41 protein-coding genes, 1 tRNA gene and 1 other RNA gene (2 of these 43 running past the window's edge) are annotated in these 57,671 nt (G+C 43.3%); 13 read left to right on the top strand and 30 right to left on the bottom strand.

What is annotated here, in order from left to right:
* The 3 genes from mnmA to JFU01_RS00720 all read right to left on the bottom strand — a co-directional run.
* Nucleotides 1–954, bottom strand: the 5' portion of a protein-coding gene (gene mnmA / locus JFU01_RS00730) for a tRNA 2-thiouridine(34) synthase MnmA (protein WP_195852855.1). It extends 171 nt beyond the left edge of the window; 954 of the gene's 1,125 nt are visible here — the first part of the coding sequence; it begins with the start codon at nucleotides 952–954; its stop codon lies off the left edge, out of view.
* Nucleotides 955–1,150: 196 nt separating this feature from the next.
* Nucleotides 1,151–1,498, bottom strand: coding sequence for a DUF1831 domain-containing protein (locus tag JFU01_RS00725; RefSeq protein ID WP_111821729.1), 348 nt, complete (start codon nucleotides 1,496–1,498; stop codon nucleotides 1,151–1,153).
* Nucleotides 1,499–1,529: 31 nt separating this feature from the next.
* Complete coding sequence (locus tag JFU01_RS00720) at nucleotides 1,530–2,654, bottom strand: cysteine desulfurase family protein (protein ID WP_195855452.1); 1,125 nt, start codon at nucleotides 2,652–2,654, stop codon at nucleotides 1,530–1,532.
* 170 nt (nucleotides 2,655–2,824) lie between these two features.
* Between JFU01_RS00720 and JFU01_RS00715 the strand changes: the two genes are divergently transcribed.
* From JFU01_RS00715 to JFU01_RS00705, 3 genes are all read left to right on the top strand, one after another.
* Complete coding sequence (locus JFU01_RS00715) at nucleotides 2,825–4,069, top strand: replication-associated recombination protein A (RefSeq protein ID WP_195855694.1); 1,245 nt, start codon at nucleotides 2,825–2,827, stop codon at nucleotides 4,067–4,069.
* Nucleotides 4,070–4,163: 94 nt separating this feature from the next.
* Nucleotides 4,164–4,346, top strand: a non-coding RNA gene (gene ssrS / locus JFU01_RS00710) — 6S RNA.
* Nucleotides 4,347–4,485: 139 nt separating this feature from the next.
* Entirely contained in the window at nucleotides 4,486–4,962 is a 477-nt protein-coding gene (locus JFU01_RS00705; protein WP_195855451.1) for a universal stress protein, read from the top strand.
* 97 nt (nucleotides 4,963–5,059) lie between these two features.
* Here JFU01_RS00705 and JFU01_RS00700 read toward each other — a convergent pair whose 3' ends face one another.
* The 4 genes from JFU01_RS00700 to JFU01_RS00685 form a co-directional block, all read right to left on the bottom strand.
* Entirely contained in the window at nucleotides 5,060–5,767 is a 708-nt protein-coding gene (locus JFU01_RS00700) for an MIP/aquaporin family protein (RefSeq protein WP_198434169.1), read from the bottom strand.
* 32 nt (nucleotides 5,768–5,799) lie between these two features.
* Nucleotides 5,800–7,638 carry a type 1 glycerol-3-phosphate oxidase gene (gene glpO, locus JFU01_RS00695; protein WP_195855449.1) on the bottom strand — a complete coding sequence of 613 codons (1,839 nt, stop codon included), beginning with the start codon at nucleotides 7,636–7,638 and terminating at the stop codon, nucleotides 5,800–5,802.
* A 24-nt stretch (nucleotides 7,639–7,662) separates the two neighbouring features.
* On the bottom strand, nucleotides 7,663–9,174 hold the full coding sequence (gene glpK, locus JFU01_RS00690) for a glycerol kinase GlpK (protein WP_195855448.1): 1,512 nt from the start codon (nucleotides 9,172–9,174) through the stop codon (nucleotides 7,663–7,665).
* A 199-nt stretch (nucleotides 9,175–9,373) separates the two neighbouring features.
* A complete protein-coding gene (locus JFU01_RS00685) occupies nucleotides 9,374–10,564 on the bottom strand; it encodes an acetate/propionate family kinase (RefSeq protein ID WP_195855447.1) in 1,191 nt (396 codons plus the stop codon).
* A gap of 449 nt (nucleotides 10,565–11,013) precedes the next feature.
* On the opposite strand from JFU01_RS00685, the gene JFU01_RS00680 reads away from it, so the two are divergent.
* Nucleotides 11,014–11,982, top strand: coding sequence for an L-lactate dehydrogenase (locus JFU01_RS00680; protein ID WP_195854564.1), 969 nt, complete (start codon nucleotides 11,014–11,016; stop codon nucleotides 11,980–11,982).
* 49 nt (nucleotides 11,983–12,031) lie between these two features.
* Here the strand turns inward: JFU01_RS00680 and JFU01_RS00675 are convergent, their stop codons facing one another.
* Together JFU01_RS00675 and JFU01_RS00670 are read right to left on the bottom strand one after the other, a co-directional pair.
* Nucleotides 12,032–12,475, bottom strand: a complete 444-nt coding sequence (locus JFU01_RS00675; protein WP_195855446.1) for a SprT family protein — start codon at nucleotides 12,473–12,475, stop codon at nucleotides 12,032–12,034.
* A gap of 91 nt (nucleotides 12,476–12,566) precedes the next feature.
* Nucleotides 12,567–14,717, bottom strand: a complete 2,151-nt coding sequence (locus JFU01_RS00670; RefSeq protein WP_195855445.1) for a Tex family protein — start codon at nucleotides 14,715–14,717, stop codon at nucleotides 12,567–12,569.
* A gap of 340 nt (nucleotides 14,718–15,057) precedes the next feature.
* Between JFU01_RS00670 and JFU01_RS00665 the strand changes: the two genes are divergently transcribed.
* Nucleotides 15,058–17,781: a cation-translocating P-type ATPase gene (locus JFU01_RS00665; protein WP_195855444.1), complete on the top strand. Its 2,724-nt coding sequence runs from the start codon at nucleotides 15,058–15,060 to the stop codon at nucleotides 17,779–17,781.
* Nucleotides 17,782–18,095: 314 nt separating this feature from the next.
* A complete protein-coding gene (locus JFU01_RS00660) occupies nucleotides 18,096–19,466 on the top strand; it encodes an FAD-dependent oxidoreductase (protein ID WP_195855443.1) in 1,371 nt (456 codons plus the stop codon).
* Nucleotides 19,467–19,639: 173 nt separating this feature from the next.
* Here the strand turns inward: JFU01_RS00660 and ypfJ are convergent, their stop codons facing one another.
* Together ypfJ and JFU01_RS00650 are read right to left on the bottom strand one after the other, a co-directional pair.
* Nucleotides 19,640–20,563, bottom strand: coding sequence for a KPN_02809 family neutral zinc metallopeptidase (ypfJ, locus tag JFU01_RS00655; protein ID WP_195855442.1), 924 nt, complete (start codon nucleotides 20,561–20,563; stop codon nucleotides 19,640–19,642).
* Between the two features lie 435 nt (nucleotides 20,564–20,998).
* A tRNA-Thr gene (locus JFU01_RS00650) sits at nucleotides 20,999–21,071 on the bottom strand.
* A gap of 160 nt (nucleotides 21,072–21,231) precedes the next feature.
* Between JFU01_RS00650 and JFU01_RS00645 the strand changes: the two genes are divergently transcribed.
* On the top strand, nucleotides 21,232–21,417 hold the full coding sequence (locus tag JFU01_RS00645; RefSeq protein ID WP_195855441.1) for a hypothetical protein: 186 nt from the start codon (nucleotides 21,232–21,234) through the stop codon (nucleotides 21,415–21,417).
* A gap of 224 nt (nucleotides 21,418–21,641) precedes the next feature.
* Here JFU01_RS00645 and purB read toward each other — a convergent pair whose 3' ends face one another.
* From purB to purE, 12 genes are read right to left on the bottom strand one after another with little or no spacing between them, the layout of a single operon-like run.
* On the bottom strand, nucleotides 21,642–22,946 hold the full coding sequence (gene purB / locus JFU01_RS00640; RefSeq protein ID WP_195855440.1) for an adenylosuccinate lyase: 1,305 nt from the start codon (nucleotides 22,944–22,946) through the stop codon (nucleotides 21,642–21,644).
* Between the two features lie 3 nt (nucleotides 22,947–22,949).
* Nucleotides 22,950–24,230 carry a phosphoribosylamine--glycine ligase gene (gene purD / locus JFU01_RS00635; protein WP_195855439.1) on the bottom strand — a complete coding sequence of 427 codons (1,281 nt, stop codon included), beginning with the start codon at nucleotides 24,228–24,230 and terminating at the stop codon, nucleotides 22,950–22,952.
* A gap of 16 nt (nucleotides 24,231–24,246) precedes the next feature.
* Nucleotides 24,247–25,800 (bottom strand): bifunctional phosphoribosylaminoimidazolecarboxamide formyltransferase/IMP cyclohydrolase, encoded by a 1,554-nt coding sequence (gene purH, locus JFU01_RS00630; RefSeq protein WP_195855438.1) that lies wholly within the window; start codon nucleotides 25,798–25,800, stop codon nucleotides 24,247–24,249.
* Nucleotides 25,781–26,371, bottom strand: a complete 591-nt coding sequence (gene purN / locus JFU01_RS00625) for a phosphoribosylglycinamide formyltransferase (RefSeq protein ID WP_195855437.1) — start codon at nucleotides 26,369–26,371, stop codon at nucleotides 25,781–25,783. Before purN ends, purH begins: the two co-directional genes overlap by 20 nt.
* Nucleotides 26,371–27,423, bottom strand: coding sequence for a phosphoribosylformylglycinamidine cyclo-ligase (gene purM, locus JFU01_RS00620; protein ID WP_195855436.1), 1,053 nt, complete (start codon nucleotides 27,421–27,423; stop codon nucleotides 26,371–26,373). Before purM ends, purN begins: the two co-directional genes overlap by 1 nt.
* The gene (purF, locus tag JFU01_RS00615; protein ID WP_195855693.1) at nucleotides 27,416–28,879 is read right to left on the bottom strand and encodes an amidophosphoribosyltransferase; all 1,464 of its coding nucleotides are present in this window, start codon (nucleotides 28,877–28,879) and stop codon (nucleotides 27,416–27,418) included. The genes purM and purF overlap by 8 nt, the downstream gene beginning before the upstream one ends.
* Before the next feature lie 14 nt (nucleotides 28,880–28,893).
* Nucleotides 28,894–31,119 carry a phosphoribosylformylglycinamidine synthase subunit PurL gene (gene purL / locus JFU01_RS00610; RefSeq protein ID WP_195855435.1) on the bottom strand — a complete coding sequence of 742 codons (2,226 nt, stop codon included), beginning with the start codon at nucleotides 31,117–31,119 and terminating at the stop codon, nucleotides 28,894–28,896.
* Nucleotides 31,120–31,123: 4 nt separating this feature from the next.
* Entirely contained in the window at nucleotides 31,124–31,807 is a 684-nt protein-coding gene (gene purQ, locus JFU01_RS00605) for a phosphoribosylformylglycinamidine synthase subunit PurQ (RefSeq protein WP_195855434.1), read from the bottom strand.
* Between the two features lie 5 nt (nucleotides 31,808–31,812).
* Nucleotides 31,813–32,058, bottom strand: a complete 246-nt coding sequence (purS, locus tag JFU01_RS00600; protein WP_013668813.1) for a phosphoribosylformylglycinamidine synthase subunit PurS — start codon at nucleotides 32,056–32,058, stop codon at nucleotides 31,813–31,815.
* 33 nt (nucleotides 32,059–32,091) lie between these two features.
* Entirely contained in the window at nucleotides 32,092–32,811 is a 720-nt protein-coding gene (gene purC, locus JFU01_RS00595; RefSeq protein ID WP_195855433.1) for a phosphoribosylaminoimidazolesuccinocarboxamide synthase, read from the bottom strand.
* Nucleotides 32,811–33,950, bottom strand: a complete 1,140-nt coding sequence (gene purK / locus JFU01_RS00590; RefSeq protein WP_195855432.1) for a 5-(carboxyamino)imidazole ribonucleotide synthase — start codon at nucleotides 33,948–33,950, stop codon at nucleotides 32,811–32,813. The genes purC and purK overlap by 1 nt, the downstream gene beginning before the upstream one ends.
* Nucleotides 33,934–34,398 carry a 5-(carboxyamino)imidazole ribonucleotide mutase gene (gene purE, locus JFU01_RS00585; RefSeq protein ID WP_195855692.1) on the bottom strand — a complete coding sequence of 155 codons (465 nt, stop codon included), beginning with the start codon at nucleotides 34,396–34,398 and terminating at the stop codon, nucleotides 33,934–33,936. Before purE ends, purK begins: the two co-directional genes overlap by 17 nt.
* 538 nt (nucleotides 34,399–34,936) lie before the next feature.
* Here purE and JFU01_RS00580 point away from each other — a divergent pair.
* The 4 genes from JFU01_RS00580 to JFU01_RS00565 are packed head-to-tail and all read left to right on the top strand — an operon-like array spanning nucleotide 34,937 to nucleotide 38,219.
* The gene (locus JFU01_RS00580) at nucleotides 34,937–35,389 is read left to right on the top strand and encodes a MarR family winged helix-turn-helix transcriptional regulator (protein ID WP_195855431.1); all 453 of its coding nucleotides are present in this window, start codon (nucleotides 34,937–34,939) and stop codon (nucleotides 35,387–35,389) included.
* Nucleotides 35,390–35,428: 39 nt separating this feature from the next.
* Nucleotides 35,429–36,496, top strand: coding sequence for an LLM class flavin-dependent oxidoreductase (locus JFU01_RS00575; protein WP_195855430.1), 1,068 nt, complete (start codon nucleotides 35,429–35,431; stop codon nucleotides 36,494–36,496).
* A gap of 32 nt (nucleotides 36,497–36,528) precedes the next feature.
* Complete coding sequence (locus tag JFU01_RS00570; RefSeq protein ID WP_195855429.1) at nucleotides 36,529–37,605, top strand: LLM class flavin-dependent oxidoreductase; 1,077 nt, start codon at nucleotides 36,529–36,531, stop codon at nucleotides 37,603–37,605.
* Nucleotides 37,606–37,649: 44 nt separating this feature from the next.
* The gene (locus JFU01_RS00565) at nucleotides 37,650–38,219 is read left to right on the top strand and encodes an NADPH-dependent FMN reductase (RefSeq protein ID WP_195855428.1); all 570 of its coding nucleotides are present in this window, start codon (nucleotides 37,650–37,652) and stop codon (nucleotides 38,217–38,219) included.
* 101 nt (nucleotides 38,220–38,320) lie between these two features.
* Here JFU01_RS00565 and JFU01_RS00560 read toward each other — a convergent pair whose 3' ends face one another.
* Entirely contained in the window at nucleotides 38,321–39,181 is an 861-nt protein-coding gene (locus tag JFU01_RS00560; RefSeq protein ID WP_195855427.1) for an NAD(P)-dependent oxidoreductase, read from the bottom strand.
* A gap of 186 nt (nucleotides 39,182–39,367) precedes the next feature.
* Between JFU01_RS00560 and JFU01_RS00555 the strand changes: the two genes are divergently transcribed.
* Entirely contained in the window at nucleotides 39,368–39,889 is a 522-nt protein-coding gene (locus tag JFU01_RS00555) for an HdeD family acid-resistance protein (RefSeq protein WP_195855426.1), read from the top strand.
* Nucleotides 39,890–39,956: 67 nt separating this feature from the next.
* On the opposite strand, the gene JFU01_RS00550 is transcribed toward JFU01_RS00555, so the two are convergent.
* The 3 genes from JFU01_RS00550 to JFU01_RS00540 form a co-directional block, all read right to left on the bottom strand.
* A complete protein-coding gene (locus JFU01_RS00550; protein ID WP_195852850.1) occupies nucleotides 39,957–40,529 on the bottom strand; it encodes a TetR/AcrR family transcriptional regulator in 573 nt (190 codons plus the stop codon).
* 322 nt (nucleotides 40,530–40,851) lie between these two features.
* Nucleotides 40,852–42,204, bottom strand: coding sequence for a glutathione-disulfide reductase (gorA, locus tag JFU01_RS00545; RefSeq protein ID WP_195855425.1), 1,353 nt, complete (start codon nucleotides 42,202–42,204; stop codon nucleotides 40,852–40,854).
* Nucleotides 42,183–42,875 (bottom strand): hypothetical protein, encoded by a 693-nt coding sequence (locus JFU01_RS00540; RefSeq protein ID WP_195855424.1) that lies wholly within the window; start codon nucleotides 42,873–42,875, stop codon nucleotides 42,183–42,185. Before JFU01_RS00540 ends, gorA begins: the two co-directional genes overlap by 22 nt.
* Nucleotides 42,876–43,059: 184 nt before the next feature.
* Here JFU01_RS00540 and JFU01_RS00535 point away from each other — a divergent pair, with 184 nt between their 5' ends.
* The gene (locus JFU01_RS00535) at nucleotides 43,060–44,256 is read left to right on the top strand and encodes an O-antigen ligase family protein (RefSeq protein ID WP_195855423.1); all 1,197 of its coding nucleotides are present in this window, start codon (nucleotides 43,060–43,062) and stop codon (nucleotides 44,254–44,256) included.
* 129 nt (nucleotides 44,257–44,385) lie between these two features.
* Here JFU01_RS00535 and JFU01_RS08855 read toward each other — a convergent pair whose 3' ends face one another.
* From JFU01_RS08855 to JFU01_RS00510, 3 genes are all read right to left on the bottom strand, one after another.
* Complete coding sequence (locus tag JFU01_RS08855) at nucleotides 44,386–45,978, bottom strand: YPDG domain-containing protein (protein WP_230086916.1); 1,593 nt, start codon at nucleotides 45,976–45,978, stop codon at nucleotides 44,386–44,388.
* Nucleotides 45,975–52,820, bottom strand: coding sequence for an Ig-like domain-containing protein (locus JFU01_RS08850; RefSeq protein WP_230086915.1), 6,846 nt, complete (start codon nucleotides 52,818–52,820; stop codon nucleotides 45,975–45,977). The genes JFU01_RS08855 and JFU01_RS08850 overlap by 4 nt, the downstream gene beginning before the upstream one ends.
* A gap of 552 nt (nucleotides 52,821–53,372) precedes the next feature.
* Nucleotides 53,373–57,671 carry the 3' portion of a Rib/alpha-like domain-containing protein gene (locus tag JFU01_RS00510; RefSeq protein ID WP_195855422.1) on the bottom strand. Its footprint extends 1,947 nt past the window's final position, so the window shows 4,299 of its 6,246 coding nt (coding positions 1,948–6,246); its start codon lies beyond the right edge, outside the window; its stop codon occupies nucleotides 53,373–53,375.

Raw genomic sequence — 57,671 nt, 5'->3', positions numbered from 1 at the left:
GATATCTTTTTGCCGGTAACGGAACTTAGCGGTGCAGGTAAAGTCTTCACGTGGGAAATGGTCACTGGTAAAGGAAACTTCACTGGCTAATAAGTAATCAGCATAAAGCAAGGGATGATGGTATCCTTGGCCGACATAGAGTTCATTTTTAGCCTGGTTTTTCCCGATAACAAACCAAGGTTCATTATTACCAACCTTGGTTCCTCCGATTCCCAAGCCCTTACGTTGACCGATGGTATAATACATCAGCCCATGGTGCTCAGCCATCACTTGGCCGTCTAAGGTTTTCATTAAACCAGGTTTAGCTGGTAAGTAATTGGAAAGGAAGGCATTAAAGTCGCGCTCACCAATAAAACAGACCCCGGTGGAATCCTTTTTATGGGCCGTCTTTAGATTATGATCTTCGGCAATTTTTCGCACTTCCGACTTTTCTAATTCGCCAATTGGAAATAGCGCGTGCTGTAATTGCTCTTGTGACAGTTGGTTTAAGAAGTAGGTTTGATCCTTATTACTATCAACCCCACGAAGCAACTCCACTTCGCCTTGGTCATTTGTTCTCACCCGAGCGTAGTGGCCCATAGCCACGTAATCTGCTCCTAGGTCCAAAGCATAATCGAGGAAGGCCTTGAATTTAATCTCTTTATTACACATGACGTCTGGATTAGGGGTACGGTCATGACGATATTCATCGAGGAAGTATTCGAAGACGCGGTCCCAGTATTCTTTTTCAAAGTTGACTGAATAATAAGGAATACCTATCTGACTAGCTACGGCTTGTACATCCCGGTAATCTTCGGTTGCTGTACAAACGCCATTTTCATCAGTGTCATCCCAATTCTTCATGAAAATACCAATGACGTCATATCCCTGTTCTTTCAGCAAAAGCGCGGAAACACTGGAATCGACTCCCCCACTCATACCTAGAACAACTTTTTTATTTTTCTTATCACTCACAACATCACCATCTTTCTTAACAAAATTTACGATTGAAGGTCGCACGTTTTGTTGTGTTGATAATCTTAGATAAGCCTCAATCGCCTTATCCAGGTAGTAATCATAACAATTTACGTAAAAAACTCAAGTCATTTGATTGAATTTTTATTAAATCTTCAAATGCCCTTGAGTTTTGAGAATGATTATATGTCCAATTTTAGTCTTCACTGATTGCTAAGACTTGCTTGTCAACTAAGTCAGCTAAAATTTCCTCTAAGCGTTTGGCTAAATCTGCCATATCGGAATTTTGGTAAACATTAACCGCCTTCAGCCCCGTCTTATTAGTGACGTTCATTTGTAACTTATCCACTGATTTATCAATTTGAACTTTTAATAAGAGATAGTGACTGGCTTGAAATTCTGGACGAATAGGAATTTCAATTTGATAATTACCTGCCTTAGTGGAAGTAAATCCATAGTCCCGCAAAGTATATGCCTTGCAGTTAGGATGGACTTGATAGGTTTTTTGACTTCCTTTTAATTGTTCTTTTTCTTTAAAAGCCATTTCATTCCTCCTTAATTTGTTTACACTATAACTAAGCAATGCTTAATAAAATGTCTAAGAATTTATCGATTTCTTCTATTGTGGTCAACTGACCGAATGAGATACGAATGCTTTGACTGATCCGGGGGCTTTCTTCACCAAACATCGACACTAAAATCCGACTCGGTTCTAGCGACCCAGCTGAGCAGGCTGACCCAGCCGATACATAAACGTCTTTTAAGTCTAATTTAATCAGGACTTGATCGCTGGGATGATTTGGCCAGTAAACATTTAATATATGGGCTAGTTCAGCTTCCTTAGGACCATTAATTTCAAATTCTAAGCCGCGCGCTTTGGCCTCTTTGAGGAGATAATTCCTTAAATCAAGCAGCTTTTGATGATGGTCATTCCTAGCCTGGTAGGCGATTTCAATGGCCTTACCCATGGCCACAATTCCAGGCACATTTTCAGTACCGGCCCGATGGCCATGTTCTTGGCCTCCCCCTCTTAAGTAAGGAGTAAAATCACTCACTGCATTACGGTAATAGAGGAATCCTACCCCTTTGGGCCCATGGAATTTATGGGCAGAGACGCATAAGCCATCGATATGCATGGCTTCAACATCAATAGGGACGTTGAGATAGGCTTGGACCACATCTGTATAGAAAAATAGGTGGTGATCTTGGCAAATATCTCCAATGGCTTGGATATCTTGGACGGAGCCAACTTCGTTATTCCCTGCGATAATCGAAACCATAATGGTATCATCTTTAATGGCGTCCTTTAAGGCTTCAATTGAGATATGACCATACTCATCAAATGGCAGGAAAGTGACCTCAAAGCCTTGTTTTTCCAGATATTTTGCCGTCTTATAACTTGAAGGATGTTCAGCTTCGGTGGTAATAATATGACGGCCATGCTTCGCTAACCGTTTTGCGGTTTGTATCAAGGCACTATTAGTGGATTCAGTTGCCCCACTGGTAAAAATAATATCGTCGGCCTGAGCATTAATCGTCTCCGCTATATTCTCTCTTACTCGAGTCAATTGTTCATGTGATTGGCGACCAATCCGGTAGGTACTTGATGCATTGCCATAATTTTCACGCATGGCCTGGTTCATGGCCTCAATAACTGGTTGGGTCATCGGTGTGGTTGCTGCATAATCAAGATAGATCATTCGTTCGCTTACCCCCTTGTTTTTCACTATTGTATCACTATCTGGTCCTAGACAACAGAGGAAAAGCTAAAAGCAGTCTTTTTAAAAACGGATGTGTTATACTGGTTGACGTTATCAAGCACTTAGAAAGGAGTTTCAGTGTGAATAAACAAGCCCCCCTAGCCTACAGAATGCGACCGAAGACCCTAGAAGAAGTTGTTGGTCAAGAACACCTAGTTGGCCCCGGTAAAATCATCTGGCGGATGGTTAAAGCGAAGCAGTTAAGGTCAATGATTTTATACGGTCCTCCTGGTATTGGTAAAACATCAATAGCTAGCGCTATTGCCGGTTCCACTAAGTTAAGTTTTCGGCAATTGAATGCGGCAACAGATAATAAAAAGGCCTTACAAGAAGTCGTGGCTGAAGCAAAGTTTTCCGGCAGTCTTATTTTAATGTTAGATGAAATTCACCGCCTGGATAAAACAAAACAAGACTTTCTCCTCCCGCATTTAGAAAGCGGGCTATTAATTCTGATCGGGGCAACCACCGAAAACCCTTATATCAATATCAATCCTGCTATCCGGTCACGGACACAGATTTTTGAGCTCCACCCTATAGAGGCTGATCAAATCAAAGTAGCTATTGACCATGCCCTCGAAAATAAAGAACGGGGCCTCGGCAAGTACCCTATTCAATTAAGTAATGAGGCCAGGGACTACTTAGCCAATTACTCCAATGGCGATTTACGGTCAGCACTCAATGCATTAGAACTAGCGGCTTTATCAACTGAGGAGAATGCTGAAGGCCAAATTCTGATCGACTTAAGCGTAGCAGAGGAATGTTTACAAAAGAAGGCCTTTGACCATGATGAAGATGGTGACATGCACTATGATGTGGTCTCTGCCTTTCAAAAAAGTATTCGTGGCAGTGATGTCAACGCTGCCCTTCATTATGCCGCCCGTTTAATTGAAGCTGGTGATTTGAACAGCCTCTGCCGGCGTTTAATGGTATGTGCCTATGAAGATATTGGCTTGGCTAACCCCGAAGCCTGTCAGCGGGCGGTCACTGCCTGCCAAGCTGCCCAGAAAATTGGACTGCCAGAAGCCAGGATTCCTTTGGCTCACGCTATTATAGACCTGTCACTATCCCCTAAATCCAATTCAGCCATTCAAGCCATTGATCAAGCCTTAGCAGATATTCGTTCAGGAAAAGCTGGCGTCATCCCTAAACACCTCCGCGATGCCCACTACAGTGGTGCTAAGAAATTGGGAAGAGGAACTGCTTACAAGTTCCCCCACGATTACCCCAACCATTGGGTCGCTCAAGATTACTTACCAGAAACCTTGGCGGACAGGCAATATTACCAGGCCTGCCAAACAGGAAAATATGAACAAGCCTTAGAGCAAATGCGGCAAATGCGAGAAAAGCAAAAATAATTTTTATAAGCGATAAATCCAGTATAAGATGTTGTCACTTCAAGCATTCCTGCTTGCCAAAAAGCCCTAGACATGCTAAATTAATAGTAATGTAAGTTCTCTAAGATATGCGTGCATCTTTTAAATGTGCTGACCGAACAACTACTATCTAGGGATCTGCGAGCTCCAATGGATGTTACGCCTCTATTACGTGGACAACTGAAGTTGGATACCGGAACCCACCTGCTATATCGCGGGTTCAGACAGATAGAATTTCCACGGTATCATTGGAGGCTTACATAAAAATAATCGAATTATTTTTTAGCCTAGGTGTGAAAGCCTAGGTTTTTTCAATAGGAATATTATTTAAAGTTAATTTTTTTATCCGCTTTCATGCTATAATAGCTATAGAGAGAAAAAGAAAGTGAGGGATCCTTATGTATAAGAATTACGAACATATATTGACACCTGTGGATGGTTCCGATGAAGCTGAATTAGCCTTCAAAAAAGCGGTAGAAGTTGCCTTACGTAATGACGCTGAATTAATCATTACTCATATCGTTGATACACGCTCGATTCAAACAACTACTGGTTACGAAGGCACCCTATCCGATGAATTAGTCAAACAAGCTAAAGCATTACTTAATGACTACAAGAAATATGCATCGGAAAAAGGCGTAAAAGAAATCCAAACCGTCATTGATTATGGTTCACCAAAGGTTCAAATTGCTAAAGAACTTTCCAAAGAATACCATGCTGATTTAATCATGATTGGTGCAACGGGACTAAACGCTGTGGAACGCCTCTTCATTGGTTCTGTTTCAGAATACGTCATCCGTAATGCTAATTGTGATGTCTTAGTGGTAAGAACTGACTTAGACAATGTTAAACATGAAAAAGGCAAAAAAGCATAAAAACTAAAGCCAGCAGTAATTAAAAGGCCTCACATCTTAAAGTGAGGCCTTTTTTACTGCTTATAAAATCTTTCTTTATAAATATTATTACCAATCATTAGGGGATCCACTGAAAGACAATGGCAGCTAGCACACCTCCAATGATTGGTCCAATAACAGGTATCCAGACATATGACCAGTCTGAATCACCTTTATGACGGATTGGTAAAATCGCATGGGCAATTCGAGGCCCTAAGTCGCGGGCTGGATTAATCGCATAACCCGTCGGCCCTCCTAAGGAAGCCCCGATGCTGACAATCAATCCCCCTACCAAGGCAGTAGACAAACCAGGAGCCAGGTCATTTTGAGCAAAGGACATGATTCCAAAAGTTAAAATAAAGGTCCCAATCGCCTCACTGATTAAATTGTTAGCTGGTGCATAAATCTCAGGAGCGGTAGCAAAGCTTCCTAATATCATGTCAGGATCTTCTGTTACATTAAAATGATCCCGATAATGAAGCCATAAAATCACTGCCCCTAAGAAAGCACCTAGCATTTGCCCAATAATATAGGCGGGCACTGAGGGCCATGGTGTCGAACCTTCAATCGCAAAGGCAATAGTCACTGCTGGATTAAGATGGGCAGGGCTTAAATAACCTGAAGCATAGGCAGCCACCATAACCGCCAAGCCCCAGCCAATTGTTATGGTTAACCAGCCAGCATTATGTCCCTTGGTCCGTGCTAAATTGACATTAGCGCAAACCCCATCCCCTAAAAGGACCAAAATGAGTGTCCCTAAAAACTCACCGATTACTTCTGTCGCCATCCTACTTCCTCCTCTATCAAATCGTTATCTTATTAGCCATTAGCCTTCTTCTTTAAGTAAACTAGGTCATTTTTGGCCAGTGCTTCTTCTAATTCCTTTTGGTAAGCTTGACGACTTTGATCATCCCAGTCAAAATAATCACTCATGGTTTGAACGACTGGTTCAAGTAAATGGTCTAAGCGGTCACGCATGAAGAGCATGTAGTTGGTCCGACGTAAAAAGTAATCAACAGGGGTAAGAACCATTTCCTCTTCTAGGGCATAGTAGAGCATGATGGTTTCAGCTAAAGACAAGCCTTCAATCTCTGGCACTTGGTCAATTAAGGCATATACCTTAGGCACATTAGATCCGTAAAAGGCTGCTAGATAATAAGCTTCTTCCTTAGATAAACCTCTTTTTACCCCCATTTGAGCATAAGAGGAGAACTCTCCTTCGATATTAGCCGGATTAATTTCCCCACCAGAAACAGGATAGGTTTTTGAATTAATTAGGCGGAAGGATTTATCGTATTCCTCTTTGAGGAGCTTAATAATTTTTTCCATAGCCCCGGCAGCCATCTTCCGGTAGTCGGTAATCTTTCCACCGGCTAGGGTAATTAGTCCGTTATCATCACGTTCTAGACTAGACCCCCGTGATACTTGAGAAGGGTCTAGAGTTTCTTCTGATAGGGAACCTTCCAAGTTAGCGACAGTACGTTCCACTTGGTCTCGTGTTTTTTCTTCATTTAAGTAACCCTTAACCACAGCAATTAAATCCTCAAAGCTTTGGTCATTAATTTTACCTGAGTCTCCACCATTATAGTCAGAAGCACTATTGCCAGCGATTAGGGGTCTTAAACCAGCCCAGGAGGACTCAATATCATCGATACTTATCTTAGCCTCAGGGAAGCGATTGTTGACAGCACCAATGAGATAGTTAACATCATCTTCTTCTACTTGAGGATGTTTGTAATCTCCCCGGTAGTCGGTATCAGTCGTACCAAAATAGGTCTTGTCTTCCCGAGGGATGACGAAGATCATCCGTCCATCATCATAACCCGAATCAAAATAAACTGGCTGACTAACTTTTAGACGGCTGGCATCAATAACCAGGTGAATCCCTTTAGTAGGACGCATCATTTCGATACGGTTGTCTTCTTCATCGAGATTGCGGGTTTCATCACTCCATGGTCCGGTCGTATTAATGACATAGCGGGCATGAATATCAAAGCTTTCATTACTTAAATGATCCAGTGCCTTTACGCCATTGATCTTGCCCTCTTGGTCGTAAAGATAGCCGATCGCTTCTACTCGACTAGCAACTAGGGCACCATCTTGGTGGGCTCTTTTGATATTTTCAATCACTAAACGGATATCGCTATTGTTAAAGTCTAGATATTGGCCTCCACCTTGTAAGCCTTCTTCTTTTAAACCTGGCACATGTTGGAGAACTTCTTCTTTGGATAGAACGGTATTGGCATAGCTAGAATCGCTCACCCCAGCTAAGGAATCATAGAGGTCCATAGCTACTTTCAAGCGAAACATGGTAAAAGTAGCGCCCTCTTCATCGTAGATGGGAATAACCATCGGGTCAGGTTTAGGAATGTGAGGGGCAATTTGTTGAACGACTGCCCGTTCACTAACCGTATCGGCAACCACTTCCACATCAAAGTTTTTTAAATAGCGGATACCACCGTGGACTAGCTTGGTGGACCGACTACTGGTGCCTTCTGCAAAATCTTGCATGTCGATTAAACCGGTTTCTAAACCACTCGCTGCTGCTTGCAAGGCTACCCCTGCTCCAGTAATTCCGCCGCCAATGACCAATAAGTCTAGGGTACGTTCTTGTAATTTGGTCAGAGCTTGTTGTCTATTTTTAACAGAAAATGTCATCTGATAATACCTCCATCATAAGCTTTAGTCTCTTTCTTCTTCATTTGCTGTAAAGACGCGGGTGGCTTTTACTGCCTGTTTCCAACCACGATAAAGTTGTTCTTTATGGGCATTATTCATTGAAGGGGTAAAGTTTTGTCCAGTACTTTGTAAGCTCTTCAATTCATCAGTATCTTTCCAAAAGTCCACTGCTAAGCCTGCTAAATATGCGGCACCTAAGGCAGTAGTTTCTAGGTTTTTAGCCCGAGCAATTTCAATACCTAGAATATCCGCTTGGAATTGCATAAGATAATCATTCATAGCAGCTCCGCCATCGACCTTTAATAGGTTAATATCAATACCTGTATCTAGTTCCATGGTATCGATAATATCCCGAGTCTGATAGGCTAAAGACTGCAAAGTCGCCTTAACAAAGTCATTGCGGTTCGTTCCCCGAGTGAGACCAAAAACGGCTCCCCGTGCCCTGGAATCCCAGTGAGGTGCTCCGAGGCCAGTAAAAGCGGGTACCACATAAACCTCATCATCATCTTTAGATTGTTTAGCCAGGTCTTCTGACTGAGGGGAGTCCTCAATCAAACCCATTTGGTCTCTGAGCCATTGGATCGCTGAACCGGCCACAAAAATCGATCCTTCTAGGGCATAAGTGACTTCTCCATTCATTCCGTAGGCGATAGTGGTCAACAGATTATTCTCTGAGACTTGAAAATCAGACCCCATATTCATAATGATAAAGGCACCCGTGCCGTAGGTATTTTTCACCATACCTGGCTCTAAAGCAAGTTGACCAAACAAGGCAGCTTGTTGGTCCCCCGCCATTCCAGCAATCGGAACCTCCGCACCATAAAAGTGGAAAGGAATCGTTTTGCCGTAAACTTCTGAATTGGATTTGACTTCAGGCAGGAGTTCACGTGGAATATTTAATAAGTCTAAGATTTCCTGGTCCCATTCTAAATCCTTCACGTTGAACAGCATGGTCCGACTAGCGTTCGAATAATCCGTCACATGGACCGCGCCGTCGGTTAATTTCCAGACGATCCATGTATCAATGGTCCCAAAGAGTAATTCTCCATTTTCTGCTCGCTCTTGAGCGCCATCGACCTGGTCTAAGATCCAACGAATTTTAGTCGCTGAAAAATATGGGTCAACCACCAAACCTGTTTTCTCTTGAATCATGTCTTTATGGCCATCAGCGATGAGTTGGTCAGCTATACTGCTAGTTTGACGCGATTGCCAGACAATGGCGTTATAAATAGGACGCCCAGTTTCCTTGTCCCAAATTACCGTCGTTTCCCGTTGATTGGTTATCCCAATTCCTTTGATTTGACGCGGCTTAATTCCCGTCTCAATAAAGGCTCCGGCAATGACTGACTGGACAGAGTTCCAAATTTGATTGGCATTGTGTTCCACCCAACCAGGCTTAGGAAAGATTTGGTCAAATTCCTTTTGATAGGAACCGATACTTTCCCCTTGGTGATTATAAATCACGGCTCGTGTACTTGTTGTTCCCTGGTCTATTGCTAAAATGTATTCTTCCATTTCACAGCCTCCTTTTAGCTGAAAACACCAACTAGGGTCATTATAGTGAAAGCGATTACATTTTGTACAGTAAATTGTTTTTATCACTGGAATTTTTCTTATAAAAGCCCAATAAAGGCAATTTTTGAAAACAATAATGTTTTTTTCAGGAGACAATAAAAAGCAAGCAGCCTGAGCTACTTGCTTGAAGTCAGTTTGTTTATTTAATATTTCCTAAACGAACCGTATCACGAACGATCATTAATTCTTCGTCAGTTGGGATGACAAAGACTTGCACTTTAGAATCATCGGTTGAAATTAAACCTTCTTCAACAGATTCGTTACGTTCCTTGTCTAATTCAATACCTAATCTATCAGTATTTTCTAGGACTGCTTGACGGAATTCTGGAGAGTTTTCCCCCACACCAGCTGTAAAGACAATGGCATCCGCTCCATTTAATTCGAATAAGTAGGAACCGATGTAACGTTTAACTGCATTGACATAAACCTCTAAGGCAATTTTTGCCCGTTCATTACCTTGGTCAGCAGCTGCTTCAACGTCACGCATGTCAGAAGATACCCCTGATATGCCTAATAAACCAGATTTATTATTAAGAACGGCAAGCATTTCTTCCATGCTTAGATTTTCTTTACGCATAACAAATTCCAGTAAAGAAGGATCGACATCACCTGAACGGGTCCCCATAACAACCCCTGCTACTGGGGTGAAGCCCATGGACGTGTCAATGGATTGGCCGCCTTGAACAGCGGTAATCGAAGCCCCATTACCAATGTGGCAGGTAATGATGTTAACCTCTTCAACGGATTTGTCCATTAATTCTGCAGCACGTTGGGAAACATATTTATGTGAGGTGCCGTGAGCCCCATAACGACGCGCACCATATTTTTCATAGTATTCATAAGGAGTTCCATAAAGATATGCTTTTTCAGGCATAGTTGTATGGAATGAAGTATCAAATGCAGCGACTGCTGGTTTGTCAGGAAGTAATTCTTTGAAGGCACGGATGACTTGCGCTTCAGCGGGGTTATGAAGTGGTACATATTCACTCACCTCTTCAATTATTTTGAGGCCTTCTTCGTCGATCAGAGCTGATTCCTTGAATTTTTCACCACCGGATACGACGCGGTGACCGGTACCAGCAATCTCATCGTAATCTTCAATGATGTTCAAGCTTTCTAACTTATCTAATAAAGTTTTAGTTGCTTGGTCATGATCCATCACATCTTTAACGTCTTGGTGCTTTTCACCATTATATTTAATGGTAATATTGGAATCACCTAGACCAATACGGTCAATCACACCAGAAGCAACAACTTCTTCACTAGGTATTTCATAAATAGAAAATTTTAAACTGGATGATCCAGCATTTAAAGCAAATACTTTAGACATATATGAACTCCTTTTTTAGATATTTTACACAAGCTTATTTTATCATAAAATAGGCGCTTACATTGCTATAAATACAAGAATTGCCCTAGTAAATATCTCCTAGAACAATAGCTAATCACTTATAGCAGATTCGCCTAGATTATAGGAAAAATAGCTTTCCTACACGTTTACTATAACGATTAGGCCTGAAATTGGCAAATAAGTCCGCCTGAAAATAAAGGAAATTTTGCCTAGATGGTAATCGCTCAATATCCAGCAAGCAAGCAGCCTCTATAGCTTAAGTGAGCAAGCACTTGCTAAAGTATTTTTCATTATTCTGAGAAAGAAATAATAAAAAAATTAAATAAACTTGTAAAAATTTCTGCAAACGGTTACATTATAAGTGTAGGTTAACCATTTTAGATAATATATAGCTATATTATTCACAAATTCATGATAGGAGGAATTGTATGTCAGAAATTCATGATGCTAAAATTATTTTAATCGGTGATGGTTCTGTCGGATCAGCTTTTGCTTACCACAATGTCATTACTGGTGTTGGCCGTGAACTAGGTATCATCGATATCAATCAGGAAAAGGTCTATGGTGATGTTCTTGATTTAGAAGACGCTACGCCTTTCTCTCCGCGTAAACACATCTTCCAAGCGACCTACGAAGACTGTAAGGATGCCGATATTGTTGTCTTTACTGCTGGTATTCCTCAAAAACCAGGTGGAGAAACCCGTCTCGACTTAGTCGACAAAAATTTACCTATCTTTAAAGACATGGTTGGTCAAGTGGTCGACTCCGGTTTTGATGGGATTTTTGTAGTAGCTTCCAATCCAGTTGATATCTTAACTTACGCCACTTGGAAATTCTCTGGTTTCCCAAGTGAAAAAGTAATCGGTACCGGTACCTCACTCGATAGTGCCCGCTTTAGAGTTGAAATTGCCAAGGCCTTAGATGTTGATCCCCGTGATGTGACTGCTTATATCCTCGGTGAGCATGGTGATACAGAATTTGGTGCATGGTCTCACGTTCTTGTTGGTGGCCAACCCATTGAGAAATTTGCTACCAGCGATAACCGCCTTGACCAACAAGCCCGTCAAGATGAAATTACCGACTATGTAAGAAATAAGGCCTATGACATTATTAACGGTAAAGGAGCTACCTATTATGGTATCGGTAGTTGTATCAACCGTATCTGTCGGGCTATTTTGAATAATGAGCGAGCTACCCTACCCGTTTCGGCCCTGCTTGAAGATAACTACCAACAAGACGATATCTATATTGGTACGCCTGCGATTATAGGTAGTCAAGGGATTGAACAAGTGATTGAATTAGAATTAACCGAACGTGAACAAGGTTTCATGGATAACTCAGCCAATGCGATGCGTAAAATTATCGAAGATTCCTTTGCAAAACTAGAAGATAAGTAGTGACTCACAAAGCAGTTAAAAGAGCGCTGGGTTTTCCCAACGCTCTTTTTTAGCGATCGATGAGACTTATGGGGCCTCGACATTTCCCACAAGCGTATTTTTTTATATTCATCCTTCGCTGACGATAATATTTTTGACCGCAGCGCTTACAACGATAAATATATCTGGGGACATTATCCCCTAAAGCTGGAGTAAAGCGTAAGCCGTCAACTGATTTAAGTAAGTCTTTAAAGGCCTTATCTTTATGCTGGTAAGGCTGCCCCCTATGAAATAAATAGTAATGACAAAGCTCATGCTTAATGATTCCTATTAAAGTATCTTTCCCTAAAATTTCTAAGACTTTGGGATTGAATTCTAAACGATCTTGGCGGGGAATGAAACGCCCTCCTGTCGTGCGCAAGCGCGGATTCCAAGTCACCTGTCCCTGAAAGGAAAAAGCAAAATTTTGGGCAGCCATTTTTCTAACTAAGTGTTCTAAGTCTTGCTCTTTCATTTTACTTTCCTTTCTAAAGGCCCTCGACTTAAAAGAAATTTCTTGATGCCTCTCATTCTGGAAAGAAATATCTCAAACCATCAACACCTTATTATTGAGGTGCCAACATCGTTAGGCCGATGCGCCCTTTTTGAACATCAACGGAATCCACCCAAACATCAATGATGTCTCCCACCGCAACGACAGCTTGGGGATCTTTGACAAAATGATGACTCATTTTTGAAATATGGACCAAACCATCTTGCTTAACCCCTATATCAACAAAGGCGCCAAAATCGACCACATTACGAACTGTCCCTTGTAAAGCCATACCTGGCTTGAGGTCTTCCAGTTGGACGACATCCTGGCGCAGCACTGGGCCTGCCACTTGACTACGGGGGTCACGCCCTGGAACTAAGAGCGCTTTTTGGATGTCTTTTAGGGTTTCTCGACCTATGTCATACTTTTGGCAAAGGCGATTAATATTCCAATTTTTAATTTTTAAATGGATGTCATCATCTCTAATAGTATTCGGGTCAATGTTATCAGCAGCTAGGATGGCTTCAGTTACGGCATAAGACTCAGGGTGGATACCGGTATTATCGAGGAAATTCTTTCCTTCTGCAATCCGTAAAAAACCAGCTGCTTGTTCAAAGGCTTTTGGTCCCAAACGCGGAACATCATGTAGGTCCTTACGGGATTCAAATTTTCCGTTTTCGTTTCGATAAGTCACGATATTCTTAGCAACCGTCTTGGTAAGACCAGCGACATGACTCAAGAGTGAGGCTGAAGCGGTATTTAACTCCACACCCACCCGGTTAACCACTAATTCAACGGTAAAGTCTAATTGATCATTTAATTTAGTCTGGTTCACGTCATGTTGGTACTGACCGACACCGATTGCTTTAGGGTCAATTTTTACCAATTCTGCCAGAGGATCCTGCAAGCGACGACCAATACTTACTGCTGAGCGTTCTTCTACTTGATAATCAGGAAATTCTTTACGGGCAATTTCACTGGCTGAGTAGACTGACGCCCCGCTCTCGCTAACTATGGTATAGCGACAACTTAACTGATTGTCTTGGATCATTTGGGCGACAAATTCTTCCGATTCCCGGCTGGCTGTCCCATTACCAATCGCAATAATGCCAATGTGATATTTTTCAATCAAGTCTGTGACCGTCTTTGCTGCAGCTTCCTTTTTATTATGTGGCGGTGTAGGATAAACCACGGTTTTGTCCAAAACCTGACCAGTTTCATCTAAAACAGCTAACTTACAACCCGTACGATAGGCTGGATCCCATCCCAATACTACTTGCCCCTTTAAAGGCTGTTGCATCAATAGATTTTTCAAGTTTTCACTAAAATTATCGATGGCGTGGTCTTCTGCCGCTTCTGTGACCTGGGTACGAATGGCACGAAAGGCTTGCGGTAAAAGGAAACGATCCAGACTATCATCGATAGCCTTTTCTAGCAGAGGGACAGCGATTGAATCTTTAGCTATTAAATCAGCACTGATTGCTTGTATCAAAGGCTCGGTCTTAATGTCTAAAGAAACGCTGACCACTTTTTCTTTTTCTGCCCGGTTAATCGCTAGGACCTGGTAAGATTTGAGCTCACTTAGCGGGGCAGCAAAGTCATAATAAATCGCATAGGTTTCTTTTTCATCTTCGGCTTGGGACCGCTTTTTACTAGCTAAATAGCCTTTTTCCCAGACATATTGCCGGCTATGGGAACGATACTTAGCCACTTCACTAATCCATTCACACAGGATCTCGTGGGCTCCGTCTAGGGCCGCTTCTACCGAATCTACCTGGTCATTGATATATTTTTCAGCTTCTTCTTCAATCGACCCGGAGAGTGGGTTTGTCTTTAACCAGTCCGCTAGGGGCTCTAAACCCTGCTCTTTTGCCTTAGTGGCCTTAGTCCGCCGTTTCTTCTTATAGGGAGCATATAAGTCTTCCAAGGCCTGTAATTGGTCGGCTTCTAGAATTTCCTTCTTTAAGGCATCAGTTAATTTGCCCTGCTCATCAACGGCTTTAATAATAGTCTCTTTGCGTTCTTCTAAATGTTCTTGGTATTCATAGGCCTCCTGAATCGATTGAATGGCTACTTCATCTAAGGAGCCGGTTCGCTCTTTACGGTAGCGAGCAATGAAGGGTACCGTATTGCCTTCATTAAGCATAGTAATTACATTTTCAATTTGATAGCTTTTATAATCGGGCAGTTCTTGCTGCAACTTTTCGATTAATTGATTAGTCATAAAGCTCCCCCTTTCAACCTATTTACTATAACTTGACTTGCCCTTCTTGTCCATGGCTTTTATCAGCTCTAGCGATCACTGAGAGACTAAGCCCAATCATTCAAGACTTTCTCTAGTGCTGGCAATTGAAATCAAGGCGCCTTTAGCTTATAATAATTGCATAGCTTAGTGTAAAAGCACATAAGGGAGTAACCAGCAGTTCGCTGCGATAGTATCAACAACAGTAATCAAGCAGAGGCCCTGCTGGTGCTATCTTAAATGGTGAGACTTATGCTACAGGAATGTAGTATAAGTCTTTTTTACTACTATGATAAATATTTATATTGGAGGAGTGAATTTGATGGTAGAAACTCGTGATAAGAGTAATTTCTTTGTTCAAGAAGTTGACCAAGTAGAAAATACTCTACAAACCTCACGGCAAAGTGGGCTAAGCTCATCAGAAGCCAAATCCCGCTTAGAAAAAGATGGTCCTAATGAGATTCAAGAAGGGGAAAACCGGACCACCCTACAAAAATTCTTTGATCAATTCAAAGATGCCATGATTATTATCCTTTTAATTGCAGCAGCTCTATCTGTTGTGCTTGAAGGTGTTGAAGGCATGGTGGACGCTGTTATTATTTTAGCAGTGGTATTAATTAATGCCGTCTTGGGAGTTATCCAAGAAAACAAGGCGGAAGACGCAATTGCTTCCTTAAAGGATATGTCATCCCCCCAAGCCCATGTTATTCGTGATGGCGACTCGATTAAGATTGACTCACGCGAAATCGTTGTAGGTGATATTGTCGTCTTAGAAGCTGGCGATGTCGTTCCTGCAGACCTGCGCTTAACTGAAGTCAATTCCTTACAAATTGAAGAAGCTGCCCTAACCGGTGAATCAGTCCCGGTAACTAAATCCCTAGAAACCGTTCCGGAAGACGCCGCTTTAGGTGACCGCTTGAACATGGCCTTCTCATCAACGAATGTAACCTATGGCCGTGGTCAAGGGATCGTGGTAGCGACTGCTATGGATACCGAAGTGGGCCATATTGCGACCATGATTGAAGAATCCGACGAAAAATTAACCCCACTTAAAGAAGATATGAATGACCTGACCAAGTTCTTAACTTGGGCCATTGTTATTATCGCTGTCTTAATTTTCGTGATTGGCCTCTTCATGGAAACTTATGACTGGGTTGAAATGCTACTGGTTTCAATCTCTATTGCTGTTGCTGCCCTACCTGAAGGCTTACCAGCGATTTCAACCATTATTTTAGCCTTAGGTACCCAAAAAATGGCTGACCGCAATGCCCTAGTAAGAAAACTTCCAGCAGTGGAAACCTTAGGGGGAACCGAAGTTATCTGTTCCGATAAGACCGGTACCTTAACCCAAAACAAGATGACCATCGAAAAGGTATACTATAATGGTGAACTCCATGACGCCTCTGACCAAATTGATTTCAAGGAACCAGTCTTTAAGGTGATGGTCATGGATAATGACTCCACCCTAACCAATAATGGCGATCTTTCTGGTGACCCAACCGAAACCGCTATGATTCAATTTGCCCTCGACAAAGACTTTGATGTCAAAGCCTTACTAAATGAACAACCCCGGGTTGGTGAAATTCCATTCGACTCAGAGCGGAAAATGTCAACCACCGTCCATCCAACTGCACCTGACCACCAAGATAGAGGTCAATTTACAGTGATGACTAAAGGGGCTCCTGATGTCTTGATTGCTAACTGTGATTACTACTATGACAATGGCGAAATTAAAGAAATGACGGAAGACTACCGTCAAAAACTTTTAGATGCTAACGACAGTATGGCTCGTCAAGCACTTCGGGTTTTAGCGATGGCCTTTAAATTCTTAGACCAAGAAGCTGATGAATATACTAGTGAAGAGCATGAACGTGGTTTGATTTACGCTGGTATGGTCGGAGAAATTGACCCTGAACGTCCAGAAGCCAAAGCCTCCATCGCTACTGCTAAGGATGCAGGTATCCGGACCGTGATGATTACTGGTGACCACCAAATTACTGCAGCAGCCATTGCTGAACGTTTAGGAATTATTGACGACAGCAATGATGAGAGTGCTGTAACTACCGGAGCTTACTTGGATACCATCTCCGATGAAGAATTAGCCGATAAGGTCGAACAATTCTCTGTTTACGCCCGGGTAGCTCCTGAACATAAGGTACGAATTGTTAAAGCCTGGCAATCAAAAACCCATAATAAAGTCGTTGCTATGACCGGTGACGGGGTTAACGATGCGCCTTCCTTAAAACAAGCCGATATCGGTATTGGTATGGGGATCACAGGAACTGAAGTGTCTAAAGGGGCTTCGGACATGGTCCTTGCCGATGACAACTTTGCGACCATTGTTACCGCTGTTGAAGAAGGACGTAAGGTCTTTGCCAATATTCAAAAAGCGGTTCAATTCCTCCTATCAGCGAACTTAGGAGAAGTGATGACCCTCTTCATCGCTACTATCCTAGGCTGGCAAATTCTAGAACCTATCCATATCTTATGGATTAACTTAGTGACCGATACTTTCCCAGCCATTGCTCTAGGTCTTGAAGGTCCTGAAGCAGACGTGATGGAACATAAACCAAGAGGACGCAAGACTAACCTCTTGTCCGGTGGTGTTTTACCAGCCATTATCTACCAAGGAATTTACGAAGGTGGGATTACCCTCTTTGTCTTCTGGCTAGCTAAATATCGTCTGGGCTATGAATTACCAGATGCAGAAGCCATGGCATTCTTAACCTTGTCGTTCATCCAATTAGCCCATGCTTACAACAGTCGTTCCGTTCACAAATCACTATTCCAAAGCAATCCATTTGCTAATAAGTGGTTAAACATTGCGACGATTGCATCGGCTGCCCTCCTACTTGTTACTGTCTTTGTTCCAGGCCTAAATGATGCCTTCGGAACTGTGCATTTGGTTGGTGACCCTAATGCGCCAATGATGTGGACAGTAGTCATTCTCGCTTCGCTTTCCATTATTGTTTACGTAGAAATTGTGAAATTCATTCTACGTTCCACTGGACTAGCAGAGAACTGGGAAGAAAATAAAAAACAATAATCTGACTTTTACAAGTGACTAATAAAAACGAGGCTATGATTTTAAACAATCATAAGCCTCGTTTTTTCTTTGACTCTTAATAATTAGAGAAAGTTTTGAACTATAATTTATCAATTAAATACATTTTTTGTATCATTTTAGCCCCTAAGATGGCAGACTTTGGGTTTTTAACTGAATCATGAGCATTTCATTTAGCCCATGGACTAATTAGGTATAGACTGAACTTGTAGGTAAAAATTTTACGTCAGAGTGAGTTTGTTTTACTTAAAAAGTTAATCAGCTGTTAATCGCTGATAAAAAATGGAGGTATATCAATGAAATACGCTATTGTTGGTACATCGCATGCTGGTTATGAAGCCGCTCAAACGATTCTTGAAGCGCAACCAGATGCAGAAATTAATTTATATGAAGCAGGTTCAACCGCTTCCTTCCTATCCTGTGGGATTCAATCCTACTTAGAAGGCGAATCTGAATCATTAGATGACTTACATTACGCTAATGAGGCTTCATATAAGGAACAAGGCATAAATATTATGGTCAATACCGAAGTCGTTTCCTTTGATGGCGACGCTAAGACGGTTACCGTTAAAACCCCAGAAGGTGAACGGACAGATGACTATGACAAGTTAATCCTCTCCCCTGGTGCCATCCCAACCCCTCTACCTGTTGACGGCGTTGATGCTGAAAATGTCTTTTATCTCCGTGGTCGTGACTGGGCACAAAAAGTTCATGACCGTATGAAAGACGCTAAGAAAGTCGTTGTTGTCGGTGGTGGTTACATTGGGATTGAAGCGGCTGAAGCTTACGCCCTAGCAGGAATTGACACCACAGTCATTGACTTCCAAGACCGCATCTTACCCACCTACTTAGATGAAGAATTTACTGATATCTTAACCAAGAATGCTGAATCCCACGGTTTAACTTTCCATGGTGGTGAAGGGGTTCAATCCTTCGAAACTAAGGATAGTAAAGTCAGTGCAGTCGTTACTGACAAGAATACCTATGAAGCTGACACCGTGATTGTTTCTATCGGTATCAAACCTAATACCAAATGGTTAGAAGGTTTAGTTGATATGGACCAAAAAGGCTTTATTGAAGTCAATGAAAAACATGAAACTTCAGTAAAAGACGTTTACGCTGCTGGGGATGCTACCCTAGTACCATTTAGCCCAACAGGTAAGAAAGTTTCCTATGCTTTAGCTTCTACCGCTCGTCGCCAAGGTATTGTCGCAGCTAAAAATGCTTTAGGTGAAGAAGCAACCATCCGTCCAGTATCAGGGACTTCTGGTCTACACTTATTCGACTATGAATTCTCTACTTCAGGAATCAAAGATTCCAATGCTGACTGGTATGATGGTGAAGTGGACAGTAAGTATGTCACCGCGCGCTTACGCCCAACCTTCTTTACCGAATTAAATGACGACAATAACACCGTCTACATGCAAATCAACTTTGACAAAGAGTCTCATGTTGTGCTTGGTGCCCAATTCATGTCAAAAGGCAGTGTTGGCGAATTAGGTAACATTATGTCAGTTGTTATTGATCATAAGATGACTTTAGAAGAACTTGAAGCCCAAGACTTCTTCTTCCAACCAGAATTTGATGGCCCATGGCATCCAATTAACGTCTTAGCAATGCAAGCTTTAGGACGTACCTACGGATCCGATAAAATGTTATTTATGTAATTTAAGTAGTTCTAAGTTAATTAAAAGGCAGGGTTTTGAGCCCTGCCTTTTTTATACTTGTTCCAAGCGCAAGACAAGCAACCACACCACGACCTGTCGAGGAATTCTCTGCGTGAATTCTTTCGACTTTTCGCTCCAGCGGTCTTCCCTTCTGACGCGCTTGTCACGCTCTATTATTTTTCGATATCTAATCGTGTATTAAATGTATCTCCATGTTCTAAGTCTCCGTATTGATAACCTCTTTGGAACCAGGCTTGCCGCTGAGCAGCTGATCCGTGGGTGAAACTATCTGGCACTACCCGACCATAAGCTTCTTTTTGTAGGGTATCATCCCCCACCGCATTGGCCGCTTGCATGGCCTCATCGATATCTCCCGCTTCGAGTAGGCCTTGGTCTTCAGCATAATGGGCCCAAACACCAGCGTAATAATCTGCTTGAAGTTCTAAACGAACAGATAAAGCATTCTTCTCCTCTTCACTGGCCCGACGGATAGCAGATTGATATTTTGCCATGGTCCCTAACTCGGTTTGAATGTGGTGGCCAACTTCATGGGCCAAGACGTAAGCCATAGCAAAATCGCCTGGAGCATGGTAACGATTCTTTAATTCTCGATAGAAAGACAAATCGATATAAACGGTTTTATCTCCTGAACAATAAAACGGTCCAGCCTGAGCGCTACCAAAACCACAGCCCCCAGTTTGGACATGGTCAGTATAGAGTACCAAACGCGCTGGTTCATAGTCTTTACCATAATCAGCAAATTTTTGCTGCCAAAAATCTTCAGTACTGCCTAAAACCGCAGACAGGAATTCTTTTTCTTGATCACTTGCCTGCTGACTTCCATCCTGACTAACTTCTTCTGTTTGAGGCTCTGAACCGGTGGAACTGCCACTATTACCCAATCCGCCCCCTAAGAGGGAGCCACCACCAAAAATAGTAAAGGCCAAAATCAAGATAATCAGCCAACGCGGGGCACCTCGGGTTAAGAATAAGAGACTCAGTAAGTTTCCTAAGCCACCACTCGACCGTCTGGGACCAGTCGACTGTCCCCTGCGATCTTCGACGTTCCGACTGCGACGTAAATCCTCCCATTTCATACTATACACCTGCTTTTTCTTTTATTTACCGTTTGAAATATCTTATAACTTATTGCTAATTCCATTATACCATGTAAGCCCTTCCTTTAACGAATGATAAATACAATAATTTCTTTCTATAATAAGATACGGATAAAAAAGTAGAGGATTATCTTCTATATTCATTAAGCTGTAAAAATCTGTGTAAAGTCAACAAATGGTCCAAACTAAATAATAAAAAAGCACCTGATGTGGTGCTTTAATTTCCCCATTATACAAAATAATCTAGCTGTTGTATTAATAAAAATGTTAAACTTAAATTTGTACTCTCACTTTTTGGCCCCTCCAGAGTGCAAAATTAATTCAGCTTCTATTGTTTTCTTAATATTTCTAAAATTAAAAACGCTGATATATCAGCGTTTTGATTTTCTCTAATATTCTCTGATTTTCTCAAAATGCCGAAAATAGGAATCGAACCTACGACCTTTGCATTACGAATGCACTGCTCTACCGACTGAGCTATTTCGGCTTGTGACTTAGGAGTCAACTCCATTAGTATAGCATTATCCTGGTCTAAAAAGCAAGTCTGTTTTAAAAAAACAGAGTAAGTAGAAGAGAATAAATTTATTTTATTTATATTTTTGTTGTTTACTTGTCTGCTTTACATTTGATAGAAGGAAGAGATGATAATGATTATAGACGTTAGCAAAATCGAAGAACTGCTAAAAAGCGATATTACTAGCTATCAAATATCTAAGGCCACTGGTATTGCCACACAATCGCTGGATAATTATCGTAAGTATGACAGTAAATTAGAAAACATGCGCTTAGGTATAGCCCTTAAATTATATGACTATGCAAAGCAAATATTGTAATAAAGCGAGTGTGACAAAAGTCAAAAAAGCCCTGAACCACTGGAACAAACTATGGAAGATAGGCGGGAGCCTATCGCACATAGTTCGTGAAGTGGACGTCAGGGCTGACTTTTGGAACACATTTTGAATAGATAGTTCGCATTTTAAAAAGTAACTGAGTCTTTTGTCACAGACTCTTCTTATGTATATATTTTCTTATTTTAATCGACTTAACTAGTCCGCCTCTACTCAGCAGAAATCAAACCCAGTCTCTTATAGATTTCATCGACACGGCGCAAATGATAGTGGTAGTCAAAAGCATCATCGATAGCTTCTGGACTCAGGTGGTCAGTAATTTCTGGACAACCCTCTACTAAACTCCTAAAATCTTGACCTTGGTCCCAGGACTTAGCGGTTAATGGTTGTACCAGATCATATGCTGCTTCCCGTGACAGACCAGCATCGACTAGCTTTAATAATAAGCGTTGGCTATAAATTAGGCCATGAGTTGCTTGCATATTAGCCAGCATTTTCTCTGGAAAGACTTTCAGATTTTTCAAAACCTTGCTGAAGCGATTTAAAATATAGTCTACTAGAATGGTCGTGTCAGCTAGGATAATACGCTCGGCACTAGAATGAGAAATATCACGTTCATGCCAGAGGGAGACATTTTCATAAGCAGTCACCACATGGCCACGACAAACTCGAGCTAAACCAGTAACATTTTCACTAGAAATGGGATTACGCTTATGGGGCATAGCACTCGATCCCTTTTGCCCTTTGGCAAAGGACTCTTCTACTTCATGGACTTCTGATCTTTGTAGGTGACGAATTTCAGTGGCCATATTCTCAACACTGGTTGCAATCAAAGCCAAGCTAGCGATGTATTCTGCGTGAAGGTCACGTGGTAAAACTTGAGTAGAAATATCTTGCTGACGAATGCCTAAATGGTCACAGACATAAGCTTCAATGTCAGTAGGGACATTGGCATAGGTGCCCACTGCACCAGAAATTTTACCCGCTTCAACACCTCTAGCTGCGTGGTTAAAGCGTTCGATATTTCGCTTAATTTCAGCATAGAAACGTGCCATTTTTAGACCAAATGTCGTTGGTTCGGCATGGACCCCATGGGTTCTCCCCATACATACAGTGTCCTTATAAGTTAAAGCTTTTTCTTTTAGAATTTCTAAAAGCTGGTCTAAGTCTTTTTTAATGAGACGATTAGCTTGTTTTAATTGATAGGCTTGGGCGGTATCGACAACATCGGTCGAGGTTAGTCCATAATGCACCCATTTTTTCTCTGCTCCTAGGGATTCAGACAAACAGCGAGTAAAAGCAACTACATCATGGCGGGTTTGTGCTTCAATTTCGCTGATACGGTCCACATCAAAGCGAGCATTTTGACGAATGGCTTGGGCATCTGCTTGAGGTATCACACCTAATTCACTCCACGCTTCAACAGCTAAAATTTCAACCTCTAACCAAGCTTGGTAATGATTTTCAAGGGACCAAATAGCCCCCATTTCCGGCAAGGTATAACGTTCTAACATGAATTATCCGACTTCCTCTCTCTTATCTAATACCCAATGGCCAATATCTTTGCGGTAAAAAGTCCCTGCTATCGGGTGTTGACCTAAAAATTGATAAACTTGATCACGGCAAGTTTCATAAGATGACCCTTTAGCTACCAGCATTAGAATTCTACCACCCTTGGCTATATAATGCCCATCTCGCAAGTCAACTCCAGCCCCATAGACTTGTAGTTCATCAGGAAGCTTAGTAATCAATTCATCCAGCATCATGCCTTTTTGATAAGTGCCTGGATAACCCTCAGCTGCAAGAACCACTCCCAGACTCACTTGGTCTGCTTCCCGAGTGAGTTGACTTGGTCTTCCATGTAACAAGTCATCAATGACCCCAGCAAAATTTTCCCCTAAAAGAGGTAAGACCACTTGGGTTTCTGGGTCCCCAAAACGAGTATTAAACTCAATCACCTTGGGCCCCTCTTGGGTTAAAATTAGGCCCGTATACAAGACCCCATAATAAGGGCAATTTCTGGCGGCCATCTCTTTTAAGACCGGTTCAACAATCCGGTTAACGACATCATTAAAGACCGATTGACTGACAAAAGGAACAGGACTGTAAGCCCCCATACCTCCCGTGTTAGGGCCTCGGTCATGATCATAGGCCCGTTTATGGTCTTGGGCCAGCGGTAAGTGGAGAACTTGCCCTTTGCCAACCAAAGAGAAGCAGGAAAATTCTACTCCCTCCAGATATTCTTCAATAACTACTTCATTTTGACTACCATAACGATTGTCACTAAAGATTTCTTCCAAGAATTCTAAAGCGCTAGCCAAGTCTTGGACAATTTTAACCCCCTTGCCTGCGGCAGGACCATCTGCCTTAATCACAAGAGGAAATTCCGCTGCTTTTACTGCCGCCTGGGCTTGGGCCAAATTATTATAAGCTGCATAAGCAGCGGTTGGCACTCCCTGAGCCTGCATCACTTCCTTAGCGAAGTGCTTGGAAGACTCTAGGCGACTAGCCGATTGACTAGGACCAAAGATTTGTAATCCAGCCGCTTGAAAGGCATCAACAATACCATTAAATAAAGGAATTTCAGGGCCTACAAAGGTCCAGGAGATATTATTTTCTTGAGCAAAATCAATTAAAGTCGGAAAATCATCCATGCTAATGTCTTGACAGTGGATGCCATCCTTAGCCATCAGAGGATTCCCAGGAGCGCAGTAGACTTCAGAAACCTTTGTATCTTGCTTAAATTTAAGGGCTAAGGCATGTTCCCGTCCACCAGAACCAATGACCAATATTTTCATAGTTTTCCTCCTGAAATTAATGTCTAAAATGCCGCATACCAGTTTTCAACATAGGAATTTTGGCTTGGTCAACCACGGCAATGGAATCATCATCATGGATAGAGCCACCCGGTTGAACAATGGCTTTAATGCCATGTTGAGCCGCTAGTTCTGCGGTATCAGCCATTGGTAGATAGGCATCACTAGCTAAAACTAAACGGTTGCGGTCAACTTCAAATGGATTAGCCAAGGCTTCATCAATGGCTAATTGGGCTGAGCCAACCCGGTTCATTTGTCCAGCTCCAATACCTAGCGTTTGATGGCCGTTGGCGACCAAAATGGCATTGGATTTAACGTGTTTAACCACTTTCCAAGCTAATTCTAAAGCAGGCAAATCTTGGGGATCGACATCATATTGGCCCATTTTTTGCCAGTGTTCGTGATTTTCATATGCAGGGATATCTTGGTCTTGGACTAAGAGGCCACCCATAACGGAAACATATTCCTTGGCAGGAGAGAGCTTATGATCAAAGCCCTTCACTTCTAATAGGCGTAAGTTCTTTTTGGTCTTGAGCACTTCTAAGGCCTCTTCACTAAATGCTGGTGCAATAATAATTTCTAAGAAAATTTTATGCAGTCTTTCGGCTAGGTCCTTAGAGACTTCTTGATTAACAGCAACAATCCCTCCATAAATGGACATGGAATCGGCTTGGTAACAGCGTTCAAAGGCTTCTTCAACCGTTTGACCAATCCCTACCCCACATGGATTCATGTGTTTGAGGGCCACGGCACAGGGTTGGTCAAATTCAGCAATCAGCGCTAGGGCCGCATTGGCGTCTTTGATATTGTTATAGGATAAGGCTTTTCCATTTAATTGTTTAGCTTGGCTAATGCTATAGTCATCAGCTAAAGGCGCTTGATAAAATTCAGCTTCTTGTTGGCTATTTTCCCCGTAACGTAAGGTTTCTTTTAATTCATAGGTTAAGGTTAATCGTTCAGGTTTTTCCTCTTCAAAACGGTCGGTGAGATACTGAGCAATTAATGCATCATAGGCAGCTGTCAAACGGAAAGCTTTAGCTGCTAGACGTTGGCGGTCTTCAAGAGTCGTCGCCTGTTTTTCTTTAAGGGAATCGATGACAGTGGCATAGTCCTTAGGATCAGTAAGCACGGTGACGTCCTGGTAGTTTTTGGCTCCGGCACGCACCATGGAAGGACCACCAATATCAATATTTTCCACCGCTTCAGCTAATGAAACCTGGCTCTGACTAATGGTTTCTTTAAAGGGATAGAAGTTCACCACTACATAATCAATGGCTTGTAAGTGATTATCAGCCATGGTTTTCACATGGTCAGCATGGTCTCTTTGGAAGAGGATTCCAGCATGGATATTAGGATGTAAGGTTTTTACTCGCCCATCTAACATTTCCTTAAAGCCAGTCACTTCTTCAACAGGAATGACTTCAATACCAGCTGCTTCTAGGTGCTTTTTACTCCCCCCGGTTGAAATGATTTCTATCCCAGCCTCCTTGAAGGCTTGGGCGAGTTCTACTAAACCTTCCTTATTAGATACACTAATTAATGCTCTTGCCATGATTCATTTCCTTTCTGACTAATTCTAAAATTACTTGAGGATATAATTGATGTTCAATTGTATGAATGGCTGTCTCCAAGTCCTCCAACTGCCATGCTGGATCAATAGTTACAGCTTCTTGGGCGAGAATTTTTCCTTGGTCGATATTTTCATCGATAATGTGGACCGTTACCCCAGTTTCAGATACTCCCGCCTGATAGGCATCCCTAATCCCATGACGGCCGGGAAACTTAGGCAAGAGGGAGGGATGAATATTAATAATCCGGTTAGGATAAGCCTGGAGTAATGGCTGGTGGATCAGCCGCATATAACCTGCCAATAAAATGTAATCCAAGTGATGCCTCTGACAGAGATCGACTAGGGCTTCTTCATAGTCTTGGCGACTGGAAAAATCAGCTGGACTAAATTGAAAGGCGGGAATATGTAAATTTTGAGCTCGTTTTAAAACATAAGCTCCAGCTTGGTCACAAAAGAGAAAGGCAATCTCAATCTCAGAATGAAGGTCCTGAAAGGCTTCCACTAAAGCTTGAAAATTACTGCCCTGTCCTGAAGCAAATATTGCACATCGCATCATAATGTCCCCTCAAATATAATTTTTTCTTTTACATCACTAGCTTTTTTAATCTGACCTATGCGGTAAGTTGACTCCCCTTGGTCATGTAAGACAGCCTCAACTTCATCAATATGAGCCGGATCGATGGCTAGGACCATGCCAATCCCCATATTAAAAATATTTAGCATTTCTATCGAATCGAGCTGACCATACTTTTCTAAAGCCTTAAAAATAGGCAAGATAGGCCAAGAGCCTAATTGAATCTGGGCTTGATAACCGTCTGCTAAGATACGAGGAATATTTTCAATAAATCCCCCACCAGTGATATGGGCCATACCATGGATCAGTGAACGCTCAATTAAGCTTTGTACAGTCTTCACATAGATCCTAGTAGGAATAAGTAATTCATCAATTAGGCTACGGTCGGGACCCAGTTCTTCTAAGTGGCTATCTAAAGAAAAATCATTATCTTTAAAAAAGACTTTTCGCACTAAAGAATAGCCATTAGAATGTAAGCCAGATGAGGCTAAGCCCAGGAGAATATCCCCTTCTTTAACCTTTTGGGGAGATATGAGTTTTTTCTTTTCAGCAATACCGACCGCAAAGCCAGCCAGGTCAAAATCCTTGCTATCATACATGCCGGGCATTTCTGCAGTTTCCCCACCAATCAAGGCAGCGCCAGCTTGCTGGCAGCCTTCAGCTACTCCTTTAACGATCTGCTCAATAACGGCGGGATGGTTCTTGCCCACCGCGATGTAGTCTAAGAAAAACAAGGGCTGAGCGCCTTGGGCGAGAATATCATTCACACACATGGCCACACAGTCGATACCAATGGTGTCATAACGCTGAGATTGGATAGCTAACATTAATTTAGTGCCGACACCATCCGTGCCAGCTAATAAACAAGGCTCTTCATAGTCAAAGTCGGCTAAAGAAAAGGCTCCAGCAAAACTGCCAATCGCTCCCATTACTTCGGGTCGCCAAGTTTTAGCGACTTGCTTTTTAATTCGTTCTACCGCTTGGTAACCGGCTTCCACATCTACTCCAGCATTTTGGTAGGCATTAGTCATGGTTAACCTCCTCTTCCTGTAAAGACTCTAAGTATTCTTTTTCATAGTCATATAATTCAGTCGGGTAATCGCCATTGAAATAAGCCATACATAGACCTTGATACTTGCCAGGGCCTTGTAAATCGATGCCTTTAATCAGACCTTCTTGACTGAGAAAGGCCAGAGAATCAGCCCCAATCAATTGACAAATTTCTTCAACTGAATTTTGTGCAGCAATTAATTCTCTAGTATTAGAAATATCAATCCCGTAAAAACAAGGATACTTCAACGGTGGACAGGCAATGCGGACATGAACCTCCCGGGCTCCCGCTTCACGTAAGAGGGCCACAATCCGTTTAGAAGTCGTTCCCCGGACAATGGAATCGTCAATCATAACTACACTCTTGCCAGACACAACCTTACGAACAGCTGACAACTTCATCCGGACGCCCTGCTCTCTTTCAGCCTGACTGGGTTGGATAAAGGTACGACCAACATACTGGTTTTTTACCAGGCCCATTTCATTGGCTAAGCCAGCAGCCTCGGCATAGCCCATGGCTGCCGACAGAGAAGAATTAGGGACTCCAACCACCATATCGGCTCCCTCAACTGGACTTTCCTGGGCTAAGATTTCCCCACAGCGTTTACGGGCGGTATGGACATTGACATGTTGGATATTGGAATCAGGACGAGCGAAGTAAATATATTCCATGGAACAAATGGCTTGGTGGCGGTTTTCGGTGTAGAATTCTCGCTCAATGCCTTCATCCGTGATATAAACCACTTGTCCGGCTTCAACGTCAAATAGAGTTTTAGCTCCAATTTGGTCTAAAGCGCAAGATTCTGAAGCCATCACATAGGCTCCATTGTCTAACTGACCCACTACTAAAGGTCGAAAGCCATTGGGATCGCAAGCTCCTACCAGTCCCTTATTGGTTAACAAAATATAAGTAAAGCCACCCTTTATCTGACCTAAGGCCTCTTTAAGTTGGTCTTTAAAATTAGTCGCCTTACTGCGGCGAATTAAGTGCATAAGCACTTCACTATCTGAAGTCGAGCGAAAAATAGCTCCTTGTTTTTCTAATTCTTCCTTTAAAGATTGACCATTGACCAGGTTCCCGTTATGGGCTAGCGCCAGGTCACGATCCGAAAAGTGGAAAAGGAAGGGTTGAATATTATTCAATGAATGGTCGCCTGCCGTCGCATATCGGACATGGCCTAAGGCAGACCGACCTTCCAAATAGTGAAACTGGTCTTGATTAGAAAAGACCTCACTAACTAAACCTAAACCACGGAAATCCTGCATCCGTCCCGAGTCTTTAAGACTAGTAATTCCTGCTCCTTCTTGTCCCCGGTGTTGGAGTGCCATCAAACCGTAAAAGCTTAACCGAGCAGCATCGGGGTGGTTCCAGATACCAATAAGGCCACATTCTTCATGGGGAAGGTCATAGCTTTCCTGGTCAATATAAGTAGTCACATAGTCGGGGTCTTTTATGAATGGGCTTGTTCTTCTAACTGACACGCTAAGGCTCCTTCCCATAATTCCTTCAATTCACTCACACTTAGGTCAAGGCTTTGGTTCTGGGTTTCAAAATAAAATTGGTCTTCAGCCGTTACCTGCCCCAATAAGGTTAACTTAGCCCCACAAGACGCTTCAAAGGCGGCTTGGTTTTCAGGCTTGACGGAAAGGACAAAGCAAGAAGGACTCTCAGCAAATAAATCAATGGCTGCTCTATCCCACTTGGCCTCGATTCCCAAATTTTGTCCGAAGCAGGATTCAGCAAGCGCCACACCCAAACCACCTTCACTAATGTCATGGGCTGAAGCGATATAGCCCGCTTGAATAGCTTTGAGAACAGCTTCTTGGTTAGTCTTTTCTAGATCGAGATCAAAGTCTAATAAGGCACCAGAAACTTGCCCAGTTTCCATCACTTGTAATTCAGACCCATTAAAATCAGGGCGAATCTCTCCTAGAAGATAAACAAGGTCGCCAGCATGCTTGAAGTCTTGGCTAGTAACATGACTTAAATCCTTTATCAGGCCCACCATGCCAATAACAGGAGTTGGATAAATCGCCTCGCCATTACTTTCATTATTTAAGGAGACATTGCCTGAGATAACTGGAGTATTCAAGAGACGGCAGGCTTCAGAAATGCCTTGAGCCGCGGTGGCAATTTCATAGAAAATATCAGGGTCATCAGGATTACCAAAGTTTAAGCAGTCGGTAATGGCTAAGGGTTGTCCCCCACTGGCAACAATATTCCGGGCCGCTTCAGCCACTGCCAATTGACCACCACGTTCAGGGTTTAAACGTAGATAACGGGCATTACAGTCAGTAGTCATTGCCAAAGCTTTTTGAGTCCCACGAATGCGGACAACTGCTGCATCTGACCCGGGCCCAAGCACGGTTGAGGTTCTCACCATGGAATCATAGGTTTGGTAGACTTTAGCCTTTGAAGCAATGGTCGCTTGTTGGAGTAGCCCTTGTAAGATCCGACTGGCATTTTCTTCTTGAGCTTGGTACTGGTCTTGAGCTTGGTCTTGGTAATAATCTGGTTTAATCACGGCATGTTCATATTCAGGGGCATCTTCAGCCAAGGCATTAACGGGGACATCCGCCACCAAATCGCCCTTATGGAAGAGCCGGTAACGTCCATCGTCAGTCACCCGACCAATCACTACCGCTTCAAGCTGGTATTTGTCAAAAATCGCCTTAATTTTATCCTCTTGACCGGCTTTGACACAGAGAAGCATGCGTTCTTGGGATTCTGATAGCATCATTTCATAGGGAGTCATGCCTTTTTCCCTTTGAGGGACTTGGTCGAGATCTAGCACTAGCCCGGTTCCGGCCTTGGAGGCCATTTCCGATGATGAAGAAACTAACCCAGCAGCACCCATGTCTTGGATCCCCACCAGTTCATCTGGACAGTTTTGGATAACTTCTAGGCAGGCTTCCAGTAAGAGTTTTTCCATAAAGGGATCTCCCACTTGGACAGCAGAACGTTGGCTTTCTTCTTCATCATTAAATTCTGCTGAGGCAAAGGTCGCCCCATGAATGCCATCCCGACCGGTCTTAGCTCCCACATAGATAATGGTATTACCCACCCCGGCTGCTTGGCCTTTTTGGATGTCCTTTTGATCCATGAGACCGACACACATGACGTTAACTAGAGGATTCCCTTGGTAGCAATCATCAAAAGCAATTTCCCCACCAACCGTTGGAATCCCAATACAGTTTCCATAACCAGCGATCCCCTTGATAATTTCATGGAAGAGATATTTGGTCCGTTGATGACTAAGGGGGCCGAAGCGCAAGGAATCCAGTAAGGCAATAGGACGCGCCCCCATGGAGAAGATGTCACGGATTATCCCGCCTACACCAGTTGCAGCCCCTTCATAGGGTTCCACAGCTGAGGGGTGGTTATGACTTTCTGCCTTAAAAACTACCGCCTGACCATCACCAATATCGATGATACCGGCTCCTTCTCCTGGTCCCTGTAAGACTTGTGGGCCTTGGGAAGGAAACTTTCTTAGAACAGGCTTAGTATTTTTATAGGAACAGTGCTCACTCCACATGACAGCAAATAGTCCGGTTTCGGTGTAATTGGGTAAGCGTCCCAGGATATCGACAACCATGTCATATTCCTTATCCGTCATGCTCCATTCCCGGTAAATTTTACTTTCTTTAATTGCTTGAGGACTTAGTTCTTGGCTCATCTACTCACGCTCTCTTTCCCGCTGTTTCAAAATACTTAACCATGGACTGGAAGACCTTAAGCCCATCTTGACCGGCAATGATTTCTTCAACCGCCCGCTCAGGATGAGGCATTAAGCCAATCACATTTCCTGCCTTATTGGTGATCCCAGCGATATTTCCTGTTGAACCATTGGGATTTTCTCCGGCATAGGTGAAGATAATTTGCCCGTTAGCCTTTAAGTCAGTTAGGGTTGCCTCATCACAGTAATAATTGCCTTCACCATGGGCAATGGGTAAAGTAATTTCCTCTCCTTCTTGGTAGAGACTGGAAAAGGGACTTTGGTTATTTTCCACCACGAGATCTTGTTTTTTACAGATGAAGGCTAGATCACGGTTAGGGAGAAATGACCCTGGTAAAAGGCCACTTTCACAGAGAATTTGAAAGCCGTTGCAAGTTCCTAAAATCAACTTGCCATTTTGAGCCAAACGCTTCACTTCTTCCATAATCGGGGTAAAGCGTGCGATAGCACCGGTCCGTAAGTAATCTCCAAAAGAGAAGCCACCTGGCAACATAATGGCATCATAACCCGCTAAGGAAGTCGCATTAGCGGGAACATAGTCAGCTTCTTGGCCCAAGACATCACGGATAGCAGTCAACATATCCATATCGCAATTGGATCCAGGAAATTGAATCACAGCAAATTTCATGATGGCTAGACCTCCTTAATGGTATAGCGGTAAGTTTCCATATTGACATTAGCTAGGAGACGGTCACAAATATCTGCAACCGCTTGGTCGACGTCGCCAACCTCTTTGGCAATTTCCATTTGAAAATACTTTCCTTGACGAATATTTTTAACTGCCTCATAACCCATTTGGTGGACGCCTTGCATGATGGCTTGGCCTTGAGGGTCGAGAATGGATTCCTTATAGGTGACAAATACTTCAACTGTATACATAGTGACCTCCCTGTTTTCTCTAAATCATAGTCCTTAATCTTTAATAACTTCTTGTAAACGTTGATAGACAGCTTGGTAGTAAGGGATCATATCGCCTTGATCATTACGGAAGATGTCCTTATCAAAGGATTTCCCACTGTCCTTATCCCAGAGTCTGGCATTATCTGGTGAAAACTCATCAGCCAGAATAATTTCTCCCGCTGCATTCTTACCAAACTCTAATTTGAAATCGACCAAAATGAGACCCGCTTGGTCAAAAAGCTTCACTAATAAATTATTAATTTTCTTAGTCAGTGTTTTAATCCTTGCAATTTCTTCAGGGTTAGCTGCCTTTAAAAAGAGGACGTGGTCATCATTCAATAGCGGGTCATTCAAGTCGTCATCCTTATAGAAGAATTCCAAGATACCCCCTTCAATGGCTAAACCCCGTTCAATCCCTAAGCGTTTGACAAAGGAGCCAGCAGCATAATTGCGGTAAACCACTTCTAGGGGAAACATTTCCGCCTTCTCAACGATTTCTTCCCGTTCATTAAGCACCTTAACCAAATGGGTAGCGATACCATGGTCAGCCAAGTAGTTAAAGATAAGTTGGGTAATGGCTTGGTTAATCCGTCCCTTGCCGGGTAAATTTTCCTTTTTAGCCCCATTGCCAGCAGTCGCTTGGTCCTTATAAAAAACTCTTAAATACTTATTATCATCGGTTTGATATAAATCTTTAGCCTTACCGCTATAAATTAACTTTTCTTCTGTCATTATTTACTCCTTTTCCAAATTCCACTGTCAGCAATCTTTTTAAGACTAGTTTCCATATCTTCTGGCAACAAGGTAACATGCCCCATTTTACGGTTGACTTTGGCTTGGTCTTTGCCGTAAATATGCAAATGCCAATCGCTATGCTTGGGAGCAGCTTCTAAGACCTTATCTAAATGTTGTCCTAAAATGTTCACCATGAGGGATGGACTTAATAATTGGGGTTCAGCCAAGGGCAAGCCACAGATAGCACGGATGTGCAGGTCAAATTGTGAGAAGTCACAGGCTTCAATAGTGTAGTGCCCACTATTATGGGGGCGAGGTGCCAGTTCATTAATTAATATTCTTCCATCTGCCATTAAGAACATTTCAATTCCTAGGGCACCGACCAAGTTACCGGCTTTAGCGATCTTATGGGCCAATTCTTGGGCGTCTTGACTGACCTCAGCGGAAATTCGTGCCGGAACAATGGATTCATGGAGGATGTTATGGACATGTATATTTTCCGATACAGGGAAAGTCACCACATGACCATTTTGTTCGCCGATAGCCATGACTGACATTTCCTTAGCAAAAGGCAGCCATTGCTCCAGCACACAAGCTTGTTCATTGAGTAAGTCAACACATTCAGGCAGATCTTTTTGACTATGGAGGACACGTTGGCCCTTGCCGTCATAACCAAACCGCCGCGTTTTTAATACAGCGGGATAGCCTAATTCTCTGACTGCTTGTTCTAAATCTTCCATAGTCTTGACCGGTCGATAAGGAGCGACTTGAGCGCCCGAAGCTTCTAGAAACTGTTTTTCATAGAGGCGGTCTTGGCTAGTATGAAGGAGGTCTACCCCCTGAGGGAGATAGGCACCTTCACCTAGAACTTGTAAGGCTTCAGTATCGATATTTTCAAATTCAAAAGTTAATACATCGCATTGAGAAGCAAAGTCTGCTAAGGCTTGGCGGTCATCATAGGCATTTTCATAATGAAAATCGGCGACTTGAGAGGCTGAACAATTAGGACCCGGGTCTAATATCCCTACCCGATAGCCCATTTCTTTAGCGGATTGGGCCAACATCTGTCCTAATTGTCCTCCGCCGATAATGCCGATGGTTGCCCCAGGTAAAATCGTCTTATTCAAGTTGGTCACTACTTTCTTTTGCTGCTTGACGCATTTCTTTACGGTAATCTGACAGGGCTAAAGCTAAGTTTTCGCTTTGAATACTTAAAATCTGAACAGCCAGTAAGGCCGCATTTTTAGCCCCTGACTGCCCAATCGCTGTCGTGGCGACGGGAACACCGGCTGGCATCTGAACGATGGATAGGAGTGAATCCAAGCCACTTAGAGCGTGCGATTGAACGGGCACTCCAATGACCGGTAAAGTGGTTTTAGCAGCTAACATGCCTGGCAAGTGGGCTGCCCCTCCTGCTCCCGCAATAATTACTGCCAAGCCACGCTCACGGGCGCTTTTAGCATAAGCAAACATCTCATCTGGCATCCTATGGGCAGAAATCACACGTTTTTCATATGGCACTTCAAATTGGTCTAAAATCTGACAGGCTTGACTCATGGTTTGCCAATCCGATTGAGATCCCATCACTACCCCTACTTTTATCACTTGACGGCCTCCTTAAATAACAAACATTTGTATGGAATAAATCTTAAATATTCGTGATTTACTTGTTTACATGTAAAAATATACCATATAATTTTAAAATTTCAATTTAATTACGTATATTATTTGATAAAATCGTTTTCATAATACGTATTATTGCTTTGATATTATTTTTAAGGCCAATTTCCCACTAAATTAGTCCCTATTGCCGAACGATATGCAAAAAAAAGAAAGTGTGACAAAAGTCAAAAGAGCCCTGAACCACTGGAACAAACTATGGAAGATAGGCGCAGCCTATCGCACATAGTTCGTGAAGTGGACGTCAGGGCTGACTTTTGGAACACGTTTTGATTAGATAGTTCGTATTTTGAAAAGTGTCTGAGACTTTTGTCCCAGACGGTCTAAAAAATATATTTACAGTCTAAGCAGATGATTTGTCGTCTAGCAGAAGTCCTGTTAATATATGTTTAGTGGTAAACAGTTTATAACTAAACTATAATTTGATAACGAGGTGAGAACAATGACATCAAGTGAATCAGGCTGTGAGAATTACAATCACGCCCTTAATATTTACCAGTCGCTGGTCAGACTTTACCGAAGGAACCTGCAAGATACTAGTCAGGCCTTAGCTGATTTCTCTTGTCAGATTAATGTGCCCCAATTTGATTTACTTTCCTATATTTGTGAGCACCCGGCAACCAACCAACAAGAGATCGCTATCCAACTCTGTGTAACTAAGGGTAATGTTAGCCAACTACTCCACAAATTAGAGGAAAATGGTTACATCAAAAAAGAAATCCAAGGCAGAAGTCACCGGCTCTATCCCACCAGTAAGGGCAAAGAACTTTACGAAGAAATAGCCTATGACTTGAGTAACTTCCAGCGAAGCTTTTTTAATGCTCTTGACAATGAGGAATTAGCCACCCTCGACCAACTTTTAGCCAAAGTCTGCCAGGACCACCTGCATAAGTAATCGATAGGAAAATACACACAAAAAGAAAGGAAGAAACAAATGACCAGAGCAAATCCAGAAGAAAAGAAAGCTAAGGGGCTAGAATTTGGTTTGTACAGTTTAGGTGATAACCTCCCTAACCCCCATACTAGCAAACAACTATCTGCCTCAGAGCGGATTGAAGAAATTATCCAACTGGGAAAACTGGCCGAAGAAGCCGGCTTTGATGCCTTTCAAGTGGGGGAATCCCACCAAGACTATTTTGTCTCCCAATCGAATTTGATCATTCTTTCAGCCATTGCCCGGGAAACTAAGACCATTAAACTGGGTTCAGCGGTGACTACCCTGTCTGTCTTAGATCCGGTCCGGGTCTATGAAGATGCGGTAACCATCGACCTCTTATCTCATGGGCGCATGGAAATTGTTGCCGGGCGTGCTTCCCGACTAGGGGCCTTTGAATTATTTGGCTATGACTATAAGAATTATGAAGAACTCTTCGAAGAAAAAATTGCCCTCCTAAAAGAAATCAATGACAGTGAAACCGTCACTTGGCAAGGAAAATTCCGTCCTGACCTTGATGGGGTCAAGGTCCAACCCCGTAGTGAACGTCCTTCTGGTAAACTCCCCATTTGGCGGGGAATTGGTAATTCCAATGACTCTGCACGGCGGGCCGGTTTACTAGGCATGCCCATCTACCAAGCCCACCTCTCAGGCGCTAACCAAACCTTCGCCCACCGGATTAAGGTCTTTAGGGAAGCTGCCCAAGAAGCTGGCTATGATCCGAATGCCATTCCTGTCCAAACCGGGAGTTTCCTCTATGTTAGAGAAAATACCCAACAAGCCTATCAGGAGTTCTGGCCCTATGTCGAGGCAGGCTTTCCCTTAGTCAACGGCCAACCCTTCCCCAAACGCGCCTTTGCCCAAGGACAAAATGTTAAATCAGCCACCATGGTTGGTGATCCCCAATTAATCATTGATAAGCTGCTGATGCAGTATGACTTATTCGGTCACCAACGCTTTAATGGTGAAATTGACTTTGGCGGCCAGCCTTTTGACGAAATTCGACGGACTCTCGACCTCTTCGCAGAAAAGGTTATTCCCACAGTGAAGAAATATACCCAAAAATAATGAAACGTAGACAATAGAAAAGGAGATTATCTATGACAATTGAAAACCCACACATTATTCCCCAAATTGATACTAGTCAAGGCATTGAATTTGGACTCTATAGTTTAGGTGACCACATGCCTAACCCTCATACCGGAGAAGAAGTCTCAGCCCAAGAACGGATCCAACAATTTATAAAAATGGCCCAAGTGGCTGAACAAGCTGGGGTGGATATCTTCCATTTAGGGGAATCCCACCAAAAATACTTTGTCTCTCAAGCCCATATGGTGATCTTATCGGCCATTGCCCAAGCCACCTCAAAGATTAAAATAGGCAGTTCGGCCACCATCATTTCCACATCTGACCCCGTCAGAGTCTATGAAAATGCCGCCACCATTGACTTAATTTCCGATGGCCGCATGGAAGTCGTAGCCGGACGGGCATCGCGTTTAGGCATTTTTGAACTCTTAGGCTACGATGTGAAGGACTATGAGGCTCTCTATGAAGAAAAATTCGACCTTCTCCTTCAAATTAATGAAAATGAAGTGGTTAATTGGGAAGGCGAATATCGTGCTCCTCTCTATGACGCTGAGGTCATTCCTCGAGCTAAAAATGGCCTGCCAATTTGGCGGGCAGTAGGTGGGCCACCAGACTCCGCTATCAAAGCAGCGCTCAAGGGTGTCCCTATGTATATCACTACCCTAGGGGGTTCAGCGGAATACTTTAAACAATCGATTGACATCTACCGGTCCATTCTTAGCGAAAAAGGCTACGATGTTGAATCCATGCCAGTCACCACTTCTGGCTTCCTCTATGTCAATGAAGACCGGGATACTGCCTTTAAACAATTTTATCCCCATTTAGACACTGGGATGAAGCGGGTTAATGGAACTGGCTTTAATAAGCGTCTCTTTGCCCAAGGAAAAGACTACCGTGACGCTCTGACGGTTGGCGATCCTCAATTAATCATTGATAAGATCCTTTACCAACACGAACTCTACAATAACCAACGCTACACCGCTCAGATTGACTTTGGAGGGATTCCTTTTAAAGATGTCCTCCATATGATAGATATCTTAGGTGAGACCATCATCCCAGCAGTCAAGAAATATACCAAGTCAGACCAATAAAATTTAGCAAATATTCACTAATTGATAGAGAAAGGAAAATGATCATGAAAATACTTGTCTTATCCGGCTCCAATGTCGGCCATAAAACCGAAGTGGCTGCTAAGGCTATCCTGGATATCTTAGCCAAAAACCAATACAGTGACCACCAAGTCCAATTTATTAACCTACTAGACAAGGAAATGGATTTTGCTGACGGAAGAAACTTCCTCGATTATAAGGGAGATACCTTGGAAGTCGCTCAAGCCGTCATGGAGGCAGATGTCCTCTTTATCGGGACTCCTATCTTCCAGGCTTCCATTCCCGCCTCTTTAAAAAATGTCTTTGACCTCTTGCCAGAGAAGGCCTTGGAATATAAAACCGTGGGGATCTTTGCCTCATCAGGGTCTAACCGTCATTACTTGATTCCTGAATTGCAATTAAAACCCATTCTTAACTATATGAAAGCTAATGTTACACCGCGCTATGTCTACCTGAGTGCCAGAGACTTTACCCTTAATGAAATTTCTTCCGATGATGTGCTTCTACGCTTAGAGCAATTAGTCGATGAAACCCTCACCTTGGCGAAAACCTATCAAGAAATTCAACGCATTGAAGATGAAAAGTTAGGATTTTAACCATAAAAAAGGCTATGCCAGTTAGAAATATCTGAATACTTAGCACCGATTCACTAAGGCTTTAGATACTTTACTCGGCATAGCCTTTAATTATTTATCCCCTAGCCCCACCATAATTTAATTAAGGCTTGGATTCCATCATCTTCACTAAATTGATGGGCCAGTTTTTGATAGAGGTCATAAGCCAGTTGGGTTCCAGGGAGTTTGAGATTTTCTTTTTCTGCGACTTCAAGGGCAATTCTTAGGTCTTTGATAAAATGTTTAACAAAGAAGCCAGGACTATAGTCATCTTTTAGAATACGAGGGCCGTATTGGGCCAAGGAGAAATTCGCAGCTGCCCCACTATTCAAGGTCTCAATCACTTGACCGAGGTTCAAATCATTACTCTTAGCATAGGCCAGGGCCTCACACATTCCGGTCATGGTCCCAGCAATCATAATTTGATTAGCCATCTTAGCGTCTTGTCCCTTACCGGCAGGTCCGAAGTACTCAATCTGCTGGCAAAAAGTAGCTAAAACAGCTTTGATTTGAGCTAAAATTTTCTCATCCCCGCCAACTAAAGTAGTTAAGCGCCCTTCTCTGGCGCCTATGTCTCCTCCCGTCACTGGTGCATCTATGACACTCACTTTACGGTCTCGCCCTTCCCGGTAAAGTCTTTTCGCTAAAGTCGGACTTGAAGTGGTCATTTCGACAAAGATTTGCCCAGGCCGGCAAGCTGAAAAGAGCCCTGCTTCCCCTAGGTAAACTTCCTCGACATCGTACGGGTAGCCTAAAATAGTGAACACTAAATCAGATTGTTCAGCGATCTGACTTGGTGAATCAAGCCACTGAGCCCCCAAGTCAATTAAGGGCTGGGCTTTTTTCTTGGTTCGGTTATAAACATTAAGAGCATACCCTGCCTGGATTAAATGACTGGCCATGGATTTTCCCATGACTCCTAAGCCGATAAAACCGATTTTCATCGAACAACACCCTTTCTCCTAATAAAATTTTTTCTATTAATAGTTTACCATTGACTTAGTCATTTAGCTCTTAGCTTAGCTAATGGTATGCAATGAGCCAATTCTTTGATCTTATTGTTTATTTTTTATAAGATTAATATATTCAAAAATAAATTGACAAAATATTTTGACAAAGGAGACGATAGAATGAATGAAAATCAACAGGGCGTAAAATGGGGCGAACTCATTGTAGGAATTATTTTTATTATTCTTGCCATTATTAGCTTTAGAAATCCAACAGTGAGTTTAGTGAGCTTAATTTACTTTTATGCAGCCGGAGCGATTGTTTCTGGGATCGTGAACCTCTATACTCGCCATCAATTACGACAAGTTAGTGATCAAAATTATACGGTCATGTTAATTGTGGGCATTTTAAATTTAATTATCGGGGTTATTTTATTTTTCAATGTGGAAATCGGTTTCCTCACCATTCCATTCCTAGTAGCCATTTGGTTTATTTCTGAAGGAATTGGGCTCTTAACTTCCAGCTCCCTGGTTGGTTTTGTGAGTCCAGTTGGCAGAGGCCTCTCCATTTTCCTAGGTATTGTTGGGATTATCGTTGCTATTTCGATCTTCTTTAATCCCCTATCCGCCTACTTTACAGTAGTCTTCATGATTGGGGCTTACTTCTTATTCTCCGGTATTGCCCACATTATCCGGGCCCTATAGTATTTGATAACAAAATGTGATGAACTTAAAAGCGGACTTTACGGTTGAAAAAGTAAAGTCCGCTTTTTTAATGGTCATAAAGATAACGATCGATAAAGTCAGTGAATAGCTCCATATCCAGCTTTCCCTGCATCACTTGATTAATAAAGATAGCAAAAAGAAAGTCAACCACTTGGTCTGCTGAGTGTTTTTCAAAGGCCAGGTTGCGAATAGCCGGATCGTCTTCTAAGCACTGGAGGAGATAGCCTTTTAAATGTTTGATGTAGCGATCCATTTGGGCATTGGCTTGTCCCTTTTGTGATTGAGAAAAGACCAAGGTATGTTGGGAGAAGAAATGGGGGTACTTCTTGGCGCCCGCAGCCAATAACTGGTAAAGAGTCAAAAAGGCTTGAGATAAGGGCTGGCTGGACCGATTGAGATGTTCAGATTGATTAGGAATTAAAATATCCCGCCAGACTGCTGCCACAGTTTGTAGCAGTAAGTCATTCTTATCTTCAAAGTAGTTATATAAGACCCCTAAAGATATTTGACAGCGCTTGGCTAAACGGCGCATATTGACTGCTTGGATCCCCTCTTCTTGGACCAATTGTAAGGCGACTTTTAAAATTTCTTGACTTGAACTGACTTTGTGATTAACCACAGAATGCCCCTCCCAGACTACTTCTCATATTCTCTTTATTTTACCATTTAAGCCTAGCTTACTCAAAAACAAAAATAGTGTGATAGTCACATCAAAGGACGAAACCGCTACGCATACTATATCTGTAACTCGCGTTGCTTCGAACAGCTATAGCAATTGGAGAAAACTTTCATAAGCTCAGCTTGTCTGAGTGATGACAGTTTTTGAAATGGACGTTCGTCCTGTGACTGGAACACGTAACCCCTCCATACATCATTAGAAACGTAATGTACATAAAAAAGCTGGGATTTTCTCCCAGCTAGATTCAAAACATTAAGCAAACTTAACGCATAGTAACAAATTCTTCCGCTCCAGTTGGATGGAGGGCAATAGTTTGATCAAATTGCTTCTTAGTTGCTCCCATCGAGATAGCCACTGCAAAGCCTTGTAACATTTCATCAGCACCAAAACCAATCCCATGGAGACCTATAATTTTTTCCTCATCGCCTAGGCAAACCAATTTCATATAAATTTTTTCCCGGTTAGAGGTCATACCTGAAATCATTGAGGCAAAGTTGGTGTCATAAGTGGTAATCTTTTGTCCTTCAAAGGCTTGCTTAGCCGCTTCCTCGGTATAGCCCATGGTAATAATTGGTGGATGGGCAAAAACAATGGAAGGCACCATATTATAGTCTAAATAGAATGGTTCTTGTCCATTAAATAGATGATCTGATAGGGTCCGCCCTACCTTTATAGCTACTGGAGTTAATTCCACTTTACCAATCACATCACCGAAAGCATAGACCTTATCTGCGGTCGTGTTATGGTAGTCATCGACCTTGATATAACCCTTATCGGTTAACTCGATAGAGGTATTTTCTAGGCCAATATTTTCCGTGTTCGGTTGACGGCCAATGGCATAAAGTACCCGGTCGCTAAGGACTTCATCATCTTCTTTGAAAGTGGTTTTAAAGGTCCCATTTGCCGTTTTCTCAATTTTAGTTACATTATGGTTGCTGAGTACGGTAATGCCCTGTTTCTTCATATTTTCCATTAAGGATTCAGTAATTTTAGGCTCATAGTGACGGAGAGGCGTTTCATGACGAACGGCTAGCGTTACATCAACCCCAAATGCTTGCAACATACCGGCCATTTCCACAGCAATATAACCAGCGCCTACAATCAGTAAGGAGTCTGGTAGGTCGTCCCAGTTAAAGACATCATCACTCACATCCACTAAGTCAATGCCAGGAATGCCTTCAGGTAAGGCAGGACGGCCACCAGTGAGGACACTAATATGTTCGCCGTAAAATTGTTCGCCATCGACTTCGACAATATGGTCTTCAACAAACTTAGCATAGCCCTTTTTATAATGGGTTCCCCGGCTTTGAAAGCCCTTGAAGTAAGAATCATGAACCCGGTCAATGTATTCATCCCGGTGTTTTTTCAAAGTTTGAAAATCAAAGTTCTTCAAGGGCGCATCAATGCCGTAATCAGGGGCATAGTTTCTTAGCAATTCCAGAATATGAGCCCCGTACCACATGCCTTTTTTAGGGACACAGCCCCGGTTGACACAGGTACCACCAACTTCATCTTTTTCAATGATGAGGGTCTTAGCTCCATATTCAGCGGCCCGGTTAGCAGAAGCAATCCCAGCACTGCCCCCACCGATAACTATATAATCAAATCTTTCCATTCGTTAAAATCCTTTCCTAGAAAACGACGCTTCTCTTGAGCTTCTTTAACGGCTTCATGGGCTTGATAAGCCCGACTTGGAATAAAGTCAATGCCTTGTTTTCTTTGCAGCTGTTTTATTTTTTCTGCATCACTAATATAGACATCGGCCGTCACTTCTTCCTTAGCTGCTAAATAACAGTAGGTTAAGCTTTGACTAGCAGGAACTTCAACCTGACTACGTCCTTGGTTATCATAGGCAAGGTAGAAGAGTTGGCCAGCTTGGTTATATCTGTAGGCGTATACCACAATCCAATGGTTGCCATAGCTACTTTTTAGCGGCTTTTGGAGTCCCACAATAAATGGCCCAAAACCCTGATCGATCAAATCTGGTAAATTAATCTCAGTCAGTAACCCCGCCTTGACTTGATAAGGCATCTTTTCACAGAACATGGATAAAGCTAAGGCGATATCCCAAATAAAACTTCCGCGATAAGGTCGCTTATCATCAACAATTTCTTTAAAACCTGCTACTAAAGTGTCCTTATCTAAGTCGACCCCGGTGTCTTTGAGGGTATGATAATGTACCAGCACACTACAGCAGTAGGATCCACAAATTCCTGGATTGCTAGAGTTCTTCCAGGAGCGATAGCGATTAAACGCCTTGGGATCCAAGCCTTTCCAATCTGTCATTCTACTCGCCTCTTTCTATATAAGTTTATTCTAGCATGTTTATTGTCGATCTAAAACGAAAGCGCTCAATCACTTATAAATAATTTTAAAAAATTAGCTAAAGATGCTTAAAATGATTGTAATTTAAGCTGATTTAGGCTAAAGTTTAAAGGATTGATACTCTTTCTGAAAGTAGGTGACTTACTTGCTAGAAGATGGCAAAGCCTTCTTACCAGGAGCAATTCAATCCATACTGATGACCATCTTATTGGTCAGCCTGTTCTTTCCATTTTATATAACCATTGTTGTTTTTGGGGTTGTTTTTATCTTGTTGTTGGCAACAGGAATGCTATCGGCCAAACACTGGCCAGATGACTCTTTAATCACAAGTTTATTTTCCTTCCCTTTTTATGCCTTTTTAATCTCTATTGTGCATGAAAATTGGGTAGGTGGACTGATCTCAGTTGGTTTATTAATTGCCCTTCTTTATTCGATTTATTACACTAAGCAGGTTCGACCTGACTATCTGTCCGAAATCGTAAATATTACTTTAATTGCAAGTATTATCATTTTTATTTTTACCCTCTTAGAGCACTTTAATATCATCTCAGAATGGGATTATACCTTTATTTCTCCCGCCATGAATAAGGTTCACCCTGACCGGGTAGAGGCCACATTTTTTAACCCGAATTATTTCGCCATGATGCTGGAATTCTTTATTGTTATCGCCATGTATCGGATGAAGACTACCAAGCATTTAGCTAAAAAATTAACCTGTCTCTTTTTAATTGCTTGTAATTTACTAGCCATTGTTTATACTGGCTGCCGGACCAGTGCCATCGTGATTATAGGGGCCTCTTATGTTTTCTTTTATGTGATTGGCTATAAAAAAACCGCCATCTACTCCCTACTAGGTCTCAGTATCTTAGGACTGATCGCTTGGGGGATGGGCCTTATGCCACGCTTTGACGACTTGGCTTATGCCTTTTCCGACCGCTTTGACATCTGGCAAACCGGCTGGCAGGCCTTTAAGGATAATGTTTGGTTTGGCCAAGGTCCCTTGACTTATATGCATGTATACAGTGAATACACCACCAAGTATACCCAGCATGCCCATAATATTTTCCTAGATACGCTCTTATCTTACGGTATCATCGGGTCTAGCCTTCTGGTCTATCCCCTTTACCGGCTAGGAAAGATGCTCAATGAGATGCGGCGATATTCAAGTATCCGTCCCGAACTGGCATTAATCTGTAGTTTGCTCAGTGTGGTATTAATCCACGGCCTAACCGATGTCACCATCTTTTGGATCCAAACCGCTGGCTTACTGATGGCCATTGTATTAGTCGGCCCCAATCTCCTTAAGACCGCCAAGGAAAAAGCAAATCAATTAGAAGAATAGAAAATTACATCGATAATAAAAGTAGCTCAATCTAGAGAATGTAGATTGAGCTACTTTTTTTATTGCCTTTTATTAATAAAAAAGCACCCCGCTAAGCGAGGTGCTGGAAGAGAAGCTAATCAATAGCGATTAGTCTTCTTTTTTCTTTTTACCTAAAGCCAGGATGGAACCGGTTCCGATCAGAGCTAGAGCCAATGAGCTTGCTAACCCTGCAACTGCACCGGTTTGAGGCAGTTGGGTATGGACTTGGGCAGGTTCTGCTTGAGTCGTGCTCTTTTCTTCCCTTGCAGGAGTTTGAGTCTTAACTGAAACAGTCTTGTCGTCTGTTTTAACAGAGTCGTCATCTGCTTCTGGTTCTTGATCAGGTCTTTCTTCATCGTCAACTTCAGGTTGTTCTTCTGGCTGGGATTCAGGTTGAGGTGTTGGAACTGGTGTCACACCACTGCCGTCTTTTTCCTCTACCGTAACCGTAATGGTTACCGTTTCACTTGAACCATCAGGATAGGTAACGGTGACAGATTTTTCGATCGTGTCGCCTGGCTCAGCGTCCGCTGGAACGTCGACAACGACTGCGCCAGTTTCAGGGTCAACCGTGATGCCGGTTTCGCCAGCGTCTGGTTGGAAGCTGGTACCTGCTGGTGGGTTAACCACCTTGCCGTCTTCATCTTTGAAAATTGGTTCGCCGACTTCCACCTTGGTGCCTGGTTGACCGGTAGCCGGTTTGTATTCAGGCTCGTAGATGTCCTTGTCCTGCTTGGTTGCTGGGGTGTGGCCAGTAACCGTAGTTTCGACAGGGTCGCCAGTCCAAGTTTCCACGCTACCATCTGGGTTGGTGTAGTCCTTAGATGGAATGATGGTAATGCTGTCGCCGGTTTCTTGACGAGGCACTTCAATCGTAAAGTCGCCGTTGTCGTCAGAAGTTCCGGTGCCGATGTTCTTACCGTCCTTGTCTTTGACTTCAATGGTCGTATTTGGAACGGTGGTCTTACCAGTCACAGTGGTCTTGTCTGAACCAGGTTCGTTCTTAGCCCCTGGATTGGTAATTTGTGGGGTTTCCTTAACCACGGTTTCAGCGCCACCGCGAGGATTGCCTTGGTCGTCTTTGACTGGAGTAAAATTACCTTGGTCATCCTTCTTACCTGGGGTGATGGTTATCTTGTCGCCAGGGTTTTGCTTAGGCACATCGATCTTAACATTCCCTTGGTCATCAGAAGTGCCAGTGCCGATGGTATTGCCGTCCTTATCCTTAACTTCCACATCGGTGTTTGGCGTGGTTTTGCCGGTCACGGTCGTGGTGTCCTTGCCAGGTTCGTTTTCAGCGCCTGGTTCGGTCACTTGTGGGAAGTCGTTTTCATCCTTGGAATCAGTGCCGCGGTCATTTTCCTCTTGATCAGTCCAGCCGTCGTTGTCATCGTCCTTGTCGCCTTGGTCGATGCCTGGGACATTTGGATTGTTTGGATCTTCAGGCATACCGGAATCCTTGTCAGGTTGGCCGTCCTTGTCGGTGTCGCGGTAAACGGTGATGGTCGATTCAGCGGTCACTGGATTACCATCTGCGTCGTTGACAGGCTTGCCGTCTTTATCTAGGACAGAAACTTCAACCGTAATGGTCCGGGTTTCTTCTTCAGGAGCCCAGTCAGTGATTTGAGGTTGGCCGGTTACTTGACCCGTTTCTGGGTCCACGGTCAGACCTGGATAGTTGTCTTGGCCATCGATGGTCACTTTAACGCTGCGCCTTCTGGGACATTGTCCGCTTGCGGCGTCACTGGGGTAATGTCTTTACCTTCCAGGGCGTTTTGTGATTTTGGTGTGACTTCGACACTGGCTACAGCTGGAGCGTCTTCAGTAACGGTCGTTTCAACAGGGTCGCCGGTCCGTGTTTCCACGCTGCCATCTGGATTGGTGTAGTCCTTAGATGGGATGACAGAAATCGTGTCGCCGCCTTCTTGACGAGGCACGTCGATGGTGAAGTCGCCGTTGTCGTCAGAAGTTCCGGTGCCGATGGTCTTACCGTCCTTGTCTTTGACTTCAATGGTCGTATTTGGAACGGTGGTCTTACCAGTCACAGTGGTCTTGTCTGAACCAGGTTCGTTCTTAGCCCCTGGATTGGTAATTTGTGGGGTTTCCTTAACGACCGTTTCAGCGCCACCTTGAGGATTGCCTTGGTCGTCTTTGACTGGAGTAAAGTTGCCTTGGTCGTCCTTCTTACCAGGGATGATAGTTACCTTGTCGCCAGGATTTTGCTTAGGCACATCGATCTTAACATTACCGTTTTCGTCGGAGGTGCCGGTACCGATAGTCTTACCGTCCTTGTCCTTAACTTCCACATCGGTGTTTGGCGTGGTCTTGCCAGTCACGGTTGTGGTGTCCTTGCTTGGTTCGTTTTCAGCGCCTGGTTCGGTCACTTCTGGGAAGTCAGTTTCATCTTTTGGATCGGTACCACGGTCATTTTCCTCTTGGTCGGTCCAGCCGTCGTTGTCATCGTCCTTGTCGCCTTGGTCGATGCCTGGAACATTTGGGTTGTTTGGATCTTGAGGGATACCAGAATCCTTGTCAGGTTGGCCGTCCTTGTCGGTGTCGCGGTAAACGGTGATGGTTGATTCAGCGGTCACTGGGTTACCATCTGCATCGTTAACTGGTTGGCCATCCTTGTCTTGGACTTCAGCAGTTACCGTAATAGTCCGGGTTTCTTCTTCAGGCGCCCAGTCGGTGATTTCCGGTTGGCCAGTTACTTGACCAGTTTCTGGGTCCACGGTCAGACCTGGATAAGTGTCTTGGCCATCGATGCTTACCTTAACCGAACCGCCCTCTGGCACATTGTTCGCTTGAGGCGTTACTGGGGTAATGTCCTTACCTTCCAGAGCGTTTTGTGATTTAGGGGTCACTTCCACGCTGGATTCCGCTGGTGTCTCAGCCGGATTTGGATTAGTTACGGTCACTTTAACGGTCCGTTGAATGGCTTCGTCAGTTGGTTGACCTTGATCATCTTTTTGTCCAGTACCAGTCGAGGTAATTTCAACAGGGATTTCAACGACTTTTTCGCTTTCGCCTGGTTGGAAGTCCACGCTTGGTGTGCCGACCAGGTTGCCATTCTCGTCAACAGACAGGCCGTCGACTGGAGCTGGTGTGGTCACCTTAGCGCCTGGTTTGTTTGGTGTAACCACCTTGGTGTTGGCGGGCACTTCTTGGCCGTTGGTCGCTGTCACATCCGTCGTTTGGGCATCGAGGCCGTCCCATACCTTAGACGCGTCATCGTCGGTGTCTGGAATGCCGTCGTTGTCGTCGTCTTCATCGGTCTTATCCGCTTGGCCGTCGCCGTCTGTGTCGCGAAGAACAGTGACATTGATTGGCTCAGTCGCTTCATTGCCTGATGGATCGACTGCCTTCACGGTCGCTGGGAAGTCGCGGGACTCATCTTGGTCATCCGCCCATTGCACCGTACCCGCTGGAACCGTTCCTTCGATCTGCTTGGTCTCAGAGTTGTAAGTCAAGCCCTCAGGTAGGCCGTTAACCGTCACGGTCGCTTCCGGATCATCGGTTGTTACAGAGACTGGGTCAATTGGCTGACCTTCTGTCGCTTGGATATCCTTAGCGGAAACGGTGATGGTTGGGGCGGTGGTGTCGGCTTCAGGTGCTGGACTTGCGGTCGCAGTAAAGCGTGATGGGCTATCAGCTGTTACGGTTTGAGCTGGATCATTGTCCCAGACAGGATTTTCATAACCTGCAGCAGCGGTAGGCGTTGGGATCTTATCAGCTGGAATCTTGGTACCTTCCTTAACGTGATAAGTCTTGTCGCCGCCTTCAAAAGATGTCACGCCTTGTCCTGCAAGGAGTTCAACCTTCTTGTAGCCTGCAGGAACAGGAGCATCTGGATCATTGGTCCGGTCGATAAATTCTGGATCAGTCACATTGATGGTTGCATTGGCTTGGTCGGTTGATCCGTCTTGGTATTTCACCGTAACAGGAACCGTAATAGCCTTGCCAGGAACCTTGGCTGTTTCAGCTGGATCAACAGTTACCACACCTGTTTGTGGGTCCACATGAACCGCTACACTAGTCCCATCAACATCAACAGTTTCTGGTGCAGTGTAAGCAGCTTCTGGGTCTAAGGCTGGTTGAGCAGGTTCATGCTTAGAATCGGTAAAGCTTGGACTTGCAGTCTCTGCCTTGTCGCCTGGGACCACATCAACCGCTTCATAGGCTGGCGTATATTCAGAAGCCTGGCTATAAACGGTTACCGTAAAGGTCCGGTTGGTCGCATCCCCTGACTTCGCATTCTTGGCATCAACCACAATGGTGTAAGTATGTTCTTCTTCACCTTCAGGCAAGATTGGGCTACCCGTCACTTGGCCAGTGGCAGGATCATAAGTTAAGCCTGCGCTCGCAAGGTCTTGGTAGGTCACATTGCCTTGGTCATCCGTGGTTGCAATCCGAACACTCAATTCATTAGCGAGTGGTTCAGTTTCTGTTTGACCATCTGTATCGACAGTCGCGAAGTGAACTTGACCGTTCTCAACGCTAGCTGGGTTAGTTTGACCAGCAGCATCAACAAATTGATCAACCTTAACACCAGTCATTTCTTGACCCTTGGCTACTCTTTGGTCGCTGTTGATGTCTTTAAGATCAAGCACATCAACCTTAGCGGTAACTTCTGGGTTGCCTTCGCCGACTGTGGTGTAGTTAGCTGAGTGGGTCTTGCCCCCTGTGGTTAAAGTAATCAGAATATCTTGGCCTTGAGTCAAGCTTTGGCCTTCAGGCAGCGCGATCTTATATTCGCCGCTTTGTGGGTCAACTGCTGATGTTCCGAGTTCAGTCACACTACCGTCGGGGTTAACCAGTGCCGCTTGAACGCTTGGTGCATCCTCTTCGCTAAAGCCTGTGTTGACCACACCATGGATGCTGGTGTCTTTGTCACGGGCAGATTGAACCAGGATATTGGCGTTGGTTCCTGTGAGGCCTTCATTGACGATCGCTTTCTCAACTGGAGAGAGGACTTGTTTTTCTTCTTCAGTTAAATTAGCCAAACGATCATTTTGGAATTCATCAGGACGGCCGTCGCCATCGATATCTGAAATCCGGTAGCCTACATTGGCGTTGGAGTTACGCACAACAGGACCTGAATCAAGGGTCAGATACCCGGTAAAGGCAAAGCTGGCATCTGGATAAGCCTTGAGGATATCTTCAGTCGTTACACCATCACGTAGTTTGTAGACAATCCGAGCAGCTGCGGGATCCAAGTGAGAGTTGTTAAAGTTGAAGATCCGGCTGACCGTATCGTTCTGTGGATCAAGCTTGAAGACGCCTTCGCCCGTTTCTCGGTTGAATTCACTCTGGAAGTCATCATTACGTGAATCTAAGCCGTTGAAGAAGACTTTGGCTTGAGGGATATAGTTCTTATCCAAGCCCACTGCTGAGTTGTTGTAGTAGTCTTTTCCGTTTGGTACATAATAGAGTTCAGCTGACTCAATATATGGTAGGAGACGTTGGTCCACGGTGTAGTGGTAGTGGATCGGGTCAGTCGTCGCACCGGCTGTGTTCAGTGATGACCCACCTTGCTTAGCGAAGATTTGGTCAAAGACAAAGCCACGCATCTTGTCTCCGGTCAACCCTGTATATGGACTCACTTCGTCGCCTTCCTTGTAGCTGACTTCTCCACCAGAGAGACGGAACCAGTTATTGAAGGTTGGGTTCTTAGCCACATTATCGTTAGCCACTTTTTCATCATATTGGGTTGGATTGACCTTCATAAAGGTTGAAGAGTAAGAGCCTTCGATCATGGCCTTGTTGGCATTATTGTAGATGAAGGCTGTCGACCCAAAGTCCCCGTTAGTGACAGGACGTCCCAATTCTTGTTCAGCCTCATCAATAATGGACTTGATCGACGTATCTAAGGTTACCTTAGCGGGGTAATTGTACTGGGCACCAACCGCTGTATTGGTCATCAAAGCTTCGCGGTCTGCTGCTCCACCCCAAGCACGCATTCTCCAAGAATTGGTCTTGTCACCGTTACGGTTAACGATCCGTTCGAATTCAGTACCAGAACCATTCTCAACCTTGGTAATGTGCTTAGCTAAATTATCTGAGAATTCAATAACATAGTCCCACTTCTTCAAGGTTTCTAAGCTTGAACTTGGAATACCATGGAGCAAGCTAGAAATGGTCACATCAATTTCATTTTGAGCTTGAGCTTCTGGTGTGATTGCATCTGCTAATTGGTGAACTTGGTTGTTGAAGAAGCCTTCTGAGTTTTCATTGCGAGAGTCTTCATTGCTTTGTGGGATGAAGCGTTCTTCAGAAACTTTTTGGCCGGATTCACCTGGACGCTTGTTGACATCAACCAGTCCAGAAATCAAGTTAGAAGTCGATGAACGTGGCAATTCTACAACCACTTTGACTTCTTTTTGACCGACTTTAGAGGTATCTACAAAGAAGCCGCGTGAAATCTTGTTGCCTTCAGCGTCTAACTTATCATTGCCGTCTGCATCCTTCTCGAACAATTCCACCAAGGCAGCTTGAGTCGCTTCATCATCGGCGAAGCTAAACTTGGTCCCTTCTGGAAGGTCTACGGTTTGGCCATCTGCTGTCTTCGTTAAGTTTTGAGCTAAATCTTTTGCTGTCACTTCTGTATTGAGCAGAACAGTCCGATTTTGGCCCGCTAACTCATAGTTAATTTCAGGTTTAGCTGGTTTTGGCAATTCATCCTCTTTTGGATTAGTCCGTGAGCTATCATCCACACCAGGATTACCTTCGTTAGTAATTGGGCTTGGGTCGCCAGAGAAGTCGCCGAAGTTGTAGCCAATGTTAGCTTCCGTGTTAGCGACATAGTTTCCCTTCTCATCTAAGAAGAAACCGTTAAAGACATAGCGTTGGTCGAGGCTATTTGGCACAAGATCCTTAATGTTCACGTCGTCTTTGAGATAGTAGACTACCCGAACAGATGAAGGGTTAGCACCATCTCCTTCGTTGAATTGAACCTTGTCGTTAGGATCTAAACGGAAACGTCCGGCACCAGTTCTTGGATTGTAGTCTAAGAAGTATTGGTCAAATTTACCTTCTAGTCCGCCCCCATTAGCGATTGGTAGAGTCTTAGCTACCCCGCCTTTTGCATGTAGGATTAGGCCATTATAGAAGACTTGAGACTTCGGATCGAATTCTCTTGAGCCATCAGACAGTTGGTAAATCCCTACACCTTTAATATATGGCAGTAAACGTTCATCCGCTTGGAAGTGGTAGCTGGCTGGTGAATCTGGACTACTGTTTGACGATTTCTTGGTAAAGTATTGGTCAACCGCAATGCCTCGTATTTTGGCATTTTCATCGTATTGGCCAGTGTGCGGGTTGTAAGTGCCACCTTCAACATACTGTCCCAAACCGTTAGAATTAGAATATTCGCCTTGAACTTCTTGGGCATGACCAGCTGCTTGTAACTTATCTAAATTCGTATCTTCAGTCTTAACGACTGCTGTGTCTATGGTGCCTTCAACAATTTTCTTTTCTACTGGATCGTAGATATAAGCATTGAAGAATAGTTCATTACGGCGACGTGCGTCGGGATATGCTCCAAGAATTTCTGCTATTGATTTATTAAATTGAACTTGAACTGTCGCTAATCTTGAAAAACCAATTTGTGAAGATCCAAAAACAGAATCATAGTTATTCCAGGCGTTGGGATTGCTTGAAGTTGAAACAACATTCACATCAAAGGCATTAGCTCGCCAGGTATTGGATAACTTGCTTGGATCTTCAGCATCTTGCATCCGGGTGAAAGAGAAATCACGGTCGGATGTCTTATCACTCTCTTTAGCGATGTAACGAATATCGCTAATATGTTTAGCTAATCGTTCATCAATTTCGTAGCGGACTTCATAACGATCTGTTGGCGGCACCGTTTCTAGATAGACATGGTTTTCGATTTTAAGGGTATCTTTAGCTAAGTTCTCTTCTTCAGTTAAGTCCTCAATATCAATCCCAAAGTCACGGATATTATTTTGTTTTAGGGTACCGTCAGGATTTTTTTGATCAAGAGCCGCATTCAAATCATTAGAATTGAGCGGTTGACCTGTACGCTCGGTCCCATCTTCATCTGTTGTGGGTGCGTTAGCAACTTCCGTCTGTTCTTCTAAAGCAGGTTTTTTAGGCGCTGGCTTCGTTGAAACTGCACCATCAGAAGCCCCGTTATCTGATTGGCTTTCAATTTTTTCAGCTAGTTTAGGGTCTTGAACTTTCAAGTCCTTTTCCGTTTCGATGGTTTCAGCCACACCACCGTCTGCAGGAATCACTTGCTTGGTGACTGGGTCACTGGTCGTTTTTTGGGTATTTGGCTGATTTTCATTTTCTTTGGCTGTCTCATCAACCTTACCTTGTTCTTCAACAGTTAAGTTCAAGTCGCCATTCACGGCGTCATTGGTCCCAGCAGCCCGAGCCACTTGGACATCCCCCGCAAAGAGGAGCCCCGCAGCCACAGCCACAGAAGCCACGCCGACACTTAGGCGCTTGATGGAGTAGCGGTAAAATTTATTACTCTGCTTCTCCTTTTTCACTTGGTAGTTATTTTTTCCAACCATATGTGTCCTCCTTATACTCGTACATATTTGTTTTTTAAATAAGAACTTTGTAAAGATATAGTACCTAAAAAAAAAAAAAAATACAATGTATATAAATTTTTAAAAGAGATAATTTATTATTTTATCTATTTATATATCCATAACCTCCCTTTATAGATGTCTATAAATAGGTCTTATTTATAAATAATATACACATTTGTTTTTAAATGATATTTAAAATACCATTTGATTTATCCCCTTTAATTTACAGTATAATAATTAACTTTAAAAAAACAAATCTTAATTTGTCTTTTTATTTAGAAATATAATCTATAATTTAGCTTCTAAGCCCTGTCACGAAGGCCTTCCTGTTCATTTAAATTTATAAAAGTTAACACATAAAAGAACATTATTTTGTTCTGTATAAGAACAATATTGTTCATTTTATAGTTCTTATTTTACATTTTAAAAAAGTTATACATTATTTAATTCAATCAGCTTATTAATGAAATAAAAAAACTCCCATACTTATGTATGAGAGCTTTTTGGACTATGAAGTCAAATCACAATGGTTTAGTCTTCTTTTCTTCTTTTACCAAGAGCAAGAATACTACCGGCTCCGATAAGAGCTAGGGCTAATGAGCTTGCTAGACCAGCAACTGCACCTGTTTGAGGGAGTTTGGAGTGAACTCTAGCAGTGCTTACTTTAGCCTCTGAAGATTGGCCGCCTTCATTATCCTTAACATCATGAGATGTTTTTGAAGGATCAGTTTGAGAAGCCTTTGTATTTTCAACAGTTTCTTCTACTTTGGAAGATTCGTCTTCTTCATGACGATTTACTGGAACAACTGGATTGGAAGCTGGTTCAGTTTCATCATCTTCCTCAGCATTGTCATCCTTAATGCCAGTATCCTTATCTGGATCAGTAATAATATTTCCAGTATCTTGATTATCACCGCTTGGTTCATCTGGAACATGAGAGGTGTCCTCATTGTCTGTTGGTTTATCCGCTGGTGTGTCTTCAGATTTATTATCATCACGACCTGCTTTATGTCCAACCACTTGAACTGGGATGGTAGCCTTACCTCTTGGTAGGTCTTCATCTTCGATAACTACTTTGATTGGACCATCAACGTCAGTACCAGGAGTAACTTCAATTTCACCCGTTTCTGGATTAATTTGAGCAGGCACTTCTTTTCCATCTTCATCAGTCGCTGTTACTGTGGTGTTTTCATCTGGATTAGTAATAATAATACCAGTACCTTGTTTTTCATCGCTTGGATAAACAGGTTTAACTGCACCACCAACTTCTGTCTTAGATGTATCTTGATCAGGATTATTATCGTCTTGCCCGGTTTCATGACCGTTGACTGGAACAGTCACTTCTTGTTTTCCACCTGGTAATTGAGGATCTTCGATGATAACGGTAATTGGACCGTCAACATCTGTACCTGGTGTTACCTTGATATCACCAAAGCGGCCGTCTGTGACAACTTCTACTGGCACGTCTTTGCCATCTTCATCTTTAGCAGTAACTTGAGTGTCTGCATCTGGATTTACGATCACAATACCGGTTGATTGTTGGTTATCAGTCGGATCCACTGGATTCAGCTTACTGTCGTCAACTCGGGTTTGTTCAGTGGCTGGTTTGTCCTCAGAACCGTTATCATCGCGACCTGCTTCATGGCCAATGACTTGAACTGGAATAGTAGCCTTGCCGCTTGGTAGGTCTTCATCTTCGATAACTACTTTGATTGGACCGTCAACATCTGTTCCTGGGGTGACTTCAACTTCGCCAGTTTCTGGATTGATTTCGGCAGGAACTTGCTTACCGTCTTCATCAGTTGCGGTCACTGTAGTCGTTTCGTCTGGATTAGTAATAACAATACCAGTTCCTTGTTTTTCATCACTTGGATGGACTGGTTTAACAGCGCCTCCAACTTCAGTCTTAGCTGTATCTTCTTCAGATGCGTTATCATCACGATCTGCTTCGTGGCCATTAACTTGAACTGGAATGGTAGCTTTACCATTAGGGAGGTCTTCATCTTCAATAACTACTTTAATTGGACCATCCACATCGGTGCCTGGGGTAACTTCAATTTCACCAGTTTCTGGATTAATTTCAGCAGGAACTTCTTTACCGTCTTCGTCAGATGCGGTTACTGTTGTCGTGTCATCTGCGTTAGTAACCGTAATGCCGGTGCCTTGTTTTTCGTCTATTGGATCCACTGACTTAACAGCGCCACCAATTTCAGTCTTAGGTGCATTATCATCGCGCATTGCTTCATGGCCATTAACTGGAACGGTTACTTCTTGTTTACCCTCTGGCAATTCAGGATCTTCGATAGTAATGGTGATTGGACCGTCGACATCTGTTCCTGGGGTTACTTTGACCTCACCAAAACGTCCATCTGTTTCGACTTCTACTGGCACATCTTTACCATCTTCGTCCTTAGCAGAAACTTTTGTCTCATCATCAGGGTTTACAATAACAATACCAGTTGATTGTTGGTCATCGCTCGGATCTACGGGGTTAACCTGGCTGTCATCAACACGGGTTTGTTCAGTAGCCGGCTTGTCTTCAGAACCATTATCATCACGTCCATCTTCATGACCGTTGACTGGAACTGGGATAGTTGCTTTACCGTTTGGCAAGTCCTCATCCTCAATTACAACATCGATTGGACCATCAACATCAGTGCCTGGTGTTACTTCAATTTCGCCAGTTTCTGGGTTAATTTCAGCTGGAACTTCCTTACCGTCTTCGTCAGTCGCAGTAACTGTCGTTTGATCAGTTGGGTTGGTAACCGTAATGCCGGTGCCTTGTTTTTCATCACTTGGATCCACTGACTTAACCGCACCGCCAATTTCAGTTTTCGGTGCATTGTCGTCTCGACCGTCTTCATGAACGTTGACTGGAACTGGAATGGTAGCTTTTCCATTTGGTAGGTCTTCGTCTTCAATCACCACATCAATTGGTCCATCCACATCTTCACCTGGCGTAATTTCAATTTCGCCAGTTTCTGGATTAATTTTAGCTGGAATATCCTTGCCGTCTTCGTCTGTTGCAGTTACTGTTGTTTGGTCATCTGTGTTGGTTACCGTGATACCAGTGCCTTGTTTTTCGTCTGTTGGGTCAACTGGTTTCACTGAGCCACCAATTTCGGCTTTAGGCGCATTGTCATCACGACCAGCTTCATGGCCTTCAACTGGAATGGTGAATTCTTGACTATCTTCTGGAAGGTCTTGATCAGAGACCGTCACTGTGATTGGACCATCAACCTTGTCTGATGGTATCACTTTGATTTTGCCTGTTTCATCGATAGATGCGGGAACTTCATTTCCATCTTCATCTTTAGCATTAACGCTTGTAGGCGTTTCGTCATCCTGGTTAGCTACTGTTAAACCGGTCTCTTGTTCGGTCCCATCTGCTTTAACAGGTATAGGTTGGCCTTCTATTGTTGTTGGGGTCCGTTCAGAGTCAGTTTCCTTAGTAACAAAGTTAATGAATTGGTTACCAAGATTATTTGTCACTGTTAAAGTGCCACCATCGGTCAAGCCGTTATCAGCAATTTCATAATCTGAGTTAGTTGGATCGAAGCCTTCGATAGTCACCTTGTATTCACCTGAAGGAATTTTCGCTAAGTCAAAGTTTTTAGTTACAGGGAATCCTGTTCCACCAACCCATCTTGAGCCACTTTCAAATTGAACAGAAGGATCTTCTGTGCTGGTTAGGGTGACTTTAATGTTTCTAAATTCTTCAGGTAAGGATTCCTCAGGTGTTTTACCTTCCTGAACATCTAGAATCTGGCCGTCGACTTTGATACTGTGAGTGACATGGACGGTTTCAATGTCTGATCCATTGTCATCTTGGTTCGCTGCATGATTTTCTACCGGAACAGTGTACTCTTGACTTCCACTAGGTAAGTCTTCATCACTAACGGTTATAGCAATTGGACCATCAATGTTATTAGATGGAGTTACTTTAATATTCCCGTTTTCGTCGATTGTAGCAGGAATATCCTGGCCATCTTCATCCTTGGCGCTTACGGTTGTAGGCGTTGTTTCATCCTGATTGGCTACAGTTAAGCCTGTCTCTTGTTCGGTCCCATCTGGCTTAACACTTGCTGGTTGGCCTTCGACAGTGGTTGGGGTCCGGTCTGCTTCCTTAACTGTAACAGGAACTTCTACCGGATCTTTGGAGCCATCTGGATAGGTCACAGTAACTGGAACCTGACTTGTACCCACCGTGTTTCCATCTGGTAATTGACTTGGATCGTCAACTGTAACGGTTGGTTGTTGCCCATCTGATGGGAAGCCTGGAACATCGACGGCGTTCTTAACTTCTTCTTCAGTAGGTGCTTGACCATGTTCTTTAGTTACTGTCTCAGCACTTGGTTCGTACTTATCGGCATCTTGTTCTTTTGGTGCTTCAGTAACGGTCACCTTAATCGGCACACGGTCTTGTGAATTGTCTGGGTAGTTAACGATGACAACGGCATCTTTCTCGCCAGGGCTAGAAACATCGACTGGAGATTCCCATTCATAAGAGGTATCAGCTGGTAGAGCATCTTTATTGGCAATGCCATCTGCCGCAGCAGGTGTAACATCTTGTGGGGTTTCCAGGTTCTTGCCGGTTGGGTCATTAGCATCTGCTTCAGATGGTTGTGGTGTTTCTGTTTCGATATTAGGGTCAATATCATCGACAACCCCGTCCCCGTCCACATCAGGAACGCTCATGAACATATCCGCATGGGTATTAGGGATGAGTTCGTCCTTGCTATTGACAAAGTAACCGATCACACCAAAGTTTTCATCACGGCCCTTGTTCTCTGCCAGGATGTCATTTAGGGTCACGCCATCTTTAAGGTT

This window comes from Aerococcus sp. Group 2 (assembly GCF_905125285.1).
Lineage (GTDB): Bacteria > Bacillota > Bacilli > Lactobacillales > Aerococcaceae > Aerococcus > Aerococcus urinae_E.
Note: the sequence above shows the minus strand (reverse complement) of the source record. Positions and strands in the feature narration are given on the sequence as shown.

Excerpts from the sequence above, each read along its gene's own strand:
- JFU01_RS00720 (WP_195855452.1), bottom strand. The coding sequence starts at position 2,654 with ATGATCTATCTTGATTATGCAGCAACCACACCGATGACCCAACCAGTT.
- purH (WP_195855438.1), bottom strand. The coding sequence starts at position 25,800 with ATGGCAAGAGCATTAATTAGTGTATCTAATAAGGAAGGTTTAGTAGAA.
- JFU01_RS00660 (WP_195855443.1), top strand. The coding sequence starts at position 18,096 with ATGAAATACGCTATTGTTGGTACATCGCATGCTGGTTATGAAGCCGCT.
- JFU01_RS00665 (WP_195855444.1), top strand. The coding sequence starts at position 15,058 with ATGGTAGAAACTCGTGATAAGAGTAATTTCTTTGTTCAAGAAGTTGAC.
- JFU01_RS00675 (WP_195855446.1), bottom strand. The coding sequence starts at position 12,475 with ATGAAAGAGCAAGACTTAGAACACTTAGTTAGAAAAATGGCTGCCCAA.
- gorA (WP_195855425.1), bottom strand. The coding sequence starts at position 42,204 with ATGGAAAGATTTGATTATATAGTTATCGGTGGGGGCAGTGCTGGGATT.
- JFU01_RS00575 (WP_195855430.1), top strand. The coding sequence starts at position 35,429 with ATGACCAGAGCAAATCCAGAAGAAAAGAAAGCTAAGGGGCTAGAATTT.
- JFU01_RS00725 (WP_111821729.1), bottom strand. The coding sequence starts at position 1,498 with ATGGCTTTTAAAGAAAAAGAACAATTAAAAGGAAGTCAAAAAACCTAT.
- glpK (WP_195855448.1), bottom strand. The coding sequence starts at position 9,174 with ATGGAAGAATACATTTTAGCAATAGACCAGGGAACAACAAGTACACGA.
- JFU01_RS00540 (WP_195855424.1), bottom strand. The coding sequence starts at position 42,875 with ATGACAGATTGGAAAGGCTTGGATCCCAAGGCGTTTAATCGCTATCGC.
- JFU01_RS08850 (WP_230086915.1), bottom strand. The coding sequence starts at position 52,820 with ATGGTTGGAAAAAATAACTACCAAGTGAAAAAGGAGAAGCAGAGTAAT.
- JFU01_RS00705 (WP_195855451.1), top strand. The coding sequence starts at position 4,486 with ATGTATAAGAATTACGAACATATATTGACACCTGTGGATGGTTCCGAT.
- glpO (WP_195855449.1), bottom strand. The coding sequence starts at position 7,638 with ATGACATTTTCTGTTAAAAATAGACAACAAGCTCTGACCAAATTACAA.
- JFU01_RS00700 (WP_198434169.1), bottom strand. The coding sequence starts at position 5,767 with ATGGCGACAGAAGTAATCGGTGAGTTTTTAGGGACACTCATTTTGGTC.
- purQ (WP_195855434.1), bottom strand. The coding sequence starts at position 31,807 with ATGAAATTTGCTGTGATTCAATTTCCTGGATCCAATTGCGATATGGAT.
- purM (WP_195855436.1), bottom strand. The coding sequence starts at position 27,423 with ATGACTAATGCCTACCAAAATGCTGGAGTAGATGTGGAAGCCGGTTAC.
- JFU01_RS00555 (WP_195855426.1), top strand. The coding sequence starts at position 39,368 with ATGAATGAAAATCAACAGGGCGTAAAATGGGGCGAACTCATTGTAGGA.
- JFU01_RS00560 (WP_195855427.1), bottom strand. The coding sequence starts at position 39,181 with ATGAAAATCGGTTTTATCGGCTTAGGAGTCATGGGAAAATCCATGGCC.
- JFU01_RS00670 (WP_195855445.1), bottom strand. The coding sequence starts at position 14,717 with ATGACTAATCAATTAATCGAAAAGTTGCAGCAAGAACTGCCCGATTAT.
- purD (WP_195855439.1), bottom strand. The coding sequence starts at position 24,230 with ATGAAAATATTGGTCATTGGTTCTGGTGGACGGGAACATGCCTTAGCC.
- JFU01_RS00570 (WP_195855429.1), top strand. The coding sequence starts at position 36,529 with ATGACAATTGAAAACCCACACATTATTCCCCAAATTGATACTAGTCAA.
- purE (WP_195855692.1), bottom strand. The coding sequence starts at position 34,398 with ATGGGATCTCAATCGGATTGGCAAACCATGAGTCAAGCCTGTCAGATT.
- JFU01_RS00680 (WP_195854564.1), top strand. The coding sequence starts at position 11,014 with ATGTCAGAAATTCATGATGCTAAAATTATTTTAATCGGTGATGGTTCT.
- JFU01_RS00645 (WP_195855441.1), top strand. The coding sequence starts at position 21,232 with ATGATTATAGACGTTAGCAAAATCGAAGAACTGCTAAAAAGCGATATT.
- purC (WP_195855433.1), bottom strand. The coding sequence starts at position 32,811 with ATGACAGAAGAAAAGTTAATTTATAGCGGTAAGGCTAAAGATTTATAT.
- purB (WP_195855440.1), bottom strand. The coding sequence starts at position 22,946 with ATGTTAGAACGTTATACCTTGCCGGAAATGGGGGCTATTTGGTCCCTT.
- purN (WP_195855437.1), bottom strand. The coding sequence starts at position 26,371 with ATGCGATGTGCAATATTTGCTTCAGGACAGGGCAGTAATTTTCAAGCT.
- purL (WP_195855435.1), bottom strand. The coding sequence starts at position 31,119 with ATGAGCCAAGAACTAAGTCCTCAAGCAATTAAAGAAAGTAAAATTTAC.
- JFU01_RS00565 (WP_195855428.1), top strand. The coding sequence starts at position 37,650 with ATGAAAATACTTGTCTTATCCGGCTCCAATGTCGGCCATAAAACCGAA.
- ypfJ (WP_195855442.1), bottom strand. The coding sequence starts at position 20,563 with ATGAAATGGGAGGATTTACGTCGCAGTCGGAACGTCGAAGATCGCAGG.
- JFU01_RS00685 (WP_195855447.1), bottom strand. The coding sequence starts at position 10,564 with ATGTCTAAAGTATTTGCTTTAAATGCTGGATCATCCAGTTTAAAATTT.
- JFU01_RS00580 (WP_195855431.1), top strand. The coding sequence starts at position 34,937 with ATGACATCAAGTGAATCAGGCTGTGAGAATTACAATCACGCCCTTAAT.
- JFU01_RS00715 (WP_195855694.1), top strand. The coding sequence starts at position 2,825 with ATGCGACCGAAGACCCTAGAAGAAGTTGTTGGTCAAGAACACCTAGTT.
- purS (WP_013668813.1), bottom strand. The coding sequence starts at position 32,058 with ATGTATACAGTTGAAGTATTTGTCACCTATAAGGAATCCATTCTCGAC.